The following is a 55,286-nucleotide window of genomic DNA, read 5'->3' as shown; positions in this document are numbered from 1 at the left end:
CTAATGTGTTCACGGGGCCCGCGTAGCGGTCGGACACATAGCCCCACAACAGGCGGCCGGCAACCCCCGCGGTTTGCGATACCGCGAGCAGCGCCCCTGCGGTGATCAGGCTCATGTGCATGTCTTCATGCAGAAAGGTGACCATATAGGTGGTCAGCGACAGCTGCGAAATCGAAAAGAGAAAAGATACCCCTGCCAACACCGTCAGGCTGCGCTGACCGAACACGAGCCGCAACGGCCCCGCCAGGCCATTGCCGAACGAGAGACGGTGGGATGTGTCACGATCGGCATCCAGTGGCTTGCAGAGCGGCTGGATGCCGGCGGCGCACAGCAAACTGCCTGCGGCGACGATCAGAAAGGCCGCTTGCCAGCCCAGTGAATCAGACAGCCCGGGCACGATAATGCCGGCCAGCACGCCACCCAGGGGAACGCCAGTCTGCTTGATGGAGAACACGAAGGACATGCGATGCGCCGGGGTGCTGCGGACCAGCAAATGCGAACTGGCTGGCGTGATGGGACCATAACCCAGCCCCACCAGCAGGGCGCCCAGCCCCGTGGTGACCGGCGATGCCACGGCGCAGAGCGCTATGCCGGCGGCGCACAGCACCAGGCCGGCCTGGCTTGCCCGGATGGCGCCAAAGCGTCTGACGGCGCCGCCCGCGATCAAGCTGGACGTCATGGCGGCCAGGTAGGCCAGGGCGATGTAAAGCCCCACGTAGGCAGGCGAGATGCCCAAGGTTCTGGCGACGGCGGGGGCCACCACTGGCAGGGTGAGCAGACACATCGCGGCCAGCGACTGCACGGTAAGCGTGGCGATCAGTACGGCGAGGGAGGAGGGATAGCGTGCCATCAATGCGCAAATCTTTTTATTTGGACGAACGGCGTCACACAAAGCCCGCCGCAGGTCGCTGTCATGATCGCGCCGGCACGATGCCGGCGCGGGTATTCTTCGCTTATCATAATCCCCATGGGGCTGGCAGGTTGCCCGGCCACCAGCTATTCGCCACAACGCGGCAAAGGATTTGAGAGTGTTGACAGCTGAACAGCGCGAACAGCAGCGCGCAATCATGACTGAACTTGGCGTCGATCCGCAGTTCGATGTCCACCGTGAAATCACCCGTCGGGTGGATTTCCTTGCGGATTATCTTGTAAAAACCGGCACGCGGGCTTTGGTGCTGGGTATCAGCGGCGGCGTGGATTCCCTGGCTGGCGGTTGCCTGGCGCAGCGCGCAGTCGAGAAAGTACGCGCTGGGGGCGGCGATGCGGTGTTTGTCGCCATGCGTCTTCCTTACGGAAAGCAACACGACGAGCATGATGCGCAGGCCGCCTTGAAAATCATTCAGGCCGACAGGCTGGTGTCAGTCAACATCAAGCCTGCCAGCGACGCCATGCTGGATGCGTTGTTGGCGGGTCAGGTCGCTTTCCGCGATGCGGCCCAGCAAGACTTTCTGCTGGGCAATATCAAGGCGCGTCAACGCATGATTGCACAATATGCTGTTGCCGGAGCCCATGGCGGCCTGGTAGTCGGTACCGATCACGCCGCCGAAGCCCTGATGGGGTTTTTTACCAAGTTCGGCGATGGCGCGGCCGACATTACCCCGCTTGCGGGCCTGAATAAGCGGCGAGTCCGGGCGCTGGCAAAAGCCATGGGGGCAAGCGATGCGGCTGCCATGAAAATCCCCACCGCCGACCTTGAATCACTCGCGCCGCTCAAGCCAGACGAAGACGCCTTTGGCGTGTCTTATGAGCTGATTGACGATTTTCTCGAAGGCAAGGAGGTTCCCGCCGAGACTTTCGACCTTATTCTTCGCATTTATCGTCAGAGTGCTCACAAACGGTCATTACCGGTCGTGCCATGGTCGTAGGCGAAATTACCAGAAATTAGAAGCTAATTACCAATTAATGGGAGGTTTTGCCCGACAAAGGCTGGGGCCCGGCAGCGATGGGGGGCCAAAATTTACACTTTTGTGGCTATTGCGCCACCTTTGAAGACAAATACCGTTCAGATACATGCTTGATGACGGTTTGATGAAATTCTTGCGTTAACATCAAAAAAATAAAAAAAATTTCGCAAAGTATCATCTTGTAGCGGGGGGAGCTCTCTGTCTTCTTGGAGGAATTCTGGCGAACGCCTGAAATTCAGCAGTCATGAATAGCACCGCAAAATTGTCCAATTCTGTTGATGTCCTGTTGGGGCCGGGAGCCGACCGGGATTTTGCCCCACTGGCCTCTGCAAAAATTCGCCGCAAGGTGCATTTTGCGCATTTCATTTACACAGTCCGCACGGGGTTCCAGCAAAAGGTTGCCATGCCGCTGGAGCGTGCGCTGCTGCGCCAGTGGATGCGGCAGGGCGTGGGCGCGCGGCGCATCGAGGCGTTGGGCCTGCCTCGTCTTGCGGTCGAGGAATTTCTGGGCGCTGATGCGCTGACCTTGCGCTTGAATCCGCGCGAACTGATCCGCATCACCGCTTATGATCATCGCCGGATCGAGAAAAGCCCGACTTCGACAGTGTTTGTTTGGGATGGGAACTGGGATCGCCGTCGTGGCGATTTGCGCATCGGCACACGCTATCGCTTCATCAGCGAAATCGACCAGCATCGCGATCAGCTGGAGAATACCGAACGCTATCAGACGTTACTGGCTGAACTGAACAGCGGCAAGCCGTTTGCCTCCCATAACGAAGGGATTCTGCTGGATACACCCGAGCGCATCCGCCGATACCTGCAGATTTACGTGAATTTTCTGGACAATATGGCCGAGAATGGCTTTGACGAAAGCCGGCCCAAAGACGAGCTGGGCGTTGCCATTACGCGCGATGGGCACATACTCAAGATCAACAAAGGCCTGCATCGGTTGGCCATGGCTCAGCGCCTGGGCCTGTCGTCGGTTCCTGTGCGGGTGCGTGCCATACACCGGGAATGGTGGCAGGCCGTGACCTGTGGCACGACGGGTGCCGAGGCATTGGCGCGCGTGCGAGACGCGCTGCCTGCCTGTACGCCCGAAAAATATGCCGGCCCGCTGGATCCCGAGCCTTCCGGCGACCATCTGCCCGACGATTTCTGGCCTGCGCCGTATGGCAGGCATGCGACGCTGGGCCAATCCTGAACGGCGCGATAGCATGCCGCCCGCTACCGGGGGCGAACGGTAGTCTTGTGTCCGGATCAGCGATCAGATCGTCCCGATAGCTGAAACACGACGGTATCGAGCGCACTCAGGCCGCGTTCCCTGAACTTGGGTTCCTTGGCCAAGATATCGCGCCTGTCCAGCGTGCTTACCTGTGTGTGATGGGCATACAGGGCCTGCACCTCTGCTTCTTCTACCGAGAATGGGGGGCCATCCATTTGGCGCTGATCGTAAACCAGCGTGAGCAGCAGGCCCCGATAGTTGTCGGCCAATTGGCCATACACATGCTCGACATAGCGTTTTCGCATGTCGGCGGGTAGCGCAACCAGGGCCGCGCGATCGTAGGCGCCCGAGCAGGATGACAGGATGTCGGCGCCCAGCTCGAAAATATCGCCGCAAATGATCTCGATCTTGCCGGCGGTGTAGTGCGTGCCCAGCGCGGATTCCGTGATAACGGGTGTGAGTGCATTCTCCTGGAAAAAGCGCTCGATCGCCAGCGAGGAAAGCTCGACCCCCAACACCCGATGCCCCTGTTCCGCCAGCCAGACCATGTCCAGGGTTTTGCCGCAAAGCGGCACCAGCACTTTGCTGTCAACCGGCAGGTTCAGGCCTGGCCAGTATTTCTGAAGCAGTGGCGTGACACGCTCCATGTGAAAATTTGTGCGCCCTTGGCGCCAGCGCTCAAGCCAGAAATCGGCGTCCATGAATTCTTGTCCTGTGTGGTAACTGATGAATGTTTAATGCTGGCGTGGCGCGGCAGGCGCCGAGTGCGCCGGCATGCAGGCCGGCGCACTCAAGCGGTACCCAGCCCGAAGAACTGCTGTGCGTTGCCAGCGCAAATGCGTTGTTTCTGAGTGTCGTCGAGCCAGTCGTTCTCCATGACCAATTTGCCAATGGATTGTTCGCCCAGCGGGAAGGGGTAATCCGAGCCCAGCATGACGTGATCCGCGCCCATGACCTCGACCAGCAGCCGCAATGCACCCGCATCGAAGACCGCGCTGTCCGTATAGAAACGGTTGGTGTAGCTGGAAGGTGGATGGGGGCAGTCCTGCCGGACAATGTCGCGGCATTGCCAGGCATTGTCCACTCTGCCCAGCAAAAAGGCGAAGCTGCCGCCGCCGTGGGCAAAACAGAGTTTCAGCGATTCAGGTATGCGTTCGAACGCGCCGGACAGAATCAGCGACAGAATACCCAGTTGAGTTTCGGCGGGCATGGCGACCAGCCACGGCAGCATCCACTTTTTCATGCGGCCATCGGTCATCATGTCCCAGGGATGGGCAAGAATGGGAATGTCGTTGTTGGCGCAGTGGATCAAAAAAGCGACCAGATGCTCGTCGTCCATGTCGCGCGGGCCCAGATGGTTGCCAATCTGTACGCCAACGTGGCCAGCTGCCCGCGCGCGCGACGCTTCCGCGCAGGCAAGGTCCAGGTTCTGCAATGGTACTTGGGCCAGGGCTTTCAATCGCTTTGTGTCTGCAGCACAGTGTTCCAGCGCCAGGTCGTTCATGCGGGCGGCCCATTCGGCGGCTTTGTCGCCCGGAAATTCATAGCCGAACATAATGGGCGTGGCAGAAATGATCTGGATATCCAGGCCATGCCTGTCCATTTCCTCCAGCCGGAGCGCCGGATCCCACAGCGCCCGGTAGACGGGCCGAAACGGCTGGCTTCCTTTCATGATTTGGCCGGTTTCGCCGCTGGCATCGATGGCCAGCCAGGGGGCTTGGTCACGATCAAGCCGGGCCGCTTCCTGCTGCGCGATGGGCGGCAGAAAATGAGCGTGCATGTCTATCTTCATTGCTTAACCTTGTTTCCCTGGATGCAGCTTGCCGCAACCGGGGCAGCGCCGTGTTTCTTCAGAAGCATAAAAGGCATTGAACAGCACCGGCAAATCCTTGACGATGCTTTGCAGCTGCGTTTCGACGCGGTGTACGAGGCTGCCACAGCCGCCTTCGCCCTCGCAATACCATTCAAAGCCGTCAACAACGCCCGCGGGGCGTTGCCGCTCGATAACCAGGCATACGCTGCCGGCTTCCGGGCGCTGCGGCGAGTGGCGCACGTGCGGGGGCAACAGAAAGATGTCGCCTTCTCTGAGATCGACGCGCTCGCGCTTGCCCTCAATCCAAAGGTGCAGGTAGGCGTTGCCGCGCATCTGGTAGAAAAATTCTTCGTAGGGATCGTCGTGATAGTCGGTGCGGTGGTTGGGACCGCCGACCACTGTGACGATAAAGTCGCTGTCTTGCCAGACCTGCTGGTTGCCGACGGGCGGCTTGAGCAGATGGGCATGTTCGTCTATCCATTGCTGGAAATTGAAAGGGCGGCCGTAACTAAGCATGGCGGCTATCCTGTTGGCTGCGGGGCAGCCAGGCGACAGCCTTGATCTCAATCAGCAGGTGCGGATGAGGCAACTGGTGCACCGCGACAGTCGTACGCGTCGGGCCGTCAGTCGAGAAGAACTCGCCATACACTTCGTTATAGCCGCCGAAATCGTTCATGTTCACCAGAAAGGCGGATATTTCCACAAGGTGCTCAAGTCCGGCCCCTTCGCTGGCCAGAATATCCCGGATATTCTCAATGACTGCGCGCGTCTGCTCGCGGATGTCCAGCGCTGTCGTGCCCAGGTGGTCGGCCGTGGCGCCTGCGATGGTGTTGTCAGTGCGACGCGCGCTGGTGCCCGACACGAACAGGAAGTCACCGGCGCGCTTTATGTGGGGGAAGGCACCGCGAGGCGTGGCCTTGCCGCGCACAATACCTTGCGAAACGTTGTTGCTCATTATGCTGATCCTTTTGAATGACGGACTGCTACAAGACTTAGATGCGAACGCAGACCGTGCTCAGTTCCGAATAGAAATCCAGTGAATAGCGGCCGCCCTCGCGCCCTATGCCCGACAGGCCACTGCCGCCAAAAGGCGTGCGCAGATCGCGCGTGAACCAGGTGTTGACCCAGACAATGCCGGTATTCAGGCTTGCGGCAACGCGGTGCGCCCGGGACAGATGGGTAGACCAGATACATGCGGCCAGTCCATAAGGACTGTCGTTCATGCGCGCGATCACTTCTTGCTCTGTGTCGAAGGGCGACACATGGCATACCGGGCCGAAGATCTCTTCGCGGACACAGCGCGCCGTGTCGGGCAGGCCGGCCAGAATGGTGGGCTGCACATAGGCGCCCCTATCCCGCTCATCGCCAAAGTCCGGGACGCCACCGCCACTGATGAAGGTGGCGCCTTCATCCCGAGCCAGTTCATAGTAGGACAACACCTTGTCGCGGTGCTCGTGCGAGATCAGCGGCCCCATGTCGACGTCTGGATCCTTGGGGTATCCCAGCACCAGCTTGTCGCAACGGCGCTGAAGCTCTGCCACAAAACGGGCGTACAAAGGTCTTTCGATATAGACGCGCTCGGAACAAAGGCAAACCTGTCCGGCGTTGGTGAAGCTGGATTGCATCACCCCTGCAACGGCGGCGTCGAAGTCGGCGTCGGCAAACACGACCGCTGCATTCTTGCCGCCCAACTCAAACGAGACGTCCTTGACGCCTTCTGCCGCGGCTTTCATGATGGTCGTGCCGGTGCGGGATTCGCCGGTGAAGGTGATTGCGTCGATGTCCGGATGCGTGGTCAGGAACTCGCCTGCCGCAGCCGGGCCATGGCCGTGAACCAGGTTGAAAACGCCATGCGGTACACCAGCCTTTTGCATGACTTCGGCGAGCAGCGTGGCCGAAGACGGTGTTTCTTCAGATGGTTTGGCGACCACGCAATTGCCCATGGCCAGCGCCGGCGCCACTTTCCAGGTGAGCAGCAGCAGCGGCAGGTTCCAGGGCGAGATCACGGCCACTGTGCCAAGTGGCTTGCGGTTCACATAGTTGATGACCCGTCCGCCATCGGCAGCGGTACTGTCGTACATCTCGCTTGAAGCCGTGGCAATCAGGTTGGCGAAGCTGCGAAAATTGGCAATTCCGCGTGGCACGTCCAGGGTGCGTGCCTGTTGGACAGGCCGTCCAGTGTCCAGCACTTCCGCGGCCACAAAGTCTTCAAACCGCTGCTCGATACCGTCGGCGATGCGATGCAGCAATGCGGCACGCTCGGCGGTGGACAAGCTCCCCCAGGGGCCGCGTTGTGCGGCGCGCGCAGCCTGAACCGCACGGTCTACCAGTGCCGCATCCGCTTCGCAGACCTGGCCGGCTATTTCACCATTGACGGGGTTGATATTGGAAAAGCGCTGTTTTGTCGTGATCCACTGGCCGTCGACAAAACAGCGCAGCAGTGACTTCTTTACCATGTTGTCTCCACCCGAGTGACATGTGTGCTGTTTATTCTAGTTTAATCCGTGCATGGCACAGCGGGCCGCCGCAAGATCCCAGGCGGCGCAGCCGACGGACTTGAACACAAGGGGGGTCGTGCTGTCTATGGTTTGATCCAGGGCTTGCGCCAGCGATGTGACGGTGGCCCAGTCTGTACCCGCCTGCAGATAGTCGCCTGCCTCGTGCCGCCCGCCCGCCAGGTCGTCGATAAAGAGGCGGCTGCCTTCCAGAGTGAGTGGGCTGATTTCGGCCAGGTCGGGCCTATAAGCGCCCACGCCGATAATCAAGCGGTCTGTGCGGGCGGGCAGCGCATAGACCGGCGTGGCGCTCGTGGTCACCGTGATGACGACGTCGGCGTCGTCGGGAACGGTGTCGGCGCCCTGCAAGTCAATGTCCAGCGCGCGATGCGACACCGAAAAGGCCCTGGCCTTTTCCGGCTGGCTGCCGATGGCCACCACGCGAATGCCTGGATAAAGGGCCGCAAGTGCCTGAACATGGCCATCGGCCTGCGTCCCCGTGCCGATCACCGCCACGCAGCGAGGGGTGCCGGGCTTGAGCGTGCGCAGCCCCAGCATCGATATGGCAGCCGTACGACGCGCCGTAACCGTGGGTCCATGCAGGGCAATGCGCTCAAGGCCGGTGTCGCCGTCATAGACCGTGACCACACCATTGATGGTGGGCAGATTGCGTTCGCGATTGGCAGGGACGACATTGACGAGTTTGTGCACGCCGATATCGGCGGCCGTGGCAGGCATGGACAGCATGACACCGCCGTGCGGGTAGGCGACCACTTGCCGTTCTGGCGCGGCAATGCGACCCGCCGCATAGTCGCGGGCTGCTGTCGCCAATTCATCAATCAAGCGGCGAAAATCCAGCAGTTCTGCGGTCTGCTCGGCGTCGTAAGCCGTGATGGCGGGTGTTGTCATGCTCTCCTCCCACTGCGCTGGTCGCGCAGCAAATCATGTGATGGCAGACATTGTTTTGCCCGCCTGGTTGTCCAAGAGACGTGCCTTCGGGGTGTAATCAGTGGTCGGTGTTACCCTCGGCAGGTTTCTGCTCATGCCCGTCGAGCCTGGTGCTGACCCATAAAACCTGGGCGTCTTCCGCCCCTCGGTTGACGACGCGATGGCGCATGCGGCTGTCTATGTAGAAACAGTCGCCCGCGTGCAATATCTCGGGCTGGTAATACTCTGTATGCAGTTCGATGGCGCCGCTCAGCACGTACACGAACTCCTCGCCGTCATGATGGCTCCAGCCTTCGCTGTCTTCCAGTTGGTGCGTCTTGATCCTTGTATGAAAAGGCATCATGCGCTTGTGCGACAGCTGGGAACAGAGCAGTTGATGATGATACAGCGGTGTTTCATGGATTTCGCCATGCCCCTTGCGTTCTATGCTGCGACGTCCCGCGCCCATATGCGCCTGAGCAGGCGCAAACAGCTCTGCGATGTCCACGCCCAGGCCATGCGCCAGTTTGAGCAGCACATCGTAGGTGGGCGACATCAGGCCGTTTTCGATCTTTGACAGGGTGGACGTTGCCACGCCGCTCGCCTTGCCCGTCTGGCCCTGTGTCCAGCCGCGTTGCAGACGCAATGTCTTGAGGCGTTCAGCCAGTGCGGATTCGCTTTGCTGCACGGCAGTTTCGTTCACGATAGGATTCCGTAAAAAAAAGAAAGTTTAGCCTGATGCGGTATTTCCATCCTGGAAGTCCACGGGCGTGTCAGTGGCGGCGGCGCGCTTCTCGTGGTTGCCTGGGCCGAGCAGCCCGTGGCGGCGTCAAACAACATTTTTCTCGATAATCGGATCATGTTCGAGGATACGGCGCCATCCCAGGCGGTTCAGGTCCAGTGTCCGGTAACCGCCATACACGATCAACTCCGATAGCGCGCGGCCCACCGCAGGGGATTGCTGCATGCCGTGGCCGCTGAAACCGTTGGCGAAGTACATGTTGTCCAGGTCCGGATGCAGGCCAAGGATGACGTTCTGATCCATCGTATTCATGTCGTAGTGCCCAGCCCAGCTGCGCCCGCAGCGCAGCGCTTCGAAGGCGGGAACGCGCTCGGCCAACAGCGGCCAGAGCAGGTCCTCGAACAGCGTGTATTGCACATCAAAGTCATCGCATTCAGGATCGTCGTCTGACGAAGGCGAGATTCCGGTGATGAAACCCTGACCTTCAGGGCGAAAGTAAGCGCCGCTGGGGTCGATCACCATGGGACAGGAGGGCAGGGCCGTTGGACACTGCACATAAAAGACACTGCGTTTGCGTGATTGCACGGGCAGGCTGATTCCCGCCAGGCCAGCCAGGGCGGCAGCGCCGGTACCGGCAGCGTTGATCATGGCGCCGCATTCCATCACCCTGCCGTCATCAAGGATGACTGCGTTGATGCGGCGTCCGTTGCGTTGCACATCAACGACCTTGCCTGACAGATACTTGGCGCCTTGCGCAATGGCCTTGCGGCGCAGCCCTTGCATCATGCCGTAGGCATCCAGCCAACCCTCGCCGGACAGGCCCAGCGAGCCCGCGGCGATATCCCGGGTATTCAACCATGGAAAACGGCTGCTCAAGGCTTGGGGCGATAGCAATGCTATGTCCGCGCCCAGGCGAATCTGGATCGCATGGTTCTCGCGCAATACGTCCAGCCCAGCTGTTGTCGCCAGGAAGAGGTAACCGCCTTCATGAAATGCGGGATCGGGGTGTTGGCCGTCGACTTCCAGGGTTTCACCAAAACTGCGCAGGAACTGTGTGCCGAACATCGACATCTGGATATTTTCGGGCGTGGAGAACTGGTGGCGGATGGACGCCGCCGACAGGGCCGTGGCACAGTGCTGGTAGCTGGGGTCTTGTTCTATCACCGCCAGGCTTCCTGTGAAATCAGGATTGGCTGTGAGAAAGTAAGCAGCGGCGCTGCCGATGGCGGCGCCTCCGGTTATGACGACATCGTAACGATCCTGCGGCATTGCCTGGGCTCCCTTTGGGTCCTTCTGCAAAGTGTTTCTGTAATGGCTGCCTGAGCAGGCGGTGCGCATTCTGATTGCGGTTTTCTTTGCGGTTTTGTGTGTCCAGCCTATTGTGTCGAGAAAATTTTCTTATTTCTCTTAGTATTTTCCCTTGGGCAAAAATATTTCCGATCGGAAAATTGATGTGATATCCTGCTGCAAGAATGTTGCGACCACTTTGAACCCTCAGAGGAAAAGCCATGAATACCAATGATTTGCTGACAACACTCGGGTTGAATCCTGAATTGCTGAGCGGGGGTGATCTGCCTGTTCATTCGCCGATCGATGGCGCGCTGGTCGCCAGTCTTCATCAGCACACGCCCGACCAGGCCAGGGCTATGATTGGTAGCGCCCATGAGGCATTCCTGGCATGGCGCAACGTGCCTGCTCCTCGTCGGGGCGAACTGGTCCGCTTGCTGGGGGAAGAGCTGCGCGAGCACAAGCAGGCCTTGGGCCGTCTGGTGTCGGTCGAGGCGGGCAAAATCACCGCTGAAGGCGAGGGCGAAGTCCAGGAGATGATCGATATCTGCGATTTTGCCGTGGGCTTGTCGCGGCAGCTGTACGGTTTGACCATTGCCTCTGAGCGCCCAGGGCATCGCATGATGGAGACCTGGCACCCGCTGGGGGTGGTTGGGGTGATTTCCGCGTTCAATTTCCCTGTGGCAGTCTGGTCCTGGAATGCGGCGCTGGCATTGGTATGCGGGGATTCCGTGGTCTGGAAGCCGTCCGAGAAAACACCGCTGACGGCGCTGGCGTGTCAGGCCTTGTTCGAGCGTGCGCTCGCACGGTTTGGTGATGCGCCGGACGGGCTGTTGCACGTGCTGATTGGCGGCCGGGACACTGGCGAGGCCTTGGTAAATGATGAGCGTGTAGCACTTGTGTCGGCAACGGGGTCGACAAGGATGGGGCGTGAGGTGGGTCCGCGCGTGGCGCAGCGTTTTGGCCGCTGCCTGCTGGAGTTGGGCGGCAACAATGCCATCATCGTGGCGCCCTCGGCAGACCTGGATATGGCTGCGCGGGGCATTCTGTTTGGTGCGGTGGGCACTGCGGGACAGCGTTGCACGAGCACGCGCCGCATTATTGTTCATCGCAGCGTGGCCGAGGCTTTGCTTGATAAGCTGAGGCAGGCCTATGCGAGCGCGCGGGTTGGCAATCCGCTGGATGCGGGAACGCTTGTGGGGCCGCTGGTCGATCGCGCTGCCTATGATGCGATGCAATCAGCGTTGGCGCAGGCCAGGGCGCAGGGTGGCACGGTAACCGGCGGCGAAAGGCAATTGGCCGAGCAGTACCCGGATGCGTGGTATGTGTCGCCAGCGCTGGTCGAGATGCCTGCGCAGACCGAGATTGTGTGTCATGAGACGTTTGCTCCAATTCTTTATGTAATGCGCTACGAGGATTTCGATGAGGCGCTGCGTATGCAGAACGCGGTGCCGCAGGGGTTGTCGTCTGCGATTTTCACGACGGATCTGCGTGAGGCGGAGCGTTTTACGTCGGCAGCGGGTTCGGACTGCGGGATTGCCAATGTAAACATTGGCACGTCGGGTGCGGAGATTGGTGGCGCGTTTGGCGGCGAGAAGGAAACAGGGGGCGGGCGCGAGTCAGGGTCGGATTCCTGGAAGGCGTATATGCGGCGGGCGACGAATACGATCAATTATTCTCGCGAACTGCCGTTGGCGCAGGGGATCAAGTTTGGGGACGATTGATTTCGGCATGCGTTGAGTGGGCGCTGAGGGTTCCATCTCGTGGTTTTGACGGTCGGCCCGTCGCTCACTGGCCGTTGGACACAAGCTGAGTCGGTTCGGCCCCCTTGCGCTGAACACCGCATTGGCTTGCTTGTTCGGGGCTTTCGACCCTCTCTTCGTGTGGTTCGCCTGTTCAGGTGTGGCTTGGGTTTTTTTGACGGTCGGCCCGTCTCTTGCCCGCCTTCCGGCACAACTTCGCCGGTTCGGCGCCCACGCGCCGAACACCGCATCGGCTCGCTCGTCCGGGCCCTTCGGCCCTCCCTTCGCCTGCGCCTCGCTCGGCTCAGATCGTGCCTGCAGGCGGGCAAGAGACGGGCCGACCTGCACTGAGTTGTTTTGCGCCGCCGCTGGGTCGGTCAGGGTGCTTGGCCTTTTTGCGTGGTGGCCTGTTAATGCCAAAGAGCTCTTGCGCTTGTGATCATGGGCCCCCCTATCAGGGCCCATGATCACGTCGGAGCCGTGGCTGGTGAGAGGCTTGTGTATTCCCTGCAAGCGGTGCCGGGGACGTGAACTTACACTCTTTGTGCCTATGCCTATGCCTATGCCTATGCCTATGCCTATGCCTATGCCTATGCCTATGCCTATGCCTATGCCTATGCCTGTGGCTAGTGTCTTCCTTGTTGATGGCGATTGGTACCACTTGCGCGCATGCTTTGTCGGCGTCTCGTGTCACTGAAGCGCCAGATGATAAGTATCGAGCGTATCAGCAATCGTCGACGGGAAAGCTCCCTCCCAGCAGCGCGGTCCTTTCTCTGCGTTGCACCTTTTCTCTGCCCTCTGCTTTGCCCCCTTTCGCAAACCACTGCCCCGACGTGCGTGCCGGCCCTGATAGGGGGGCCGGCACGCACAAGCGCAAGAGCTCTTTGGCACAGACAATCCATCGCGCAAAAAGGCCAAGCACCCTGACCGTGCCAGCGACGTGACACATCAATTCAATGCAGGTCGGACAGTCCCTTGCCCGCCTGCAGGCACGATCTGAGCCGAGCAAGGCGTAAGCGAAGGGAGGGCCGAAGGGCCCGGACGAGCAAGCCGATGCGGTGTTCGGCGCAGGGGCGCCGAACCGGCGAAGTTGTGCCGGAAGGCGGGCAAGGAACGGGCCGACCGTCAAAAGAACCCAAGCCACACGTGAACAAAGCGAACCCAGACGAAGAGAACGCCCCACGAATAAGCCGTTGCAGTGCTCGACGCGTGGGCGCCGTCAAAAAACCGACCCAACTATAATCCCTGCGCCCAAGAAAAAGGGCCTGGAAAACCCAGACCCCTTACCGATCAACAAGCCAGAAGGCCAACTACTCCACTGCCTTCACCATCTCCTCGATCACCTTCTTGGCATCCCCAAACACCATCATCGTCTTATCCATATAGAACAGCTCATTATCCAGGCCCGCATACCCCGCGGCCATCGAGCGCTTGTTCACGATCACAGTACGTGCCTTATAGGCTTCCAGAATAGGCATCCCCGCAATCGGCGAACTTGGGTCATTTTTCGCTGCCGGATTCACCACATCATTAGCGCCCAGCACCAGCACCACATCCGTTTGCGAAAACTCGCTATTGATGTCGTCCATCTCGAACACCTGATCGTACGGCACCTCCGCCTCCGCCAACAGCACATTCATGTGCCCAGGCATCCGGCCCGCCACAGGGTGAATCGCATACTTCACCGTCACCCCATTCTCGGTAAGCTTCTCCGCAAGCTCCTTCAGGGCGTGCTGCGCACGCGCCACCGCCAACCCATAGCCAGGCACAATCGTGACCGACTCCGCATTGCTCATCAGGAATGCCGCATCGTCCGGGCTGCCCGACTTCACATTGCGCTGCCCCTGATCCGTGCCGCTCGCCGCTGCGCCCGGCTCTGCACCGAATCCACCCAGAATCACGTTGAAGAAAGACCGGTTCATGGCCTTGCACATGATGTAGGACAGAATCGCGCCCGAAGAGCCCACCAGCGAACCGGCGATGATCAACATCGGATTGTTCAGCGAAAAACCGATACCCGCCGCCGCCCAGCCCGAATAGCTGTTGAGCATGGACACCACCACCGGCATGTCGGCCCCGCCAATTGGGATGATAATGAGCACACCCAGCACGAAAGCCAGAATGGTCATGATGATGAAAGGCAGCCAGGCCTGGGTTGCCATGAACCAGAGGCCGCAGCCCAGCATGGCCAGCGCCAGCGCCAAATTGACCATATGCTGGCCAGAGAACACCACCGGTGCGCCCTGGAACAGGCGGAACTTATACTTGCCCGACAGCTTGCCGAAAGCGATCACCGAGCCCGAGAAGGTAATGGCGCCCACAAAGGTGCCGATGAACAGCTCGAAACGGTTGCCAGTCGGGATAGGAGCGCCTGCCTGGGCAATGCCAAACGCATGGGGCTCGGCGACGATGGCCACGGCAATGGCAACGGCGGCCAAACCAATCATGCTGTGCATGAAGGCAACCAGTTCCGGCATCTTGGTCATTTCGACGCGCTTGGCCATGATGGTGCCGACAGAGCCGCCAATGAGCAGGCCCAGCACCACGCGTCCGAGGCCGATGCCGGCTGTGCCTTCAGTGGCCAGACCGACGATCAGCACACCCGTCGTCACTACCGCGATGGCCATGCCTATCATGCCGAAGGTATTGCCTCGGCGCGATGTCGTTGGGTGCGACAGACCCTTGAGCGCCTGAATGAAGCATATCGAGGCGATCAGATAGAACAGCGTTACAACGTTAGCCGAGATCATGCCTTGCCTCCACTCTTCTTCTCTTTCTTCTTGAACATTTCAAGCATGCGTCGCGTGACGAGAAACCCGCCAAAGACATTGACGGCTGCCAGCGCGACAGCAAATATGCCCATGCTGTGGGCAAGGCCGCCTTCAGTCAGCGCGGCGGCCAGCATGGCGCCCACGATTACGATCGCCGAGATGGCATTGGTGACAGCCATGAGTGGTGTGTGCAGCGCAGGCGTGACATTCCATACAACATGAAAGCCGACATACACCGCCAGTACAAAAATGATCAGGTTGATCAGGGTTGGGCTGATTGCTTCCATTAATTGCTCCTCAAGACATTGCCGTCCCGGCAGACCAGGCATGCTGCGACGATTTCATCGTCGGTGTTGATGTGCGGCTGGCCTTCGGCGTTGACGATGAGTTTCATGAAATCGAGCACGTTGCGCGCATACAGCGCCGACGCGTCATGGGCGACCAGCGCGGGCAGGTTGCTGAGCCCGATGATGGCCACGCCATGTTTCTCGACAACCTGGTCTTTTTCGGACAAGGGGCAATTGCCGCCGCGCTCAACCGCCAGATCGACGATGACTGAGCCTGGCTTCATGCCTTGCACGGTTTCCGCGCTGATCAGTTCGGGCGCGGGGCGCCCTGGTATCAGTGCGGTACTGATGACGATATCGGCCTGTTTGCAGCGCTCTGCGACCAACGCAGACTGGCGCGCCATCCACGCCGCAGGCATGGGCCGCGCATAGCCGCCCACGCCTTCGGCAATTTCGCGTTCCTCGTCTGTTTCGTACGGAACATCGATGAATTTTGCGCCCAATGATTCGATCTGTTCTTTTGCCGCGGGGCGAACATCCGAAGCTTCGACCACAGCACCCAGGCGCTTGGCCGTGGCGATGGCCTGCAGCCCCGCCACGCCGGCACCCAGCACCACCACCCGCGCCGCCTTGAGCGTTCCGGCGGCCGTCATCATCATCGGGAACAGGCGGCCATATTGATTGGCGGCCAGCATGACGGCTTTATAGCCGGCGAGATTAGCCTGCGAGGACAGTACGTCCATGCTCTGTGCACGTGTAATACGTGGCGCGGCCTCAAGCGAAAAAGCAGTGAGGCCTGCTGTGGCCATGGCGCTCAAACCTTCGGCATTGAAGGGGTCGAGCATGCCGATCAGCAGCGTGCCGGCTTTCATCTGGGCGCGCTCAGTGTCGTCAGGAGCACGTACCTTGAGCACCAGCTCGGCACCGAGTGCCTGCGCCTGGTCGCCAAGTGTCGCGCCGGCGCTTTCATAGGCGTCGTCGGGAAAGTGCGCCGTTGTGCCGGCACCACGTTCCACCACGACAGCGTGGCCGGCGCTCGCATATTTTTTGACGGTTTCTGGCGTTGCGGCAACGCGGGTTTCCCCCGGCAGCCGCTCACGCGGGATTCCAATTTGCATGATGAGATTCTCTCCGCCTCGTAGTTAAGATTTCATTTTGGTAAACACTATACAGGATGTCCTGACGGTAATTTGCATTCACGAGGACCATAACTGAGTAGACTATTGCTACTAAGGATAGCCACTACAGGAGAATAAAATGAGCCTACTCAATTCAATCGCTTCCGCCGTTGGGGGGCAGGGTGGTGGGCAAGCGGCGCTATTGCCCGCACTCATAGAGCAGATCAAGAACTATCCCGGGGGATTGGCAGGGCTGATTGAGCGCTTTCAGCAAGGCGGGCTCGGCGAAGTCGTGTCGTCCTGGGTAAGCGCCGGACCGAATCAGCCGGTGTCCGGTGATCAGTTGCATGCGGTGCTGGGCGATGGCATGGTCAGTGAGCTGTCGCAACAAAGCGGGCTTGAAAAAGGGTCCGTGCTTGAGCACCTTGCCACCCTTCTGCCCTCATTGGTCGATCAGGCTACGCCTGATGGTCAGGCCAGTGCGGATACCGATGTAAGCAGCAACCTTTTGGGTTCGCTTTCCGGGTTATTGGGCAGGCTCTGATCCGCCGCCGCAATACGCCGCGTCTCGCCCTTCGCACTGACCGAACAGCGGCCGCTTGCACCCGTCTTTTGATCAGACTGGCGCAAGCCGTGCCCGCCAACAAGCCGTGACATTCAGTCAGCGAGCGCTATGTCAGCCCTTGCTGGCGGCAAGCGCCTGTTCCAGATCCGCAAGGATATCGTCGATGTGTTCCAGGCCGATGGACAGGCGGATCATGTCTTCACCCACGCCCGCCGCTGCAAGTTCTTCCGGATTCAACTGGCGATGAGTCGTCGAGGCCGGATGGCAGGCCAGTGATTTGGCATCGCCAATGTTGACCAGCCTAAGGATAAGCTGCAGCGCATCGATGAATCGCGCCCCCGCCTCGCTGCCGCCCTTGATGCCAAATGACAGAATGCTGGCAGGCTTGCCGCCGTAATACTGCTTGGCCAGCGCGTGTTCGGGATGGTCTTCGAGCCCGGCATATTGCACCCAGGACACCTGGTCGTGCGCTTTCAGGTACTGCGCGACGCGCAAAGCATTGCTGGTGTGGCGCTCCATGCGCAGCGGCAGGGTTTCGATGCCTTGCAGGATCAGGAAGGCGTTGAAAGGCGACAGGGCAGCGCCAGTATTGCGAAGCGGCACGACGCGGCAGCGGCCAATATAGGCAGCGGGCCCAAAAGCCTCGGTGTACACCACGCCGTGGTAAGAGGGGTCTGGCTCGTTCAGCATCGGAAAGCGTTCTTTGTGCTCAGCCCATGGAAACTTGCCGGAATCGACCACCGCGCCCGCGATCGTTGTACCGTGTCCGCCCATATACTTTGTAAGCGCATGCACAATGATGTCTGCGCCATGTTCGAATGGCCTGCACAGCGCCGGCGAGGCCACGGTATTGTCCACGATCAGCGGCACCCCATGCCGGTGGGCGGCATCGGCAATGGCCTGGATGTCCACAATATTGCCGGCCGGATTGCCGATGGACTCGCAGAACACCGCCTTGGTGTTTTCGTCGATCAGCGCCTCGATCGCCGCTACATCATTGTGGGGCGCGAACTTAACCGTGATACCCTGACGTGGAAAAGTGTGCGCAAACAGGTTGTACGTGCCGCCATACAGTTTGGCAACAGAGACGATGTTATCGCCTGCCTGGGCAATAGTCTGGATGGCGTACGACACCGCGGCCATGCCGGAAGCCACGGCCAACGCTGCAACCCCGCCTTCCAGGGCGGCGACCCGCTCTTCGAGCACCGCATTGGTCGGATTCATGATCCGGGTATAAATATTGCCGGGCACTTTCAGATCGAACAGGTCGGCGCCGTGCTGAGTACTGTCAAAGGCGTAGGATGTCGTCTGATAGATCGGTACCGCGACAGACTTGGTTGTGGGATCGGGCTGATAGCCGGCGTGAATGGCGAGTGTCTCGAATTTCATGGATTTGTCTTATCGGGAATGTTGAAGAAATAACTTGCATCGTAATGGCCTTGGCATAACTCGGCTAGATGTTTGTTGTCTTTTTATATAGCAAATAGTAATAATAACCTCAGGTTGTGTTCTTTCTGATGCATTTGGAAGTTTCGGATGGTAACGCGGCCTACGTTCAACCTGACGATACCCAGCATCATGGGTTAGCATTCCACCTATTCGCCGTGAACGGCGCAGGGGGGCTCTCCCGTGGTTTTAGAGGCCGATAATGAAAGTTTGGTTCAAGCGGGTACTAATCAGTCTCGTCGTGGTGGCTATTGTCGCATTGGTCGGCATAGCCATATTTTTGTTGACGTTCGATCCGAACGCCTACAAAAGCAAGCTCGAGGAAGTTGTTTACAACAAGTACCAGCGCACACTTTCCATCAAGGGAGACATCGAGCTGTCGCTGTTTCCGCGTATTGGCCTGTCTGTACAAGACGTGTCATTATCCAATCGCAATAGTCCCGACACCTTTGCCTCGATAGACAGTGCCCGGTTCGCGGTTGCGATCTGGCCGCTGCTTTCCAACAGCTTCGTCGTCGACCATGTTGCCGTTTCCGGGTTCAAGGCCTGGGTCAAGCGAGACGAAGAGGGCCAGTTCAATTTCCGCGATCTCATGGGTCGACAGAACGCGGTGTTGGGCATGGCAGGGTCGCTCATGGCTGCACCGGCGTTGCTCGCTGACAGTCTGCCGACGCCCCAGGCCGCGCCCCGCCGTACAGATGCCGGCATGGCGCAAAATAGCCAGATGGACAAAAACCCGGCCGGTATGGCTGCAAGCGAGCGGGCAGCCCGGCCAGCGCCTGCGCGGGATGAGGACGCCGAGTTGGCGAGCGCGGGATCGTCAGGTCATGAGCAGGCATCGCGACTCATGAAACTATCACCGATGTCGGCGGCGATGGCGCAGCAGGCGGTAGAGCGCACCGATTTCCAGATTGATATCGCTGGGCTAGACCTGAAAAACGGCGAGATACATCTCTACGACAGCATCACCGGCGCGGTGGGGCGCATAGAGCAGCTCGAGGTCAATACAGGCCGGGTTACCTTCAATCAGGCTTTCGATATCGCGTTCAAGGGCCATCTGGTGGGGGAGTATCCCAAGGCCGACGCCATGCTCAACGGCCAGGCGCTGATGCTCATCAATCCCAACGAGCATACCTATTCCGCGCAAAAGCTCAATCTCCAGATCAACGGCAAGCTGGGCATGCTGCAGGCCAAGCCCGCTGCGGTGCGCGGCAATCTGGCTTACAACGCTTTTTCGCAACAGGTCAACGTTGCCAACCTGGATGTTCAGGTGCAGGGCGCCATGGAAGGCGCTACGCCCATCGAAAACCTGGAAACCAGCCTCACCGTGCCTCGTCTCAAGATGGATCGCAGCCAGGCCGAGCTGCGGATCGAAAAGCTGGCCTATCGAGCACGCGGGAAACTCCCTGATCAGTCCTTCGATGTGGCCTTCGACGCGCCCAGCCTGTCGATATCGCCCGAGTCCGCCAAGGGCGAGCCCGTGCAGGGCACGGTCAAGCTTGCCAAGCCCGATAGCGTACTGGGTATTTCCATGGCACTGAATGGCCTGGGCGGAAATGCCACCCGCTTGACGCTCAAAGAACTCAAGGTGGAAGCAGGCCTGAAGGAAGGCAATCGGCTGGTGCAACTAAACATGACATCTCCGGCAAATTGGGATGTTTTTCGCGAAATTGGTGGCCTGTCCGCCATGAAGGGGGATATTCGCATCGATGACGCAGCCCTGCCCGGCGGCAATTTCCAGTTTCCCTTCATTGGAAGCCTGCAGGCAGATCTCGTCAAAGACAAGCTGGACAGCGAGATTGATGCTGTGCTCAGCGGAAGCAAGCTCAATTTCCAGCTGAATGCCACACAACTGGCCGATCCCAAGATCAAGTTTGCGTTCAAGGCCGATACGCTGGACTTCAACACGCTGTTTCCGCCCGACACGCCAGCACCGCCAGCACAGACTACGGAGCAGGAAAAAAAGGAAACCGAAGCGGCGAAGCCGGCTCCCAAGCCCGCGGCAAAACAGGCTGCCGCCGTGTCGGAAACCAGCATGCCCAACCTTTCCTTCCTGGCGCAACTCGATCTCGCAGGAAGCTTTGATATCGGCGCGCTCAAAGTGGAGCGGGTCGAGGCCAGTGAGATCACCGCAGCCGTCAGGGCCAAGGACGGCAAGCTGTCGATCAACGACATCAAGGCCAAGCTTTATGACGGCAGTCTGGCGGGCACGTTGTCGGCGGATGCCACCAACGCGCTGGGCGCAAATCTTACGCTCAAGGATGTCAGCGTCGGGCCGCTATTGCGTGACTACGCGCAAGAAGATCGTCTCACGGGCCGGGGCACCATCAAGCTGGCGCTTACCAGCAGCGGCATGACCAACGCTGCTGTCGAAGCCGGCCTGTCCGGCAGGGTGCAGTTGGCATTGCGCGATGGCGCTGTACGGGGTATCGATTTTGCTCAAACGCTGGCCGAGGTCAACGAAGTTGTCCGCAATGTATTCAGTGGCCAGGTTCCGGCTGTCCTGGCTCAGGCCGACATGAGCCGCCAGACCGACTTTTCCTCCATGGACGCCGACATTACCTTTGCTCAGGGGCAGGGCACCCTCAAGAAGCTGGATATCGCGGCACCATTGCTGCGCATTACCCAGGGCACGCCCGCATCGCTGGATTTGGTGAATGATCAGCTGGATCTGCTGGTCAAAGTTCGCGTCGTGGATAGCCGGTCCGGGCAATCGGGCAAAGACCTCTCCGACCTGCGGGGCGCCACGGTGCCCGTCCGTATTTCAGGGCCGTTCAATAAGCCTGGGTACCAGGTTCAGTGGAAAGACATCAATAGCAAGCAGGTCAAGCAGGCGGTGCGCGAAGGGCTCGTTGATCTGCTGTCCAGCCAGGTGGGCAAGAAACCCCAGGACGAAGGGAAAGGCAAGGCCGGCGAAAAGCCGGCCGATCCAGTCAAAAGCATAGGCGATGCACTCAAAGGGCTTTTAGGACAATGACACAATCGATTTACTATCCCATCGTGGATTGCGCCGGCCTGTCGGATGCGGTGGCCGCGGAATGCGACAGGCGTTGGCTGGTCGTGGACGACGCCGGTGTGTGGCTTGCGCAGGATCGTTGCGACAGGCTGAGCGAAATTCAGGTTGGCGTGCGATTCGGTTATCTGGTCGTCAAGGCGCCCGGCATGCTGAGACTGGATATTCCGATCGACGTCATCGAGGATGATGACAGCGTGCGCCGCAGCGTGCAGATCAACGCCCAGCAGGCGGACGTAGTCGACGAAGGCGATCTGGCCGCATCGTGGTTCAGCAATTTTCTGGGTCAACCCTGCCGGCTGGTCAAGCTGCATCCTGAAGCGCCAGCGGTCAACTGGCCTTCGCGTCCAGATTCCGATCCAGCAAAGCGCGCTTAATCTGCAGGCTCAGCCGTCAGCCGGTGGTATTTGGCGATGAGCATATCGCCATTCTCGGTGCAGTCCGGGTCGATTTCGATGCATTCGACCGGGCACACCACCTGGCATTGAGGCTCGTCAAAATGGCCCACGCACTCGGTGCAGCGCGAAGGGTCTATTTCGTAGATTTCTGTGCCCATGTAAATGGCAGTATTCGGGCATTGCGGCTCGCAGACATCACAATTGATGCATTCGTCGGTAATGCGCAGCGCCATGGCAGTTGTCCTGGATAAAGCAAACTAAAGAATCGGCATTTTGGGCCGTCATTCAGTAGTGTAAGCCTTTGTGGGCATAAGGGTCGATTAACCCTTATGCTGGCGTCAGCTTCAGGACTTGTCGTCGTTCTGGGCCTGTGCTTCGCGACGCTGTCTTGATTTTTCGTGCAGCCAGCGCTCTACCGATGGGAATACGAACTTGCTGACGTCTCCCCCCAGAATGGCAATTTCTCGCACAATCGTGCCCGAAATGAACTGATATTGGTCGGACGGCGTCATGAACAGCGTTTCGACCTCGGGCAGCAAATGGCGATTCATGCCTGCCATCTGGAACTCGTATTCGAAGTCGGACACCGCCCTGAGACCACGCACGATTACACGGCCATTTTGTTCACGGACGAAATCCTTGAGCAGGCCGGCGAAACTGCTCACCGATACATTGGGATAATGGCTGAGTACTTCCTGTGCGATTTCTACACGCTCTTCTATACTGAAGAAAGGTTTCTTGGCCTGGCTGTGAGCGATGCCCACAACGACGTGATCGAACAGGCCGGCGGCCCTGCGCACCAAGTCTTCATGCCCACGCGTCATGGGATCGAACGTTCCGGGATAGACTGCAGTAATCATGGGAATATGTGTTGAGAAATAGGTTTGTCGCCACGATGGCCGCCCGGTGCACAGAGGATCCGAGTCGGGCTAATTCTAGTTCTAATTACGGATTATTGACTGTTTTTTGCAATGCAGCAAATCGCAGCAAATGGAAATGTACCTGTCCGGCACGTGACTCGCGCAAGGTTTCCCACGTGTCAGGCGGCTCGATGAGGGCTTCGGACTCCACATAAAGCAGCCCATCCGGCTTTAATACGTTCGATAACCGAGGCCACAGCTTGTTCATCCAGCCTTGGCCAAATGGAGGATCCAGCGCCACCAGATCGAACGTCGCGCCGTCCAGGCGATCCAGCACCACCAAGGCATCGCCAGCGTGTATGCGCACTTGCTGCGCGCCCAGTTTGGTGCGCAAGGCGCGCAGCGCTGACACGGCCGCAGGGTGGGTTTCCGCCATTTGCACATGGGCAACCCCACGCGAAGCCGCTTCGAATCCCAGCGCGCCAGAGCCCGCAAACAGATCAAGCACACGTTTGTCGGAGAACTCGCCCGCCCAAAAGTGATTGAGCCAGTTAAAGAGCGTTTCGCGTACGCGGTCAGGTGTAGGGCGCAGGCCGGGTGCGTCGACGACGGGAATCGGTGTTTTGCGATAATCACCGCCTACAATACGGACTACGTGCTTTTTCATGCGCGTTTTGGATGCATCATCAGGAATGGGGTGGGCATGGGCAATTTTGGCGTGTTCGTATTGCTTATTGGGATAGTGTAAAACGTATGTTCAGTTTTTTTAAAAGAAAGAAGCCAGCGTCCGGCGAAAACCGCGATCAGGCCTCTATACCTGCGGAGCAGGACAATACCGCAGATGCGCTGCCTGCGGGGGTAGACACCGCCCCCGAGGATCCCTCCGCCGCGCCTGTCGCCTCCGAAGCCCCAGCCGTCGATGAGCGCCCGCCGGTGCCGGATACGGCCAGTGCGCCAGATGCGCCCAGTGCGCCGGCTATGCCCAGCACGCCCAGCACGCCAAGTACGCCAAGTACGCCAAGTACGCCAGCTACGCCCCTTGCATCGGATGAGGCAGTGGATGAGCCAGCGGATCAGGATGCGGCGTTTGCTCGCCCTGATCAGCCGTCCCAGACTGAACCCTTACCGATAGCCCCCGAGCTGTCCCACCAACCTTCCCAGGTTGAACCCCCCGCCGAACCGTCCGCCTCTGTGTCCGATCAGGCGGCCGAGCCCGAGCCGCCTGTGGCCGCACCGATTGCCAAATCCTCTTGGCTGGCGCGGTTGAAAAAGGGGCTCTCACGCACTGGCCAGAGCATCGGTGGACTGTTTGTCGGCGTCAAGGTCGATGAAAATCTCTTTGAGGAGCTCGAAACTGCGCTGATCATGGCGGATGCCGGCATTGAGGCCACCGACAAGCTCTTGACCGCGCTGCGGGCACGCGTCAAGAAGGATCGAATCGAAGATGCCGCAGCGGTCAAGACGGCGCTGCGGGATATCCTTGCCGATCACCTTGCTCCGCTGGAAAAACCGTTTCCCTTGGGTCGTGTGGCGCCTTTGGTCGTCATGATCGCGGGCGTGAACGGCGCAGGGAAAACCACGTCCATTGGCAAGCTGGCCAACCATTTCCAGGCGCAAAATGCGCGTGTGCTGCTGGCGGCGGGCGATACTTTCCGCGCCGCGGCGCGCGAGCAACTGATGGAGTGGGGTGCCCGCAACAATGTCACGGTCATTGCCCAAGAAGGGGGCGACCCGGCTGCGGTGGCCTTTGATGCCGTCAACGCCGGCCGCGCGCGCGAAGTCGATGTCGTGATGGTGGATACGGCGGGCAGGCTGCCGACCCAATTGCATCTCATGGAGGAACTCAAGAAAATCAAGCGCGTCATTGCTAAAGCCGATGGCGACGCGCCCCACGAGATATTGTTGGTTGTAGACGGCAACACAGGCCAGAACGCCATTTCTCAGATACGCGCCTTTGATGCCGCCATCACGCTGACCGGGCTCGTTGTCACCAAGCTGGATGGCACTGCCAAGGGGGGCACGCTGGCCGCCGTCGCGGCTGGCAGCCAGGGTGTGCGGCCAATACCCGTGTACTGGATAGGCGTGGGCGAAGGGCTGAACGATTTGCAGCCGTTTGTTGCCCGTGAGTTCGCTTCGGCGCTGCTGGGCGAATAAGGCGCGACGTTACCGGGCCAGGAGGGTGGGCCAGAGGGTCAGCGCCGGCAGGCCTCCTCCAGGCGGTCAAGATCTCCCTGTATCTGCCGCTGAAGCTGATCCTGCATGGCCCTGAGCCAGCCCAGGGCAAAAAGCGCCGCTGGCTCAGTGCGGGACAGCGGCGCGTAATAATGCCAGGCGTTGTACATATCGTTCAGATCGCCCATGGCGTGCTGAAGGGGCGTGAGCAGGGCGCGAATATCGGCCAGCCTGTTCTGGGGAAGGACCGATGCCGAGAACTCCAGGCTGTAGCGCAACCGTTTCAGTTTCTTGCGCAGATCATGCTGTGCTGATTCGGGGCGCTGACTGAAATCCCTACCTTCGCGGCACAGCTGCCTAAGCCATTTCTGCAGCCGCTTCTCGAGCCGCGCGCCTAGGGCGCGTGCGTGCGCAGGCTCGGGCGCCGCTTCGCCCTGCAGGGCAGGCGCGGTCCAATGCGCCCCCACAGCCATTGCGTCGGCCTGGGCCTGATCCGCGCAGGTGACGAGATGCTCAAGCAGGCACAGCAGGTACAGCTGAAAAGGCGCGCTGGCGGCCAGTGCCCGCGGATCGTAGTCGCTGGGGCTGGCAAGCTCGCGGGAGGCAGGCGCTAGCAGCGGTGGCATGCCTGCCTTGGCCAGGCGGGGGGCAATATCAAAGCGCAGCACATCGTTGTCGCTGACACTGCCCAGCAGCGCGAAGTAGCGACGCAACTGGTCGTCGGACAGGGGAATGCTGACCCATTTGCCAAAAAAACGCCAGCACGTGCGCAGGCGTCGCATGCCAACGCGCAACTGGTGTACGTACCGTCCCAGCAGAGCTTGGCTCGCCCCCGGATTGTCGACGCCGGCCAGCAAGGTGGCATTGCGAATGACGTGGTTGACACAGTCGGCCAGGCAAGCCTGGTATGCCTGTAGCGTTGTCATGTCCTGCGACAGCGAGGTGGCCTTGGCGCGTTGGGGCCTGAGCAGGCCGCGCGTGTAGGGGTCGATGCGCAGGCCGTTGCCTGGCATCGCATGTTTGTAATCATGCTGAGCGCTTCTCAGGGCGGCCCGGGAATTATTGCCGTCTGCGTTGGTCATGTGCTGGGCCAGGAGATCGCCACGCTCGGCCTTGCTGCGCAGGTCAAGAACCAGGTCATGGTCCTGCATCCACTGCCGCCCTGTCTGGAACAGCGCAGCGACGTTGCCCGACAGCAACTCGAACTCCAGCTCGCAAATGTCGAGGATGAGGTCGCCCGCCCGGATAACACCGCGATCATACGCGAGCTCCAGCGTGCCAGGGTGGGGATGGCCTGGCGCCTTGTCGATGACCTTCAGGCGCAGTACGTCGGTTTCATAGCGCAGACACAGCGTTTGCGACAGTTCCGCCAGCACCGCGCCGAGGGCGGTATCCTGATAAACGGACAGATCTAGCTCAGGTCCGGGGCGTGGGTGATTCAGTTCTATTCGGGATAGCTCGTCCGGGCCAGGGGCTTTGGCGGTCTGCACCCATTGCTCCCCTTCCTGTCTGAGTCTCAAGGCGATGCCCGCGCGGGCCAGTTCGCGGTCGGCGGTATCGAAATAGCGGGCCCGCAACTGTTGCTCCTGCGCGCCCAGTGTACGCAGTCGCTCCTCGATTTGCGTGCGTGCCGAAGCAGGCACATGGAGCTTGAGTTCACGTTCAAGCACAGCATCATCCTTCTGTGTTGCCAATGTGCCGGCCACGGTGCCCTGGCCGGCGTCAATATGCTGTGTTAAAGCAGCGTTTTGCGTGCTCGCGTGATCAATACCTCGGCGATGATGACGATGGCAAAAATCAGCACAAGAATCAACGCTACCTTGTCCCACTGGAATAAATCCATGGCGCTGTTCAGCGCCATGCCAATGCCGCCCGCGCCGACCAGACCCAGCACGGCGGATTCTCGCACATTGATATCCCAGCGCAATAACACGATAGACCAGAACGCGGGCCTGATTTGCGGCCAATAGCCATAGCCGATGATGGATCCCGTACGCGCGCCCGTCGCTGTCAGCGCCTCGATGGGGCCCGGCTGAGCATCCTCGATGGCCTCGCCCAGCAGCTTGCCGATGAAGCCTATGGATCTGAACGCGATGGCAATGGTGCCGGCCAGCGGCCCGGGGCCGAAGATTGCGATGAACAGCAGGGCCCAGACCAGCGAGTTAATGGAGCGGCTGGAGACCAGAATCAGGCGGGCCAGAAAATTGATGAAGCGATTGGGCGTCAGATTGTTTGCCGCCGCCAGCCCCACGGGAACCGCCATGATGACTGCCAGGATGGTGCCCAGCGTAGCCATGTGCAGGGTTTCGATCAGCGCCTTGTGTATCTCGCCCTGGAAGCTGGCCCAGTCCACCGGCCACATCCGGTTCAAGAGGTCGGCCATCTGCGTGGGTGCGTCGTACAGGAACTCGGGGATGACATCGATGGTTCGGATGGACTGCACAATGGCCATCACGAACAGCAAGTACAGTACGAACCGCAAGAGGCGCTGGCCTGGCGTGAAGCGTATCCAGGTGTCAGGAATGGCCTTGTTCATGCATCCTCTCCCACTGGCCGTTTGTCCTGCGTCTCGAGCCGCGGCGCCACTGCGCCGCTGCGCCTGGCGCCGTGCAGCAGATCGCCAAGCGAAAGATTGTCGAGCAGGATGGCGCGCACCGCGCGCGCCAGTACTTCGCCGAGCATGATGATGAGGATAATCGTGCCCAGTATCGTGCAGACGAAGTCGTAATCAAATCGCTGAAAGGCCGAGAACAGCGTGCCGCCGATACCGCCCGCGCCCACAATCCCCACCATGGTGGAGTTGCGCAGATTGGAGTCCAGTTGATAAGTGGCGAATCCGACAAAACGGGCAAAAACCTGTGGCAGCACCGCAAACAGGATGACATTGGCGAACGATGCACCGCTGGCGCGCACGGCCTCGACCTGTTTGAGGGAAATTTCCTCAATGGCCTCGGTAAACAGCTTGCCGATGAATCCAATGGACGCGACGCTGAGCGCCAGCACGCCCGCCAGCGCGCCAAAGCCGACGGCCTTGACGAAAATAATCGCAACAATAACAGGATGCAGCGATCGGCAAAGCGACACAATGGCCCGCGCCGGCCAGGTCGCCCACACAGGCATCAGATTGCGTGCGCCCAGCAGGCTGATGGGCAGCGACAGCAATATGCCCAGCGTTGAAGCGAGAACGGCTATTTCCAGGCTTTCTGCAATACCTTTCCACAGCACATCCATGCGCTCGAAGCTCGGTGGAAACATGCGCGCCAGAAAGCGCGCGCCATGCCCCATGCCGGCGGCAAAGCGGTCCCACGAAAATCCGAGCTGCGTCGAGGCAAAGATTGCATAGGCGATCACGAGAATCAGGCCCAGCTTGGCCTTATTCGACAGTGCAAACGGCTTGATGCTGTCAGCAGCGGCGCCGTCACCCGCTATTCCAGCCATGACTCGCCCCCGTAGATCTGCTTGAGCACATCCGAGGCCAGGCCCCGAGGGTCGCCGTCGTAGACGATATGGCCGCCGGACATGCCCACGATACGTGTGGCATAGCGCCGGGCCAGCTCCACGTCATGGATATTGACGATGACGGGAATCCCATTGGCCTGCCCTTGTTCCGTCAGCAATTCCATGATCTCGACCGAAGTCTTGGGATCCAGCGACGACGTTGGCTCATCGGCCAGCAGCAATTGCGGCCGTTGCATGAGTGCCCGTGCAATCCCGACCCGCTGGCGCTGGCCGCCAGACAGTGCATCGGCACGCTGGTTGGCGAAGCCGCCCAGCCCCACCGTATCAAGCAGGCTGAAGGCATACTGGATATCTTGGGGCTCGAAATGGCGGCGCCAGGCATTGAAGAACGCGGTGTAGCCCAGCCGCCCGGTCAGCAGGTTTTCCATGACAGTCAGCCGTTCGACCAGGTTGTACTCCTGGAAGACCATGCCTATGCGGCGACGGGCCTGGCGCAGGGCCGAGCCCCGTACACGCGCCAGGTCGATACGGGAACTGTCATCGACCAGCAGTATGCTGCCTTGGGTCGGCTCTATCAGGCGATTGATACAGCGCAACAAGGTGCTTTTGCCGGTGCCTGACGGGCCAATGATGGCCGTCAGCCCCTCGCCGCTGAATGTCAGGTTAATGTCCCGCAGCACGGGCACATTGGCTTTGTATTCTTTGACCAGCCCTTTGATTTCCAACGATGCCATAAACCTTACTTACCCTTGTTGGCTTTGTCGTAGGCCGATTTCGTAAAGCTTTCGCCGCCTGCCTTGGCCACGTCGCGCACGATTTTCCAGTCTTTTTCGTACGTAACCGGGTAGAAGCGATCGGCGCCATCAAAGGCTTCTTTCATTTCGTCCGGAAACCGGAAGTCATAGAAACACTTGAGCATCTTGTCGCGGAAAGCTGGTTCCAGGTCGTACGCATAGGCAAAGGACGACGTCGGGAATTTTTCGCTGGTGTAGATAATACGGAAATCATCTTCCTTGACCTGGCCGCGCTCGGCCATGCGATGGAACACGTCCGACGCCACTGCTGCGGCATCATAGTCGCCGGAATTTACGCCCATGACCGACTGATCATGCTTGCCGGAATAAAGGAAGTCATAGTCTTTGCCTGGCACCAGTCCTTCAGCAGGGAACAGTGCGATGGGCGCCATGTTGCCCGAGTTGGACGAGGGAGAGGTATGCGCCACCTTCTTGCCCTTGAGATCTTTCAGCGTCTTGAAAGGGCTGTCTTTCTTGACGATGACGATCAGGTTGTAGCCCTGGAAGCCGTCGGCATTGCCTTTGACGGCAAAGGGCACGGCGCCGGCCAGATTGACGGCGAAGTTGGTGGGGCCCGTCGAAAAGCCGCCCACATGCAGGCGGTTCGAGCGCATGGCCTCGATTTCCGCGGCATTGCTTTGTACCTGATAGAACACAACCTTGCGGTCTACGCACTGCGACAGATACTTGGTAAAGGGCGAGAAAATCTCGGCATAGACAGCGGGATCCTCAACCGGCGTGTAGGTGAACACGATGGTAGACGGAGTTTTGAGCTTGTCGGGATCAGTGGGCGTATCCGCGACCAGGTCATTGTTGGCGTCGCAATACATCGTATCGAGATCGCCGCGGTTGGGGCAGTCATCCGCCCTGGCGGCCTGGCTCAGGCCAAATACGGCGGCAAAAGCGCCCAAAAGCAGTATGGAACGTAGCGTCATGGTTGTCTCCCTTGTATCGTCCACTTGTTTTAAGCATTAATGATATAGGAATGCAACGGGAAAATAACGAAGGGTTATTCCGGAGCCAGCGCCGCCGGCTGCTCTTTTGCGCGATAGCCCAGTTGAGTGCCAATGCTGGCGGCGCAGCTCAGCAACGCCCGGGCGATGGGGCCCTGCGGGCTGGCGTCAAAAAGCGAGCTGGGGCCCAGGCTGGTAAGCGCCAGGGCGATATTGCCGGAGTGATCAAAAACGGGAACTGACAGCGCATCGATCCCCGGCAGAGGGTTGCCCAGCGCGCGGGCCAGGCCGGCCGCCCTGATGTCGGCAACCAGGGCGCGCCAGGCATCGTGGTCCGGCAGATCCGGGCTTACGCTGGTTACCACCGCCGTGTCGCCGATCTCGCGGTCTATATAGTGTTGCGCCACGCGCGGCGGCAGCCAGGTCGCAAAAACATGCCCCGTGGCGGTATGCCGCATGGACATGACGGTGCCCTTGCGCATGTTGACATGCACAGGATAGCTGGCTTCCGAAATGTGTATCATTGTCGGGCCATGGGAACCCAGCACCGCGATCGCCAGGGTGTGGCCAATGTGGTCCGCAAGCCTGGCCACATGGGGCAATGCAATGCGCACGGGATCCAGGCGCTGCAGGCTGACCAGGCCCATTTGCAGGGCGAAGGGGCCGAGTTCGTACTGGCCTGTCGCGGGATCCTGCTGTACGACACCCACGCGGATAAAGCTCACCAGATAAGGGTGGGCGCGGGAAGATGTCATGCCGGCGCGTGCGGCCAGATCACGCAGATTGAGCGGAATCGCGGCGTCGACCAGGGCCTGAAGCAGGCGAAAACCGGATTCCACCGACTGTATGCTGCGTCGCCCGTCGGAGGTAGAGTCTGTGTTTACTGTCATGGTTGTTTGCAATGGTTTCTGCTTCTTGTCCGCAATCAGGGATTATCCTGCCCGGCAAGGTTAAAATGAGCCAACATTCATCGGGCCCGGAACATGAGCAACGCTACAACTATACACACAGACACGACCCAGTCCTGCGATATTTCTCCCGTCACCGAAATTGTGGCGGAGCTGCGCGCCGGCAGGCTGGTCATCCTGGTCGACGAAGAAGACCGCGAGAACGAGGGTGATCTCGTCATGGCGGCCGAGTTCGTCACGCCTGAAGCCATCAACTTCATGGTCACGCACGCGCGCGGCTTGGTCTGCCTCACCCTTACCGAAGATCGCTGCCGCCAGCTCGACCTGCCGCTGATGGCCAGCCGCAACGGCACGCGCTTTGGCACCAACTTCACCATGTCCATCGAGGCGGCCCAGGGCGTCGAAACAGGGATCTCGGCCGCAGACCGGGCGCGCACCATTCAGGTGGCCGTCGCCCGCGACGCCAAGCCTTCAGACGTCGTTCAGCCCGGCCATATCTTTCCGGTGCAGGCGGTGCGCGGCGGCGTGCTGGTGCGGGCCGGCCACACCGAAGCCGGCTGCGATCTCACCGCCCTGGCTGGCCTGACGCCTGCCGCAGTGATCTGTGAAATCCTCAAGCCCGATGGCACCATGGCGCGCCTGCCGGATCTCAAGGTATTTGCGCGTGAGCATGGCCTCAAGATCGGTACCATTGCTGACCTCATCCAGTACCGCAGCGAACACGAGTCCATGGTAGAACGGCTGGTCTGTCGCGAAGTCACAACGCCCTGGGGCGGATTCCAGGCCGTGGCCTACCGCGATCTTGCTTCAGGCGCCTTGCACCTGGCGCTTGCCCATGGCAACATCCAGCCGGATACTGAAACACTGGTCCGTGTGCACGAGCCCACCAGCCTGCTGGATGTCCTGTTCGAAGGCGCCACCACGCACAGCTGGAGCATTGCCAGCGCCTTGCGCGCCATTGCCGCGGCACCGTCTGGGGTACTCATCATGCTCAACTGTCAAGGCTCGCCCGAGCTTGTCTTTGACCAGTTCGAAGCCTGGAAGCAAGTCCAGGCACCGGAAGCGCCCTTGTCGGATCGTGAAAGCCGCTACGGCCTGCGTACATACGGTATTGGCGCGCAGATTATGCGTGACCTCAATATCGGCAAGGCCAGATTGCTCGCCCGTCCCCGAAAAATGCCCAGTATGGCCGGCTTTTCCCTGACCATAACGGGTTACGATAGTGAACCTCCCCATTCCTGAACCCACACATTGATAGGACACCGACTATGAATCCCTACACCATGGCTCCCGATCTCAACGGGGAAGGCCTGCACATCGGTATCGTGCGGGCTCGTTTCAACGAAGAAATCGGCGTGGCCGAACTCGACGCATGTCTGGCCGAGCTTGCCGAGCTTGGCGTAGACGAACGCGATGTCATGGTTGTTTCCGTACCAGGCGCGCTTGAGCTGGGTGTATCGCTGGCGCAAATGGCCGAAACGTTCGAGTTCGATGCCCTGATCGCGTTAGGCGCTGTGATTCGCGGCGAAACCTACCATTTCGAGATTGTCAGCAACGAAAGCGCGGCAGCGATCAGCCGCGTGGCGCTCGAAACCGGCATTCCGGTCGCGAACGGCGTGCTCACAACCGATACCGACGAACAGGCTGAAGCGCGTGCCGCCGACAAAGGACGCGATTGCGCCCGTACCGCGGTCGAAATGGCCAATCTGGTGGCTGCCCTGGAGCCTGAGTCCGAGGACGATGACTACGAAGAAGACGAAGACGACGACGATGATGACGACGACTTCGATGAAGACGAGGACGAAAATCTTGACAACAGGTAAACCGCAGTCCGCGTCGGCAGGCTCGGCACGGGTCAACGCCCGCAGTGCGCGCCGCCGCGCGCGCGAGTTCGCGCTGCAGGGCATTTATGCCTGGCTGCTGCGCGGCGACGACAGCCTCCAGGATGCAGGCGAAATCGATGCCCATATCCGCGATGACACCGAATTTTCCGAGGCTGATGCATCTTGGTATAAAACGCTGTTGCACGGCGTGCTGCGCGAAGCACCAGCATTGCGCGAACGCTTTCTTCCCTATGTCGACAGGCCGCTGGACGAGCTCTCGCCGGTAGAACATGCCATTTTGCTGATCGGCAGCTTCGAGCTGATCAACCATATCGAAGTACCGTACAAAGTCGCCATTAACGAGGCCGTTGAGCTGGCCAAGTCGTTTGGCGGCACCGATGGTTTCAAGTTCGTCAATGGCGTACTCGACAAAATGGCGGCCGACGTGCGTCCGGCCGAAGTTGCCGCAGCGGCGGCGCGTCGCCAGGGGCCGGGCGCTCGTTGAACAGCGAATTTGATCTCATCGGTCGCTACTTTTCCCGTCCGGCGCCGGACGGGATGCTGGGCGTCGGCGACGACTGCGCGCTCTTTCCCGTGGCGCCCGGCCATCAACTCGCCACCAGCATCGATCTGCTCATAGAAGGCCGGCATTTTTTTCCGGATGCCGATCCTTCGGGGCTCGGGCACAAGGCATTGGCCGTCAATGTGTCGGACCTCGCCGCCATGGGCGCGCAGCCTCTGGGGTGTCTGCTCGGCCTGTCGTTGCCTGCGGTCGATCATGACTGGCTGGCGGCCTTTGCTCAAGGCTTTCATGATTTTGCGGCGCAGGCAGGCTGCCCGTTGATCGGCGGCGATACTACACGCAGCCCATCCGGTATTGTGATCAGCGTGACGGCTTTCGGTCAGGTGCGTCCTGAACAAGCCCTGCGCAGGGCCGCGGCCCGCGCTGGTGACGATATCTGGATTACGGGCACACTGGGCGCGCCGGATATCGCCTTGCGGCTGTTGCAGGGCGAATTGCCGATGGACGCGGGCCTATTGGCTGCGACGCGCAATGCCCTGGAGCGGCCCATGCCGCCTTGGGCCTTTGCGGCCAACCTCGCTGGCATTGCCCATGCTGCGCTCGATATCTCGGATGGCCTGCTGCAGGATCTGGGCCATATTCTCCGGGCGAGCGGCTGCGCTGCCGAACTGTCCTATGACAGCTTGCCTGTGGATTCCGCCCTGCAGGGTGTTGCCCCGGATGTACGCCAGTCGGCGGTGCTTGCTGGGGGCGATGTCTATCAATTATGCTTTACCGCACCGCCTGGCCAGCGCGACGCAATCGGCGCACTGGCCGGCAAGATGTCTGTACGTGTCACGCGAGTAGGCCATATCAAGCCGGGGCAGGGCGTTCGGGTAGTCGATGCCAGCGGTGCTGCCGTGCATTTGGCTGTGGGTGGTTTCGACCATTTTTCCTGATCCATTCTTCTACGCAGGCGTTTAGCGCGTTTATGCAGTCCAACGACCATTCTTCGTCCCGGCCCGGCTCTGTCCCTGAGCCCAGCGCCGCCTGGGTTTTTCGTTCATTTCCGCGCATCGTTGCCTTTGGGCTGGGCAGCGGCCTGCTGCGCCCAGCACCAGGCACCTGGGGCACATTGTGTGGGTGGCTGTTGTGGGTAGCGCTCGTATCCCGGCTGCCCGATGCGGGCATAGGCGTTGTGCTGCTGCTGGCTTTCGCGCTGGGCTGCTGGGCCTGCCATCGCACAGGACGGGAAATGGGCATGCCGGATCATGGTGGGATGGTGTGGGACGAAATCGTGGCCTTCTGGTTGGTGCTCTGGCTGACCCCCGCCGCGTTTCTGCCTCAGCTCGTCGCCTTCATCGTGTTCCGCTTGTTTGATATTTTCAAGCCGCCGCCAGTGCGCTTCTGTGATCGACGGTTCAAGAGCGGTTTTGGCGTCATGTTGGACGACATCCTGGCGGCAGCCTATAGTTTGCTGGTCATTGCCCTGCTGGTACGGTTCGGGCTGATGGCTTGAGGCCAGCTAGGCCTTTGCTGGCCTGATCTGATCGTTTTCCGGCTGCCATGCCGAACCTTATACGGAGCCACTGATGAGTACGAGCAAGGAATTGGCGCTGGCCCCCGAGCTGGGGCGTCTGCTGGTCGAAAAGGGCTGGATGTTCGCCTGCGCGGAATCGTGCACCGGCGGGCTGCTTGCTGCCGCCATGACCCACACCGCAGGATCAAGCCAGTGGTTCGATCGAGGCTTCGTGACATACAGCAACGAGGCGAAAACCGAGCAGCTACGTGTCAACGAAGACACACTCGAGCGATTTGGTGCTGTCAGCGAAGAAACTGCCATGGAAATGGCTGCAGGCGTGCTGGCGACGGCGCCGTACGCCAATCTGGCGGTGTCCACGACCGGTATAGCCGGCCCGGGGGGCGGCACACAAGGCAAGCCTGTCGGCATGGTGTGTTTCGGATTTGCGCAACGCGCCTCAGCGGGTGTGGCCACGCGCGCCATGACCCGAATATTCGAGGGCGACCGTGCGGCCATCCGTCAGGCGGCGGTGGCCTTTGCACTGGAGACGGCCATTTCGCTTATTGCGCCGGCCACGTAAACCGCGGGGGCAAGCCTGCCCCGACCTTCCGCGCTTGTGATTATCGCGCCGCGTTGATGGCGTCGCGCGTCGCGCGCGCCGCATGCGCGGCTGCCTCGCGCCAATCGTCGCCGCCACTCGCGTACAGAATGGCGCGCGAAGAGTTGATCATCATCCCTGTGCCCTTGCTGTCCTTACCCGCGTTCACCGTGGCTGGAATATCGCCCCCCTGCGCGCCTATGCCAGGCACCAGCAATGGCATATCGCCCACCCGGGCCCTGACCTTGGTAATTTCTTCGGGGAATGTGGCCCCCACCACAAGCGCGCACTGCTGGCCGGTGTTCCAGCGTTCGGATACCATTTCGGCGACCTTCAGATACAGCGGCGTGCCATCGGCGCTCTCCAGAAACTGCAGGTCCGAGCCGCCCTTGTTGGAGGTGCGGCACAATACGATCACCCCTTTGCTTTTCCATGAGAGGTAAGGCTCGACACTGTCATAGCCCATATAGGGATTCACTGTGACGGCATCCGCCTCGTAGCGTTCAAACGCTTCGCGCGCATACTGCTCGGCGGTGGAGCCAATGTCGCCCCGCTTGGCATCCAGGATAATGGGCAAGTGAGGATGTGTGTCATGGATGTAGGCGCACAGAGCCTCAAGCTGGTCTTCAGCCCGGGCAGACGAAAAATAGGCAATCTGCGGCTTGATGGCGCAGGCATACTGTGCAGTGACATCCACGATCGCCCGGCAGAATTCGTAGATTGCATCGGGCCTGCCTGAGAGTTCGGCCGGAAAACGCTGGGGGTCCGGGTCCAGTCCTACCGTCAGCATAGAGTTGGTAGAGGACCAGGCGCGTTCGAGTTTCTGTATAAAAGTCATGGCAGGCATCGTGGTTGGTTTGCGGATTATAGGCTGCCTGAGATATGGGTTCCGATCACACCCAGCCAGATCAGTGCGGCAAGACCCAAGGCCAGTAACACCGCAGCACTGCCCAGGTCTTTGGCCCTGCCTACCATTGGGTGGTGTTCGGTGGTGATAGTATCGGCGAGCGCCTCCAGCGCAGAGTTCAGCAGTTCGACAATCAGCACGAGCACTAGCGCGCCTATCATCAATACTGCTTCGAGCAGCGTGCGGCTGATCCAGAGCGCAACCGGCAGGAGTACGACCGTCAGCAGCAACTCCTGGCGGAATGCCGCTTCGTGCCGGAACGCGGCCGCCAGGCCCTGAATCGAATAGCGCAGGGCATGAATAAGACGCGCAGGGCCGCCTTTGCTTTTGTAGGAGGAATGCATAAGGTCTTTTTCCTGTATGTGCAATCACATATCGGGTGGTTGGCCTTGCATTATAGAGAGCCTACCGCAATGGGCAGCAAAATGCCTCCGGCGAACCGGAGGCATTGGGCACAGCTGTGTAATCGTAGCCGCCGGGGCTTGCGCCCCGGCGCGATGACTGACGGTTTAGAAACCGCCCATGCCACCCATACCGCCCATGCCACCCATGTCGGGCATGGCAGGAGCAGGCTTGTCTTCCACGATTTCGGCCACAGCGGCTTCGGTCGTGAGCAACAGGCTGGCAATCGACGCAGCGTTTTGCAGCGCAGTGCGCGTTACCTTGGTGGGATCCAGAACGCCTTGCTCGACCAGATCGCCGTACTCGCCGGTTGCGGCGTTGTAACCGTAGTTACCCTTGCCTTGCTCAACCTGGTTGACGACGACGCTGGGCTCGTCGCCAGCGTTGGCCACGATGGTGCGCAGCGGTGCTTCGATCGCACGCAGAATCAGCTTGATGCCGGCGTCTTGGTCAACGTTGTCACCCTTGAGGGCGGCAATGGCAGCCTTGGCGCGGATCAGTGCAACGCCACCGCCGGGCACAATACCTTCTTCCACCGCAGCGCGGGTAGCGTGCAGGGCGTCTTCGACACGTGCCTTCTTTTCCTTCATTTCGACTTCGGTGGCAGCGCCAACGCGAATGACGGCAACACCGCCAGCCAGCTTGGCAACACGCTCTTGCAGTTTTTCGCGGTCGTAATCGGACGTGGCTTCGTCGATCTGAACACGAATCTGCTTGACGCGGGCTTCAATGGACTTGCTGTCGCCAGCGCCATCGATAATGATGGTGTTTTCCTTGCCCACTTCAATGCGCTTGGCTTGGCCGAGGTCTTCCAGCGCTGCTTTTTCAAGCGACATGCCGGTTTCTTCGGAGATGACCACGCCGCCGGTAAGGATGGCGATGTCTTCGAGCATGGCCTTGCGGCGATCGCCAAAGCCAGGAGCCTTGACGGCGGTTGTTTTCAGGATGCCGCGGATGTTGTTGACGACCAGGGTAGCCAGGGCTTCGCCTTCGACGTCTTCAGCCACGATGAGCAGAGGACGGCTGGACTTGGCAACCTGTTCCAGGATGGGCAGCAGATCGCGGATGTTGCTGATCTTCTTGTCGAAAATCAGGATGTACGGATCGTCCAGTACCGATACTTGCTTGTCGGGATTGTTGATGAAGTAGGGCGACAGATAGCCGCGGTCGAATTGCATGCCTTCGACGACATCCAGTTCGTTGTCCAGCGACTTGCCGTCTTCAACGGTGATGACGCCTTCCTTACCAACCTTGTCCATGGCGTTGGCGATGATTTCGCCGATGGAGGCATCGCTATTGGCCGAGATGGAGCCAACCTGGGCGATTTCTTTGCTGGTGGTGCAAGGACGGGACAGCTTCTTGAGCTCTTCGACGGCAACGGCGACAGCCTTGTCGATGCCGCGCTTGAGGTCCATGGGGTTGATGCCGGCAGCCACATACTTGAGGCCTTCTTCGACGACCGATTGGGCCAGCACGGTAGCGGTGGTGGTACCATCACCAGCGGCGTCCGAGGTCTTGGAAGCGACTTCCTTGACCAGTTGGGCACCGATGTTTTCAAATTTTTCTTTCAGTTCGATTTCTTTGGCAACCGACACACCATCCTTGGTGACGGTGGGGGAGCCGAAAGAGCGGTCGAGCACGACATTGCGGCCCTTGGGACCCAGTGTCGTCTTGACGGCGTTGGCCAGAATGTTGACGCCACGAACGATGCGAACCCGTGCATCGTCGCCAAAAAGTACTTGCTTAGCAGCCATTGTGAAATTCCTTGAGTGATTCGTGTCGGGATTACTGGATCACGGCGAGGATTTCTTCCTCGCGGATGACGAGCAGTTCTTCGCCATCGACCTTGACTGATTGACCGGCATACTTGCCGAACAGGACTTTATCGCCGACTTTCAGGTCAACCGGCAGCACTTTGCCATCTTCGGTTTTTTTGCCGGGGCCAACAGCCACGACTTCGCCCTGATCGGGCTTTTCAGCGGCGCTTTCAGGGATGACGATACCCGAGGCGGTAGTGCGCTCGTTGTCCAGACGCTTGACGATCACGCGATCGTGCAAAGGACGCAGTGCCATGGAGGAACTCCTGTTCAATAAATAGTTGATTGACATAGCTGAGGGGTCGGTATGTGCTGTTAGCACTCGACCCCCTCGAGTGCTAATTATAAGGACGAAGTGAGTTTCTTCAAGGGGGTGGACCTGCTTTGTTACATATTGGTGTGGATTTTCTGTCGGTTGCCAGTGAGTTTGCAAAGTATGTCACTCAGCGCTGAACTCGATCTCCGAGCAATTTGGCGACCCGCGCTGCCTGGGCGTCCTGGTCGGACTTCAATAGACACCGCCGCCATGCAAAGGCACAAGCAAATTATTGTGCCTTGTGCCGCTACGCAGTACAATGGGCTATGATTAAGCGATTCCGCCACAAAGGGCTTGAGCGATTCTTCAGGACTTCCTCAGTGCAAGGGATTCAACCGAATCATGCAAAAAAGCTCGGGCAAATTCTGCGCGCTTTGGATGTGGCGTCAGAGCCTGGTGAGTTAAATCTTCCGGGCTTCGGATTGCACCCATTACACGGCAATCTCAGAGGATATTGGTCAATCGTGGTCAATGGCAATTGGCGTGTTACGTTTGTTTTTGACGGCAATGATGTAGATATCGTCGATTACCAGGACTATCACTGAACGAGAAACACATGAACACTTTGAGCCATCCCCATCCCGGAAGCACAATACGAGATCAAGTCATTGAGCCTTTGCGCTTGACAGTAAGCGAAGCAGCACAAAAGCTAGGCATGTCTAGGACGGCACTTTCTCGCGTCATCAATGGCAGGGCTGGCATAAGCCCGGATCTGGCTATTCGTCTGGAAATGGCAGGGATTAGCACTGCCCGGTTTTGGACTGCGCTTCAAACTGAATACGACCTTGCACAAGCCCGCCAGCGTAAGCAGCCGCACGTAGATCGATTGATGCCCAATGTGACTTTTGCCTCTTGAGTCGTTTGACGTCCTCGCCCTGGTAATCCCTCCGTTAAATCGCAGTGATCGAAGGTAGAATTTCCAAACCAGGAAATTCGCAATGAAGCAACCCCGATTCACAGACAGCCAGATCATGGCGATCCTCAAGCAAGCCGAAGCAGGAGCGCCCGTGCCAGAGCTATTCCGCGAACACGGCATGAGCAGCGCCTCGCTCTACAAGTGGCGGGCCAAGTACGACGGCATGGATGCCTGCATGATGACGCGCGGTGTCGTTGTGCAGTTCAAAGTCAGCATCCGCTTGGCATGCGAAGCGTTCAGCATCAATGAGAGCGGCTACCACTATCCGGCAAAACATGCGGCATGATCTGAGATAAAGCCTCTGAACCATAACTGTGCGGGATGAGCGTCGCTGCGTCGATGCCAGATAAGATCGAATACGACCTCGGGCAATGCGACGGGAGGCGGAAAGAGCGCTAGTCGGTGCCCCGCCGGCGAGGTGAGCGCGACCTGCTTCATGATCGTGGCGGTCATGCTGGTTCGGGCCACAATGCCTGGTACGGCGAACATCTGCGGCAGCGTCAGTGCGAGTTTGCGCTTTTTGCCCTGCTGAGCAAGCGCCTGATCCACCAGACCATATCGTTCGCTTTCGGGAGACACGAGCACATGGTGCAGATCCAGATAGGTCTTCATGCTCATCCCGCGTCGGGCGGCGGGATGGTCTTTGGCAATGATCGTAACGAACCGGTCTTGAAGCACGGGGCGCGTCAGTATTCGGCCATCAGCGTGTGTAGGCGGCATGCCGATGGCCGCATCGATCACGCCGGCATCCAGCAGGTCTACCGCGTCATCCCGGTCGTTAAATGCATGCACGTTCAATGACACGCCCGGGGCCGTCGTTTCGAGCGCCTGCAGCAGTGAAGGCAGGAGCACGAAAGCGGGGTAGTCCGACAGCCCCAATGTGAACGTCAGTGTTGCCTTTTCTGGCACAAACTCGGGCTTTTTCACAAGCGTGAATTCGATTTGCCGCAAGGCTTGCGCAATGGGTTCAGCCAAGTCTCTCGCGCGTGGCGTAGGCAGCAGGCCCTCCGCGCTGCGCAAGAACAGTGGATCGCTGAAGCATTTTCGCAGCCTCGATAGCGCCGCGCTCATGGCGGGTTGACTCACACCGACCTGGGTGGCGGCGCGGGTTACGTTCCGCTCGTTCATCAAAGCGTCGAACGCCACGAGCAGGTTCAGGTCTATGCCATGAAAATTCATAGAACGAATAATTAGATATATCAGTTATTTGTTAGACAAATTTTACTGCCGCCGACAGAATCCTGCCATCACCCATAACCTCACGATGAGCAGCGGCTTATGAATATATCCAGCATCAATGGCATCGATCGCCTTCGCACGGAGCGTTTGGCGGTGGAAACGTTCTATCGGGCATTCAGTGACAGGAACCCCAATCTGATAGACGGAGTTCTGGCGCCGACTTGGGATGACATTCCACTGGCGCCCGGGCAGCGGCCCGGGCCCGAAGGCATCAAGCCCATCATCCGCAGCGTCATCCAGGCGTTCCCCGACCTTCAGATTATCGTTCATGACATGGTCCAAGAGCCTGGCAAGATAGGCGTTCGCGCCGAGATCAGCGGCACCCATCAAGGCGAATTCTTCGGCGTCCCCCCAACCGGCAAGAAGGTGAGCTTTCGCCTTCACGAGTTTCACACGCTCGACGGCAAGCGTCTGACCGCGACCTGGCACATGGAAGATTGGTTTGGCCTGTTCCTGCAGCTAGGCCAGTTCCCACCGCAGGCCGGATCCAACTTAGCCATGACCAAGGAGGTTGATGTATGAACACGGCTTTTATCGAAGCATTCGGGGGGCCCGATCTCGTCGCGATAGGTGAATCGCGCCTCAGAGATCTGCAGCCGGATGAAACCGCCATTCGCGTCGAGGCCGCCGGCATCAATCCGCTGGATCTGAAGATTGCTGCCGGACACATGCAGCAGGTTTTCCCTGTTCAGTTCCCCTATACACTGGGCACGGATTTCAGCGGCGTGGTAAAGGCGGTCGGCACGCAGGTAACGACTGTGAAGCCGGGTGATCGCGTGGTCGGGCGTACTGCGCCCAGTTCGGGCGGGGCGTTTGGCAGATATCTGGTGATTGCTGCCGCCGATCTATGCGGCATCCCGGCGGAGATGAGCTTCGAGCAGGCGGCAGCCCTGCCGACCGCTTTCGGAACAGCCCGACAGGGCCTGTTCGATGTTGGCCATCTCCAACGCGGGCAGCGGGTGCTGATTCACGCAGCGGCCGGTGGCGTCGGTAGCATGGCTGTTCAGCAGGCCCATCACGCGGGCGCCCATGTGGTCGCCACGGCGTCGGCCCGGAATGCAGCGCTGGTGAAGAGCCTGGGTGCGGACGAAGTCATCGACTACCGTACTGAGGACTTTACCGAAGTCAACGACATTGATCTGGTGCTCGATACCCTCGGTGGCGAAACGCTGGAAGGATCATGGTCGGTGCTTCGCGCCAATGGGCGCATTGCGAGCCTTGTGGAATTCGGCATCCAATCCAGAGGCACGCAGGCAGGCGAGTTCGTGTTTTTCGCAAGCGCGACGCCCTTCTTGCCACAAGCGATACGTCTGTTTCAGTCCGGGCAGCTGCAGATCATCACCGACTCAATCTTCCCGTTGGACGAGGCGCGTTCGGCATTGGAGAAGCTGGCTACCGGACACGCGCGCGGTAAAGTCCTGATCCGCTTGAGCCATTGATTCCCGGAGCCAGGCATCTGAAAATTCCTGACACGTTTTTGCTCGTTCGTGCGTCTAACCGTTAAAGCCGGCGGGAAAGCCGGTAGCGATGGCGTTGCGCCATGGCTGCCTCGCTTCACGCTGAAATCCTCCATCCGGGCGGTCATAGGCCGGATTCTTTATCAGGAGCCGTATGAACGCGCCCGAAAAACTCATGCTTTTGCCCGATATACAGTCTCAGGCCGATCCACGCGGCGTAGCCCTGGACGCCGTTGGTGTCAAAGGTGTCCGTCATCCCGTTACGATTAAAACGCGGGCGGGACAGTTGTCGACGATTGCGGACCTGTCCATGACGGTGGCCTTGGATGCCGAGGTCAAGGGCACACATATGTCCCGTTTTATTGAGCTGCTTGAGTCGCAGTCGGGCGTGCTGGACCAGAACGGGTTTGAGCATCTGTTGCGGGATATGCTGTGCCGCCTGAAGGCCAGTGCGGGGAGTCTGGAAATGTCCTTTCCCTATTTTGTACGCAAGACGGCCCCGGTGTCCGGCGTGGCCAGCCATCTGGATTATGACGTTTCTTGGCGCGGCACCCTGTCCCAGGACCAGCAGTACAGTTTCTGGATGCGCGTTGTGGTGCCGGTGACCAGCCTTTGTCCCTGTTCCAAGGAAATCTCTGCCTATGGAGCGCACAACCAGCGCTCACTGATCAGTATCGAGGTTGACCTCAAAGCGCCACTGGATGTAGAGGCGCTGATCGCTGCGGCCGAGCGCAGCGCGTCCTGCGAAGTCTATGGTCTGCTCAAGCGGCCCGACGAAAAATACGTTACCGAGCAGGCTTATGACAATCCCAAGTTCGTTGAAGACCTGGTGCGTGATGTGGCACTGGCGCTGGACGATCTGCCAGGCATCAAGGCCTGCCGTATTGACGCCGAAAACTTTGAGTCTATTCACAATCATTCTGCCTATGCACGCATTGTGCGCAATGGGCAGCCCTTGTCATCGCTTCGTTGAAACGGAGCGAGACCCAGACACAATAGGCAAACTGCCATCGCAGTTCCAGTCGCGGAGTCATCATGGATAGCTGCACTGTAAAGTTGTTGAAGAAAGAAGAAGTCGCTGAACGGACCATGGCTTTTCATTTTGAAAAGCCAGCCGGCTTCAGCTTTAAGCCTGGCCAGACCATAGACGTCGTGTTGCCTGGCGCGGGGCAGGGTAATGCCGATGACATGCGACATACCTTTTCGATTGTGAGCGCACCGTATGAAGCAGACTTGACGATCGCCACCCGTATGCGCGACAGCGCGTTCAAGCAGGTGCTGCGTGCGATGTCGGTGGGTGAGGACGCGGCGCTTGAGGGGCCATTCGGATCGTTGACGCTCCATAATAAGCGCGCCCGCCCGGCGATCTTGCTTGCGGGCGGTATCGGTATTACGCCATTTGTCAGCATGCTCAGGCAGGCTATGCATGATGCGTTGCCGCAGCAACTGATTCTGCTTTATTCCAATCGGCGCCCGGAAGATGCGGCCTTTCTGCCAGAGTTGCAGCAGCTTGCGCAGCAGAACGGACAATTCCGGCTGGTCGCGACAATGACACAAATGGATGCCTCCGCCCAGCCCTGGGATGGGGAGACGGGAGTCATCGATGAAAGCCTGATCAGAAAAGTCTGTGTCGATCTCGCTGAACCCGTCTACTATCTGGCGGGGCCCCCGGGACTGGTCCAGGCAGTGCGCCAGGTATTGAATCGTGCTGATGTTGATGACGACGATATCCGCAGCGAAGACTTCTTTGGGTATTGAGATCGTGCACGACAGCCCCCGCCTAGAGGGCATTCGGCTGTCAGATCACGGTTGAATTAAAACCGTTCTATTTGCAACATCTTGTCTCCGTTCCGTTCGGCCCTGTGTTTTCTGAATAGAATGGTTCAATGACTTGTTCAAAAGAAAGCCTGCGGCTGCAATACCAGCAGATACGTGCGCACAGCTTGAGCCTGGCGTCCGGGCTCACTGCGGAGGACCAGTGCATACAGTCTATGCCCGATGCCAGTCCGACAAAGTGGCATCTTGCGCATACCACCTGGTTTTTTGAGGCGATGTTGTTGCGGCCTTATGCAGCGCAATACCGGGTCTTTGATGCGAGTTTTCACTATCTATTCAACTCTTACTACGAGGCCCTCGGGCCTCGCCAGCCGAGGCCGCAGCGCGGCATGCTCAGCCGCCCGGGACTGGATGCCGTGCATGCCTATCGCCAACACGTGGACGCCGCCATGGAGGCATGGCTGGAAGACTTGGACGATACGCAGTGGCAAGCGCTGCAACCGATTATTGTCCTGGGCCTGCAGCATGAGCAGCAGCATCAGGAATTGATCGTCACAGACATTCTGCATGCGCTGTCATGCAATCCGTTGTTGCCAGCTTATCGGCACAATGACGCTCAGCCCTCGGCGGTTTCGGTGGCGACCGGCCCGGTTCGCTGGCTGGCGCATGACGGCGCCATGGTGGACATAGGCCACGACGGGCAGGGGTTTGCCTTCGATAACGAAACACCACGCCACCCGGTATGGCTGCAACCCTATGCCATCGCGGACAGGTTGGTGACTTGCGGAGAATATCTCGCATTCATGGACGACGGCGGTTATTCGCGGCCTGAGTTCTGGTTGTCGGAGGGATGGGCTACCGTTCAATCGCAGGCCTGGAGCGCGCCCCAGTATTGGTTGCAAGGCGATGATCCGCGCCTGAAAGAACGGGGAGGCGATGCCGGCTGGCAGATCTTTGGGACGCAGGGCGTCCAGCCGCTGGATCCCCATCAGCCCGTCTCCCATCTCAGTTTCTACGAAGCCTGTGCTTATGCGGAGTGGGCGGGGGCAAGGCTTCCCACAGAGTTCGAGTGGGAAGCCTCCTGCAGCGCCTCGGAACTGGCGCAGGCATTTGACTTTGTCTGGCAATGGACGCGTTCTGCCTACGCGCCCTATCCCGGATTCAGGCCCATACCAGGACCGGCCGCTGAATATAACGGCAAATTCATGGTGGGTCAGCAGGTGCTGCGCGGCAGCAGCGCGGCCACGCCGGCTTCGCACGGCCGCTTGACCTACCGCAATTTCTTTCCCCCCGCAGCGCGCTGGCAATTCACCGGCTTGCGCCTCGCGCGCGATCTGTAAGCGACCTTGCCATGGACTCTCTTGCCATTCCTACGGAACACTGCGCAGATGCAGACGCATTTCTTGCTGACATGAAGGCGGGCTTGCTGGCGCGACCGCGTCACGTTTCGCCCAAGTATTTCTACGACGCGGCAGGTTCGGAACTGTTTGACCGAATATGTGCACTGCCGGAGTACTACCCCATGCGCACAGAGCTCGGTATTCTGAAACAGCATGCGGTCGAGATGGCCGACATGATGGGGAGCGATATTGATCTCGTCGAATTCGGGGCGGGGTCGATGCTCAAGGTGCGCTTATTGCTGGACGCCTTTCCCCGGCAAGCGTGCTCCTGCCGATATGTGCCGATTGATATCTCAGGCGACCATCTGCATGCCGCGGCAGAACAGTTGACGGCCGACTTTCCCTCTTTGCCGGTGTATCCGGTGGTGGCGGACTACACCGCGCTGACGACGCTGCCGGGATTGGGTTCGGCCATGCGGCGTCGGGCGGGCTTTTTCCCAGGCTCGACCATAGGCAATATGAGCCCCGTTGAAGCCCTGGGCTTTCTGACCCAAGCAGCCGGCCTGCTCAATGGCGGCGGACTGCTGATTGGCGTGGACCTGGTCAAGGATCCTACTCTATTGCATGCGGCGTACAACGACGCACAAGGCGTGACGGCTGCGTTCAATCTGAACCTGCTCAAGCGCGCCAATCAGGAGCTGGGCGCAGACTTTGATCTGGATGGATTTGCACATCATGCGCTTTACCATCCGACCTATCACCGTGTTGAAATGCATCTGGTCAGCAAGCAAAAGCAATGCGTGACGCTGGCGGGCATACGCCACACCTTCGATGAAGGCGAGTCTATCCATACAGAAAATTCACACAAGTATACGGTTGACGGCTTCCGCGAACTGGCCGCGCGCGCGGGCTTTTCTCCCGAGGCCGTGTGGGTGGACGACGACCATATGTTCAGTGTGCACTGGCTGTCGGCGCATTGATCGGTGGTGTTGTCAGCGTTGGCTGACGCCCAGCAGATGCTCCATTTTGTGAACAAGATCAAGCAGCCTTGGCCCCAAGTCTGTCATCAATTGCTGCCTGTCCACTGCGTAACGGGGTAGGGTGAGGTTGAAAGCCAGGCGCATCCCGTTGATGCTGGCCTTCATGGGTACGGCGACCGCAGCCAGTGTGGGTCGCCAGTCTCCTTCCACGAGACAAAACCCATGCTCGTCGATCTCCGCGAACGATCCTTCCAGCCTGCTGTGGTAAGTGTCCCATTCGTCGGTATGAGTGGCCTGTAGCCGCTCCAGCACCAAGGCGCGTTCCTGAGCGTCCAGGGCATACAGGAGTGCCCGACCAATTGCCGTACGCAAAAAGGGGCGTCTTGAGCCGATTCCGGGCAGCGTTTCATTGGACTCGCTTGCATGCGTCGTTTCTACATAGACTACCTGAAGTCTATCTCTGACTCCTACTGAGACTGGCCCATGGGCATAGCTGGCCAGCTGCATCATGGCGGTGGAGCCGACCTGGCGAATCATTAGTCGCGATAGCAATGGGTAACCCAACGACAGCACGGCGGGGCCGAGTCCGTATTTTCCCGTAGGGGTATCGCGCCGCAGATATCCGAGCCCCACCAGCGTGAATGTCAGCCTGGAAACCGTGGGACGCGTCATTCCCAGCAGTTCGGAGAGTTCTTTATTACCCAAGAGGGGCGGGCCGTCTGCAAAGCAACCCAATACAGCAAGGCCATTGGCCAGGGTAGCCGTAAATTGCGGATGTGCTTGCAGCTCGACGTTATCCAGCGCTTCGGGCTTGTCCTTGTTGCGTTCCACCACAACTGCTCCTTGAAAATCATCCGTTGACATCTTAACTGCTTGCAAAGATAATTTAATTCCAATCAATAAACGCCGATTCCAATTAATGGAATTATGTAGGAGGTACGTGATAATGTCACGCACGCAGTCCGGTGAACAGCCTCTGTTCACATTCGTGGTTGTCGCGGACACCCACATTAATGAGGGAGAAAACGCCTCTAGCTCTCCCTTCCAGACCAATGCCTTGGCCAACGCCAGAGCTCGTCATGTGTTTCTCGATATCGCCGCCATGGATCCGGCGCCGAAGTTCGTGATCCACCTTGGGGATATCGTTCATCCGGTGCCATCGCTGCCTACCTTTACGCAGGCCGTTGCACATTTCAAAGCGATCGCCAGTGCTGTTTCGGTTCCGGTTTACGTCGTGCCCGGCAATCACGATGTCGGCGACAAACGCGTGGACTGGATGCCTGCCGATCAGGTCTGCGATGCCTACCTTGATACTTATCGCAAAGCATTTGGCCCTGACTACTTCTCTTTTGATGAGGGCCGGATACGGTTTGTCCTGATTAATTCGCTGCTGATCAATTCAGGCCTGGCAGAGGAAGAGCGCCAGAAACAATGGCTTGAATCTCAGTTCGAAACAGCAGGCGAGCGGCAGATATTTCTCTTCATGCACTATCCGCCTTACATCTTCAAGCCAGACGAACGCGGTAACTACGACAACCTCGATGAGCCGGGCCGCAGCTGGCTACTGGGGCTCATGCGCAAACCGAATGTAGAAGCCACCTTTGCGGGTCATGTGCACAATTTCTGGTACGACAGAGTGGGGGCGGGCGAGTTTTACATGCTGCCGTCCACGGCCTTCTTGCGGCACGACTTCACAGAGTTCTACCGTACAGCACCCGACGTTGAGTTCGGGCGCGGTGATGCCGAAAAATTTGGCTACTTCGTTGTGGATGTGTATGCCCGCGGTCATGTTGCGCACTCAGTTCGCACAATGGGCGCGCAGGCTACTGAAGGAGCGACCAAAGCGTCTGGTGCCGCGCATCAATTGATTCACCCCAAAACCTCTACGCTTGATAACGTCGGAGTCGAACTGCGCCATCCGTGGGCGGAAAGCATGCAGATCACCGCCACGGGCGGTGTGCAGGAGTTCGGACGCAAGTGGGCTCGCAATGACTATCCGCTGCTGGGGTTGTGGGAAATGGGGGCGCGCCTATCGAAGGTGCCTGCACTCGATCTGGACGAGGAAGAGTCTCGCGCCAGAATGCGCCTCATGGCGCAGATGGGGCATCGCTACATCGTTACAACGCTAGGCGTACCTTCGGCAAAACTGTTGGACAGAGGACTTGCCGATTGTGGTGTTGCCGCGTTCGAAGTCAATCTTATTGCGGATCAGTTTGAGCAGCATCGCAGCGCCCTGAAGCGTGTGCGCAAATCCGGCAATACGCGAATCTATTACGCCAAAATACACACAAACGACCCGTCGCATTACGACGGCAAACACTTCAATCACTTCGTCAAAGCCGGATTCACGCTGGCGGATCTGGAAACCGATAAACTCATCATCACCGGCGCATTGCAGGCCGGTGAGATTGACGGCATCACAGTCCGGGTTACGCCAGATGAATATTTGCCTGACGTAGCGAACAGATTAAGGGCCTTCTCGGAGGCCACCGGTTGCAAGGTTCTGGTTTCCCTGAAACTGAGCGGTTCGAGCTTGGCAGCGTCACGGACGGCCGATGATGAAAATGTAGCCAGCGTTGCACAAGTGATCGTGCTGTCGCGGCTGTCGGAGGACATTTCCTATGTCTATGACACATTCATGGATGTGGATCGTGGCTATTTCCCTCGAAATGCATTTATAGACAGGCACTTCAACCCTCGTCCCATGGCCAAGGCCTACGCTTGTCTGAACGCCTTGCTGTCGCCTGCGAAGCGTATCGAACTTATCGATACGGAAGATGGCAGCAAGGGAATCATCAAGTTTCGTACAGAGAAAAACACATATTTGTTGGTCTGCGCGCAGACCGATCGGATGATTGCGTTTCTGAGCAGTTGCCCAATCAGTTGTGTCGTACATAACCTGGGTACCGGTATACGACAGACGGTACAACAACTTTTAGCAGAGTTCCACGCCCACCCGGGCGACTACGTGTTGCAGACCGTTTTAATCACACTCGAATAGTCAGACTACAACCAACCGAGGAGACATAACAATGAGCATCAAAAAAAAGCTGATGACGTTGGCACTCGCCGCTATGCTTGTCGCACCGGCCACGCAGGCCGCTTATCCCGAAAGGCCCGTCACATTGGTCGTCGCCTACGCACCTGGAGGTTCGACCGATATCGTTGCTCGCTTGTTGGCCGAGGCGCTAAGCAATAAATGGAATCAGACCGTTGTCGTGGAGAACAAGACGGGTGCGAGTGGCATGATCGGTGCGGAGCAGGTTGTCCGCGCCAAGCCCGATGGCTATACGCTACTTTTGGGCTACACGCCCGAGGTGTCGATCAATAAGCTGGTATTCAAGGACATGCGCTACGATCCGATCACGGATTTTACCGCGCTTGCACTTGTCGCCTCGGCGCCGTTGGTGCTCGCCGCTGGCCCCAAGCTTCCTGCGAAAAACCTGGAAGCATTGCGAGCGCTGGGGGGAAAGCAACAGCAGATTGCCTATGGCTCCCCCGGCGTGGGAGGGCAACAGCATATGGCGGGTGAATTGCTTAAAAGCCTGACGGGTTTGCCATTGGCCCATATTCCGTATCGTGGCACGTCTCTGGCGGTGCAGGATCTTGTCGGTGGCCAAATAGATCTGTTCTTCGCAACCACGCCGCCGTTACTTGGGAATATTCGGGCTGGCAAACTTACCCCGATTCTGGTGGCCGGAGATAAGCGTGAAAAGCTGTTGCCCGATGTTCCTACTTCGGTAGAGCTTGGCATGCCGGCGTTGCAGCTCACAAACTGGTTTGGCGTATTCGGCCCTGCGCAGCTTCCTGCTCCCATTATCGAACAAGTCAGTCATGACGTGATGGATATCCTGGCACAGCCTTCGTTTGTCGAGTCGCTGGAGGCCAAGGGTTTGACGGCGACACCGCTGAAGGGCGATGCGTTCAAGGCGTTCTTGGAGAACGAGATGGAAAAGTACAGCAAGATTGTTCAAGAAACCGGAATAGGACAACAGTAGCGGTGCTTTGCATCCATTACCGCTAGATTACCTTTTTGCAATCTGATATCGGCAAGCTGGCGGCACGACTCCAAGGCAAAGTGCCCAGGATGCCCATGTTTGTATGGTTTGGGGTGAATTGCTGCGATACTCAGGCTATGCGCTGCCTGTAGTAGATCATTACCCTCATCAAGCATGACATTGAAGCGCCTCAGCGGCGATGATATGGTGCCTGGCAATGGGGCACGCAAAGCCCCGCTCGCCACACGGTGTGATGTGTTCTGTGGCACTTGGCATGGATGAGCAAGATGGTAATGAATGGTATGTGGCGTTGCCTCGTCATAGAAGACGACCGCGAGAACGCACGCTATGTCGCCAGCGGTCTGAGCGAGCTGGGCCATGTGGCGGTTGTCTGCCACGAGGGTGTCGAGGCGCTGGACCGCGCCATCAAGTCATCCTGGGATGTCATTATTCTGGATCGCATGTTGCCCCATGGCGTTGATGGCTTGTCCATTCTCGCGACGTTGCGCTCGCTGGGCAAGAAGACGCCCGTACTGGTGTTGAGCGCATTGACGGCCCTGGATGACAGGATAAGTGGCCTGGACGCGGGGGGCGACGATTACCTGGTCAAGCCGTTTGCATTTTCGGAGTTGCTGGCCCGCCTCAAGGCGCTGGTGCGGCGATCGCGCGCAGAAGGCGAGCGTCGCACATTACAGGTAGCGGATCTGAATGTGGACCTTTCCGCGAGCAAGGTGGAGCGGGCAGGCCGGGCGATCGTGCTGCAGCCGCGCGAGTTTCGCCTCCTGGCCTACCTCATGCTCAATGCGCACAATGTCGTCACCCGCACCATGCTGCTCGAAGAGGTGTGGGATTACCGTTTTGATCCTCAATCCAATGTGATCGATGTGCAGGTGAGTCGGCTGCGCCGCAAGGTTGACAGCGAATTCTCGACCGCGCTGATTCATACGGTCAGGGGGGCAGGCTACATGCTGTCTGACCGGTGCGATAGCGTCACGGCGTCGCGGCTTCCGTGATCGCTGTAGTCCGGCAGAGTTTTGCGCGTCTTTGGCATTCGGTCTCCTTTCGCCTCACGCTGAATTACGGGTTGCTGGCTATCCTGACCACGCTGATTCTGCTGTTGTTCATCTACTTTCAGATGATGGGCGCCTTGCGCACCCAGCAATATCAGCAGATCAACAGCGCGACCCAGCGGCTGACGCTGATGTTCGAGCAGGATGGCCGCAAAGGATTGGTGGAGGCCATCAATCTGACGCTGTCCGACCTCGTCGATTCCGACCGCGAAGCGTATCTCTTGCTTGATGAAACGGGGCGCAAGCTGGCCGGCAATCTGGATGCGTCGTTTTCCCCGTCAAACGATATGGGCATCTTCGAGGCCAATATGATGTTGGCGGGAAAGCCCGAACAGGGTTATTTCAGAGCCTTGCTGTTGCCCGACGGCTCAACGCTCGTGGTGGGACAGGACACCAGTGAGATCGAAGGCGTTTCCAGCCTCATCGTCCAAGGCATACTTACCGCCATTGTGTTGGCTTTGCTGTTGGTCTTGCTTGGCACCTATATTTTCAGGCGTGAACTCGAGTATCGAGTCAGCAGGATACGTGGCACTGCGCTCAAAATCAGCGCGGGCCAATTGTCGCACCGCATCCCGCCATCTGAAGCAGAGGATGAGTTCACACATCTGAGCCGGGACATCAATGCAATGCTGGATCAGATTGAGCTCTTGATGAAAGGCGTCCGACATGTCTCGGACACGATCGCTCATAATCTTCGTACTCCGCTCACGCGTATTGTCGGACGGCTGCGTATGGCGCAGCATCCCGATGCTCAGCGTCGGGAAGTGCTGGAGGCAAACCGTTACGCTATTGAAGAAATCGACAGGCTGAACACCCTTTTCGGCAAGCTTTTGCAAATCGCCGAAATGGAGGCAGGCGTGCGGCGGCGCGCGTTCCGCGTTTGCAGACTGGATGTGATCGTCGCCGATGTGGTGGATATGTACGGTGCGCTGGCGGAGGATGCGCATGTTGAGTTGATACTTCATGACTGCGGCCCGGTCAGCGTCTATGGCGATGCGGATCTGCTCGCCAGCGCGTGTGCGAATCTGCTTGACAATGCAATCAAATACGCCAGGACGTCAGTGGTGATTGAGGTTGTGGCGCGCTCTGGCGGCCATGCGTGCGTCGTGCTGAAAGATGATGGCGCAGGAATTGCGCCCCACGAGCGCGAACGCCTGGGGGAATATTTTTATCGTCTGAGTTCCGAGAAAGAAGGGCACGGTCTGGGGCTGACCAGTGTCCGGGCCATTGTTGCCTTGCATGATGGCCGTCTGGCGCTGTCTGACGCCTATCCGCTTCGCGAAGCGCGAGGGCTCAGCGCCTGCCTGTGCCTGCCGTCTGCACCCGTGCAAGCGCCCCACGATACATGAACAGATCGTAATCTGATTGTCACCCCGAACGTTATTGCGCTTGCCTACACTTTGCCTTTTCGGCGCTGGGCAGACGACGTCTTGCACCCAGTTGTGCCGGGATAAAAATGATAATCAGAGGGTGGGCATGAGAGAGGACAAAAAGCGCGAGTGGTATGCCGCGTTACTGATGATACTGATAGGCATAGGCACGGCCTGGGGCAGCCTGGACTACAACGTGGGGACGTTGGGTCGCATGGGGCCAGGGTACTTTCCCATGCTGCTGGGCATAGTGCTGACCTTTGTTGGTGTATTGATTCTGGTCACGCCAGCCTATCCCGAAGAGCAGGCAGAGAGCGACAGCCATGGCTCAACGTCGGAAGCGCGTTATCTTAGGCATGTGCGGCCTGTTCTTGCGACGGTGATTGGCATGCTCGCCTTTATCGTCTTCGGCAAGTATGGCGGCTTGGTGCCCGCGACGTTCATTCTGATTTTTATATCCGCGCTGGGAGATCGCACCACAACACTCAAAGCAACGCTATTGCTGGCGGCAGGCGTCACCGCCGCCGCAGTTGGCATTTTCCACTACGGCATGCAAATGCAGTTTCCCTTGTTCAATTGGGGTTGAGATATGTTGGACAATCTGATTCTGGGCTTTGAGACCGCATTCTCACTGCATAATCTGTTCTATTCATTGGTCGGGGTATTTTTTGGAAACCTGATCGGTGTCCTGCCTGGCATCGGGGCGCTGGCTGCGATTTCCATGCTGCTGCCCATCACCTATGGGCTGGATCCAACCGGTGCGCTCATGATGCTTGCGGGCCTGTATTACGGCACCAGCTTCGGTGGCGCAACCACGTCCATACTGTTGAACTTGCCAGGCACCGCCTCGCATGCGGTGGTCTGTGTCGACGGCAATCCCATGGCCAAGCAGGGGCGTGGCGGGTCGGCAATTTTTATTGCCATGTTCGCATCCTTTCTTGGCGTGTGCGCCGGTATTGTGTTGATGATGTTGTTCAGTCCCATGCTTACCGACGTGGCCTTTTTGTTCGGGCCTGCGGAGTACTTCTCGCTCATGCTGATGGGTTTGCTGGCGGCTTCCGCATTGACCAGTGGCTCGCCGCTCAAGGGTATCGCTTCTGTGTTGCTGGGGCTGATCTTTGGTGTGATAGGCACCGATGTGAACAGCGGGGTGGCGCGTTTCGACTTTGGCATTCCCGAACTCCAGGACGGGCTGTCGCTGGTGGCGCTGGCCATGGGTCTGTTTGGCGTGGCGGATGTCCTGGCCAATGCCGGACGCCTGGGCAAGGGAACCATCATTACCAACTCCAAGGTGCGGGGCGGCTCGATCCGCCCAGCCAAAGGAGAGGTGAGGCAGTCCATGCCTGCGATTGGGCGCGGTGCCGGGCTCGGGTCTTTCTTTGGCATCCTGCCTGGCGCTGGCGGCACCATTGCTTCTTTCATGAGCTACGCGATGGAGAAAAAGATATCGAAAACGCCAAAACGTTTTGGTCGTGGCGCGATCGAAGGGGTTGCCGGGCCGGAGGCGGCGAACAGTTCAGCGGCCATCACTGCCTTCATTCCAACGCTGACTTTAGGCATTCCAGGCGATGCAGTCATGGCTTTGATGCTGGGGGCGTTGATGATACACAACATCACCCCCGGCCCGCAGATGATGGTGGAGCACCCTTCGCTGTTCTGGGGGCTGCTGGTCAGTTTCTGGGTGGGTAACCTGTTGCTGCTGTTATTGAACATCCCCTTGATCGGCATGTGGGTCAAGCTGCTGTCCGTGCCCTATCGCTTGATCTATCCAACGGTGCTGTTCCTGATCTGCATAGGCGTGTACAGCTCGAACAATAACCTGTTCGACGTTGGCATGGTGCTGGCAATCGGCGGGTTCGGCTATCTCGCGTCATCGCTGGGATTTCAGCCTGCGCCATTGTTGCTGGGATTTGTGCTTGGCCCTATGGTTGAAGAAAATTTCCGCCGCGCATTATTGCTGTCGCGGGGTGACATGCTGGTATTCTTCAGCCGACCCATCAGCGCCGTCTGCATGGCCATTACGCTGCTCATGCTGGCAGTGATCGCCTACAAGCGCTTGAGAAGCGCGACGCAGGGGCGCAAGGCTGTGGAATCTGAAGCCCTGGCCACGGCGTCACAAGGCGAGGCTTAGCCGCCATGAAGTACCCAGTCAGCCAGAGCGTTGGCTTGCTCATCGCTCTGGACAGACATTCAACCCTTTCGGGTTGCACGCATACATGCCCGCGTTTCATGTATGCGTATGCCGGGAGTCGCTTGAGTTGATTTAACGTCTGGGCAGATAGCTCAGGGCGCTCACCGGTTTGCCATTGTGCCTGAGCTCAAAGTACAGCCCTACCTGTTTGCTCTCTGAATTGCCCATATCGGCAATTCTTTGCCC

Annotated in this window: 56 protein-coding genes and 1 pseudogene (2 of these 57 running past the window's edge); 28 read left to right on the top strand and 29 right to left on the bottom strand. The window is 59.0% G+C overall.

Annotated elements, in window-relative coordinates:
• Positions 1-850: the 5' portion of an MFS transporter gene (locus tag ERE07_RS10610; RefSeq protein WP_130008797.1), read on the bottom strand. The gene continues 353 nt to the left of window position 1, outside the view; the window shows 850 of its 1,203 coding nt (coding positions 1-850); its start codon is at positions 848-850; the stop codon falls past the left edge of the window.
• Positions 851-1,028: 178 nt separating this feature from the next.
• On the opposite strand from ERE07_RS10610, the gene nadE reads away from it, so the two are divergent.
• Positions 1,029-1,865: an ammonia-dependent NAD(+) synthetase gene (gene nadE / locus ERE07_RS10605; protein WP_167670833.1), complete on the top strand. Its 837-nt coding sequence runs from the start codon at positions 1,029-1,031 to the stop codon at positions 1,863-1,865.
• Positions 1,866-2,148: 283 nt separating this feature from the next.
• A complete protein-coding gene (locus tag ERE07_RS10600; RefSeq protein ID WP_130008796.1) occupies positions 2,149-3,105 on the top strand; it encodes a hypothetical protein in 957 nt (318 codons plus the stop codon).
• A gap of 56 nt (positions 3,106-3,161) precedes the next feature.
• Here the strand turns inward: ERE07_RS10600 and ERE07_RS10595 are convergent, their stop codons facing one another.
• The 8 genes from ERE07_RS10595 to ERE07_RS10560 all read right to left on the bottom strand — a co-directional run bounded on the left by ERE07_RS10595 (position 3,162) and on the right by ERE07_RS10560 (position 10,372).
• Entirely contained in the window at positions 3,162-3,827 is a 666-nt protein-coding gene (locus ERE07_RS10595; protein ID WP_130008795.1) for a thiopurine S-methyltransferase, read from the bottom strand.
• An 89-nt stretch (positions 3,828-3,916) separates the two neighbouring features.
• Complete coding sequence (locus tag ERE07_RS10590; protein WP_245153626.1) at positions 3,917-4,918, bottom strand: amidohydrolase family protein; 1,002 nt, start codon at positions 4,916-4,918, stop codon at positions 3,917-3,919.
• Positions 4,919-4,921: 3 nt separating this feature from the next.
• Positions 4,922-5,455, bottom strand: coding sequence for a 3-hydroxyanthranilate 3,4-dioxygenase (locus ERE07_RS10585; RefSeq protein ID WP_130008794.1), 534 nt, complete (start codon positions 5,453-5,455; stop codon positions 4,922-4,924).
• Complete coding sequence (locus ERE07_RS10580; protein ID WP_130008793.1) at positions 5,448-5,894, bottom strand: RidA family protein; 447 nt, start codon at positions 5,892-5,894, stop codon at positions 5,448-5,450. The genes ERE07_RS10585 and ERE07_RS10580 overlap by 8 nt, the downstream gene beginning before the upstream one ends.
• Before the next feature lie 37 nt (positions 5,895-5,931).
• Positions 5,932-7,395, bottom strand: coding sequence for a 2-hydroxymuconic semialdehyde dehydrogenase (locus ERE07_RS10575; RefSeq protein ID WP_130008792.1), 1,464 nt, complete (start codon positions 7,393-7,395; stop codon positions 5,932-5,934).
• A gap of 36 nt (positions 7,396-7,431) precedes the next feature.
• Positions 7,432-8,343, bottom strand: coding sequence for a bifunctional Delta(1)-pyrroline-2-carboxylate/Delta(1)-piperideine-2-carboxylate reductase (gene lhpI, locus ERE07_RS10570; protein WP_130008791.1), 912 nt, complete (start codon positions 8,341-8,343; stop codon positions 7,432-7,434).
• A 97-nt stretch (positions 8,344-8,440) separates the two neighbouring features.
• On the bottom strand, positions 8,441-9,064 hold the full coding sequence (locus tag ERE07_RS10565) for a helix-turn-helix domain-containing protein (RefSeq protein ID WP_245153624.1): 624 nt from the start codon (positions 9,062-9,064) through the stop codon (positions 8,441-8,443).
• A gap of 126 nt (positions 9,065-9,190) precedes the next feature.
• The gene (locus ERE07_RS10560) at positions 9,191-10,372 is read right to left on the bottom strand and encodes an NAD(P)/FAD-dependent oxidoreductase (RefSeq protein WP_130008790.1); all 1,182 of its coding nucleotides are present in this window, start codon (positions 10,370-10,372) and stop codon (positions 9,191-9,193) included.
• A gap of 239 nt (positions 10,373-10,611) precedes the next feature.
• Here ERE07_RS10560 and amaB point away from each other — a divergent pair, with 239 nt between their 5' ends.
• A complete protein-coding gene (gene amaB / locus ERE07_RS10555) occupies positions 10,612-12,114 on the top strand; it encodes an L-piperidine-6-carboxylate dehydrogenase (RefSeq protein WP_130008789.1) in 1,503 nt (500 codons plus the stop codon).
• A 1,328-nt stretch (positions 12,115-13,442) separates the two neighbouring features.
• Here amaB and ERE07_RS10550 read toward each other — a convergent pair.
• The 3 genes from ERE07_RS10550 to ERE07_RS10540 are packed head-to-tail and all read right to left on the bottom strand — an operon-like array spanning position 13,443 to position 16,308.
• Positions 13,443-14,882 carry an NAD(P)(+) transhydrogenase (Re/Si-specific) subunit beta gene (locus tag ERE07_RS10550; RefSeq protein ID WP_130008788.1) on the bottom strand — a complete coding sequence of 480 codons (1,440 nt, stop codon included), beginning with the start codon at positions 14,880-14,882 and terminating at the stop codon, positions 13,443-13,445.
• A complete protein-coding gene (locus ERE07_RS10545) occupies positions 14,879-15,190 on the bottom strand; it encodes an NAD(P) transhydrogenase subunit alpha part 2 (RefSeq protein ID WP_130008787.1) in 312 nt (103 codons plus the stop codon). Before ERE07_RS10545 ends, ERE07_RS10550 begins: the two co-directional genes overlap by 4 nt.
• Positions 15,190-16,308 carry a Re/Si-specific NAD(P)(+) transhydrogenase subunit alpha gene (locus ERE07_RS10540; RefSeq protein WP_130008786.1) on the bottom strand — a complete coding sequence of 373 codons (1,119 nt, stop codon included), beginning with the start codon at positions 16,306-16,308 and terminating at the stop codon, positions 15,190-15,192. Before ERE07_RS10540 ends, ERE07_RS10545 begins: the two co-directional genes overlap by 1 nt.
• Before the next feature lie 139 nt (positions 16,309-16,447).
• Between ERE07_RS10540 and ERE07_RS10535 the strand changes: the two genes are divergently transcribed.
• The gene (locus tag ERE07_RS10535; RefSeq protein ID WP_130008785.1) at positions 16,448-16,852 is read left to right on the top strand and encodes a YidB family protein; all 405 of its coding nucleotides are present in this window, start codon (positions 16,448-16,450) and stop codon (positions 16,850-16,852) included.
• A 132-nt stretch (positions 16,853-16,984) separates the two neighbouring features.
• Here ERE07_RS10535 and ERE07_RS10530 read toward each other — a convergent pair whose 3' ends face one another.
• Positions 16,985-18,262 (bottom strand): bifunctional O-acetylhomoserine aminocarboxypropyltransferase/cysteine synthase, encoded by a 1,278-nt coding sequence (locus ERE07_RS10530; RefSeq protein WP_130008784.1) that lies wholly within the window; start codon positions 18,260-18,262, stop codon positions 16,985-16,987.
• A gap of 259 nt (positions 18,263-18,521) precedes the next feature.
• On the opposite strand from ERE07_RS10530, the gene ERE07_RS10525 reads away from it, so the two are divergent.
• Together ERE07_RS10525 and ERE07_RS10520 are read left to right on the top strand one after the other, a co-directional pair.
• Positions 18,522-21,296, top strand: a complete 2,775-nt coding sequence (locus tag ERE07_RS10525) for an AsmA family protein (protein WP_130008783.1) — start codon at positions 18,522-18,524, stop codon at positions 21,294-21,296.
• Positions 21,293-21,709, top strand: a complete 417-nt coding sequence (locus ERE07_RS10520) for an MOSC N-terminal beta barrel domain-containing protein (protein WP_130008782.1) — start codon at positions 21,293-21,295, stop codon at positions 21,707-21,709. Before ERE07_RS10525 ends, ERE07_RS10520 begins: the two co-directional genes overlap by 4 nt.
• Here the strand turns inward: ERE07_RS10520 and ERE07_RS10515 are convergent.
• The 3 genes from ERE07_RS10515 to rsmD form a co-directional block, all read right to left on the bottom strand.
• On the bottom strand, positions 21,706-21,963 hold the full coding sequence (locus ERE07_RS10515) for a YfhL family 4Fe-4S dicluster ferredoxin (protein ID WP_130008781.1): 258 nt from the start codon (positions 21,961-21,963) through the stop codon (positions 21,706-21,708). The two genes, ERE07_RS10520 and ERE07_RS10515, sit on opposite strands and share 4 nt — an antisense overlap.
• Positions 21,964-22,074: 111 nt before the next feature.
• A complete protein-coding gene (coaD, locus tag ERE07_RS10510; RefSeq protein WP_130008780.1) occupies positions 22,075-22,590 on the bottom strand; it encodes a pantetheine-phosphate adenylyltransferase in 516 nt (171 codons plus the stop codon).
• 85 nt (positions 22,591-22,675) lie between these two features.
• Positions 22,676-23,257 carry a 16S rRNA (guanine(966)-N(2))-methyltransferase RsmD gene (gene rsmD, locus ERE07_RS10505; protein WP_130008779.1) on the bottom strand — a complete coding sequence of 194 codons (582 nt, stop codon included), beginning with the start codon at positions 23,255-23,257 and terminating at the stop codon, positions 22,676-22,678.
• 311 nt (positions 23,258-23,568) lie between these two features.
• Here rsmD and ftsY point away from each other — a divergent pair, with 311 nt between their 5' ends.
• Positions 23,569-24,744 carry a signal recognition particle-docking protein FtsY gene (gene ftsY, locus ERE07_RS10500; protein WP_167670844.1) on the top strand — a complete coding sequence of 392 codons (1,176 nt, stop codon included), beginning with the start codon at positions 23,569-23,571 and terminating at the stop codon, positions 24,742-24,744.
• A 38-nt stretch (positions 24,745-24,782) separates the two neighbouring features.
• Here the strand turns inward: ftsY and ERE07_RS10495 are convergent, their stop codons facing one another.
• The 6 genes from ERE07_RS10495 to ERE07_RS10470 form a co-directional block, all read right to left on the bottom strand.
• Positions 24,783-26,432, bottom strand: coding sequence for a CYTH and CHAD domain-containing protein (locus ERE07_RS10495; protein ID WP_167670831.1), 1,650 nt, complete (start codon positions 26,430-26,432; stop codon positions 24,783-24,785).
• A 65-nt stretch (positions 26,433-26,497) separates the two neighbouring features.
• Entirely contained in the window at positions 26,498-27,298 is an 801-nt protein-coding gene (gene phnE / locus ERE07_RS10490) for a phosphonate ABC transporter, permease protein PhnE (RefSeq protein WP_130008777.1), read from the bottom strand.
• Positions 27,295-28,200, bottom strand: a complete 906-nt coding sequence (phnE, locus tag ERE07_RS10485) for a phosphonate ABC transporter, permease protein PhnE (RefSeq protein WP_130008776.1) — start codon at positions 28,198-28,200, stop codon at positions 27,295-27,297. The genes phnE (ERE07_RS10490) and phnE (ERE07_RS10485) overlap by 4 nt, the downstream gene beginning before the upstream one ends.
• The gene (gene phnC, locus ERE07_RS10480; RefSeq protein ID WP_130008775.1) at positions 28,188-28,955 is read right to left on the bottom strand and encodes a phosphonate ABC transporter ATP-binding protein; all 768 of its coding nucleotides are present in this window, start codon (positions 28,953-28,955) and stop codon (positions 28,188-28,190) included. Before phnC ends, phnE (ERE07_RS10485) begins: the two co-directional genes overlap by 13 nt.
• Before the next feature lie 5 nt (positions 28,956-28,960).
• Positions 28,961-29,950 (bottom strand): phosphate/phosphite/phosphonate ABC transporter substrate-binding protein, encoded by a 990-nt coding sequence (phnD, locus tag ERE07_RS10475; protein ID WP_130008774.1) that lies wholly within the window; start codon positions 29,948-29,950, stop codon positions 28,961-28,963.
• 74 nt (positions 29,951-30,024) lie between these two features.
• Positions 30,025-30,858 carry an IclR family transcriptional regulator gene (locus tag ERE07_RS10470; RefSeq protein ID WP_130008773.1) on the bottom strand — a complete coding sequence of 278 codons (834 nt, stop codon included), beginning with the start codon at positions 30,856-30,858 and terminating at the stop codon, positions 30,025-30,027.
• 93 nt (positions 30,859-30,951) lie between these two features.
• On the opposite strand from ERE07_RS10470, the gene ribBA reads away from it, so the two are divergent.
• The 6 genes from ribBA (at position 30,952) to ERE07_RS10440 (ending at position 35,303) form a co-directional block, all read left to right on the top strand.
• A complete protein-coding gene (ribBA, locus tag ERE07_RS10465; protein WP_130008772.1) occupies positions 30,952-32,118 on the top strand; it encodes a bifunctional 3,4-dihydroxy-2-butanone-4-phosphate synthase/GTP cyclohydrolase II in 1,167 nt (388 codons plus the stop codon).
• Between the two features lie 26 nt (positions 32,119-32,144).
• A complete protein-coding gene (gene ribH / locus ERE07_RS10460; protein ID WP_130008771.1) occupies positions 32,145-32,699 on the top strand; it encodes a 6,7-dimethyl-8-ribityllumazine synthase in 555 nt (184 codons plus the stop codon).
• Complete coding sequence (gene nusB / locus ERE07_RS10455; RefSeq protein ID WP_245153622.1) at positions 32,686-33,204, top strand: transcription antitermination factor NusB; 519 nt, start codon at positions 32,686-32,688, stop codon at positions 33,202-33,204. The genes ribH and nusB overlap by 14 nt, the downstream gene beginning before the upstream one ends.
• Positions 33,201-34,160 carry a thiamine-phosphate kinase gene (gene thiL / locus ERE07_RS10450; RefSeq protein ID WP_130008769.1) on the top strand — a complete coding sequence of 320 codons (960 nt, stop codon included), beginning with the start codon at positions 33,201-33,203 and terminating at the stop codon, positions 34,158-34,160. The genes nusB and thiL overlap by 4 nt, the downstream gene beginning before the upstream one ends.
• Before the next feature lie 32 nt (positions 34,161-34,192).
• Positions 34,193-34,720, top strand: coding sequence for a phosphatidylglycerophosphatase A family protein (locus ERE07_RS10445; RefSeq protein WP_130008768.1), 528 nt, complete (start codon positions 34,193-34,195; stop codon positions 34,718-34,720).
• A 73-nt stretch (positions 34,721-34,793) separates the two neighbouring features.
• A complete protein-coding gene (locus ERE07_RS10440) occupies positions 34,794-35,303 on the top strand; it encodes a CinA family protein (protein ID WP_130008767.1) in 510 nt (169 codons plus the stop codon).
• Between the two features lie 40 nt (positions 35,304-35,343).
• Here the strand turns inward: ERE07_RS10440 and pyrF are convergent, their stop codons facing one another.
• The 4 genes from pyrF to ERE07_RS10420 all read right to left on the bottom strand — a co-directional run bounded on the left by pyrF (position 35,344) and on the right by ERE07_RS10420 (position 38,703).
• A complete protein-coding gene (pyrF, locus tag ERE07_RS10435; protein ID WP_130008766.1) occupies positions 35,344-36,159 on the bottom strand; it encodes an orotidine-5'-phosphate decarboxylase in 816 nt (271 codons plus the stop codon).
• 26 nt (positions 36,160-36,185) lie between these two features.
• Positions 36,186-36,572 (bottom strand): diacylglycerol kinase, encoded by a 387-nt coding sequence (locus tag ERE07_RS10430; RefSeq protein WP_130008765.1) that lies wholly within the window; start codon positions 36,570-36,572, stop codon positions 36,186-36,188.
• A 165-nt stretch (positions 36,573-36,737) separates the two neighbouring features.
• A complete protein-coding gene (gene groL, locus ERE07_RS10425; protein WP_130008764.1) occupies positions 36,738-38,384 on the bottom strand; it encodes a chaperonin GroEL in 1,647 nt (548 codons plus the stop codon).
• Positions 38,385-38,415: 31 nt separating this feature from the next.
• Entirely contained in the window at positions 38,416-38,703 is a 288-nt protein-coding gene (locus tag ERE07_RS10420) for a co-chaperone GroES (protein WP_130008763.1), read from the bottom strand.
• A gap of 326 nt (positions 38,704-39,029) precedes the next feature.
• Between ERE07_RS10420 and ERE07_RS10415 the strand changes: the two genes are divergently transcribed.
• The 3 genes and pseudogenes from ERE07_RS10415 to ERE07_RS10405 form a co-directional block, all read left to right on the top strand.
• Entirely contained in the window at positions 39,030-39,308 is a 279-nt protein-coding gene (locus ERE07_RS10415) for a type II toxin-antitoxin system RelE/ParE family toxin (RefSeq protein ID WP_130008762.1), read from the top strand.
• Between the two features lie 11 nt (positions 39,309-39,319).
• Complete coding sequence (locus ERE07_RS10410) at positions 39,320-39,619, top strand: HigA family addiction module antitoxin (protein ID WP_130008761.1); 300 nt, start codon at positions 39,320-39,322, stop codon at positions 39,617-39,619.
• A gap of 82 nt (positions 39,620-39,701) precedes the next feature.
• Positions 39,702-39,866: pseudogene (locus ERE07_RS10405) on the top strand (transposase); the annotation flags it as partial.
• Between the two features lie 74 nt (positions 39,867-39,940).
• Here ERE07_RS10405 and ERE07_RS10400 read toward each other — a convergent pair.
• The gene (locus ERE07_RS10400) at positions 39,941-40,858 is read right to left on the bottom strand and encodes a LysR family transcriptional regulator (protein WP_130008760.1); all 918 of its coding nucleotides are present in this window, start codon (positions 40,856-40,858) and stop codon (positions 39,941-39,943) included.
• A 99-nt stretch (positions 40,859-40,957) separates the two neighbouring features.
• Here ERE07_RS10400 and ERE07_RS10395 point away from each other — a divergent pair, with 99 nt between their 5' ends.
• From ERE07_RS10395 to egtD, 6 genes are all read left to right on the top strand, one after another.
• Complete coding sequence (locus tag ERE07_RS10395; protein WP_130008759.1) at positions 40,958-41,440, top strand: ester cyclase; 483 nt, start codon at positions 40,958-40,960, stop codon at positions 41,438-41,440.
• Positions 41,437-42,357 (top strand): NADP-dependent oxidoreductase, encoded by a 921-nt coding sequence (locus ERE07_RS10390; RefSeq protein ID WP_130008758.1) that lies wholly within the window; start codon positions 41,437-41,439, stop codon positions 42,355-42,357. The genes ERE07_RS10395 and ERE07_RS10390 overlap by 4 nt, the downstream gene beginning before the upstream one ends.
• A gap of 172 nt (positions 42,358-42,529) precedes the next feature.
• Positions 42,530-43,348, top strand: coding sequence for a GTP cyclohydrolase FolE2 (gene folE2 / locus ERE07_RS10385; RefSeq protein ID WP_130008757.1), 819 nt, complete (start codon positions 42,530-42,532; stop codon positions 43,346-43,348).
• 62 nt (positions 43,349-43,410) lie between these two features.
• Positions 43,411-44,133 carry a ferredoxin--NADP reductase gene (locus tag ERE07_RS10380; protein WP_130008756.1) on the top strand — a complete coding sequence of 241 codons (723 nt, stop codon included), beginning with the start codon at positions 43,411-43,413 and terminating at the stop codon, positions 44,131-44,133.
• Positions 44,134-44,261: 128 nt separating this feature from the next.
• The gene (egtB, locus tag ERE07_RS10375) at positions 44,262-45,491 is read left to right on the top strand and encodes an ergothioneine biosynthesis protein EgtB (protein ID WP_130008755.1); all 1,230 of its coding nucleotides are present in this window, start codon (positions 44,262-44,264) and stop codon (positions 45,489-45,491) included.
• Between the two features lie 11 nt (positions 45,492-45,502).
• On the top strand, positions 45,503-46,471 hold the full coding sequence (gene egtD / locus ERE07_RS10370) for an L-histidine N(alpha)-methyltransferase (protein ID WP_130008754.1): 969 nt from the start codon (positions 45,503-45,505) through the stop codon (positions 46,469-46,471).
• Between the two features lie 12 nt (positions 46,472-46,483).
• Here egtD and ERE07_RS10365 read toward each other — a convergent pair whose 3' ends face one another.
• Positions 46,484-47,335 carry an IclR family transcriptional regulator gene (locus tag ERE07_RS10365; protein ID WP_130008753.1) on the bottom strand — a complete coding sequence of 284 codons (852 nt, stop codon included), beginning with the start codon at positions 47,333-47,335 and terminating at the stop codon, positions 46,484-46,486.
• Between the two features lie 82 nt (positions 47,336-47,417).
• On the opposite strand from ERE07_RS10365, the gene ERE07_RS10360 reads away from it, so the two are divergent.
• From ERE07_RS10360 to ERE07_RS10335, 6 genes are all read left to right on the top strand, one after another.
• On the top strand, positions 47,418-49,472 hold the full coding sequence (locus ERE07_RS10360; protein WP_130008752.1) for a metallophosphoesterase: 2,055 nt from the start codon (positions 47,418-47,420) through the stop codon (positions 49,470-49,472).
• 31 nt (positions 49,473-49,503) lie between these two features.
• Entirely contained in the window at positions 49,504-50,469 is a 966-nt protein-coding gene (locus ERE07_RS10355; RefSeq protein ID WP_130008751.1) for a Bug family tripartite tricarboxylate transporter substrate binding protein, read from the top strand.
• Positions 50,470-50,771: 302 nt separating this feature from the next.
• Positions 50,772-51,482, top strand: a complete 711-nt coding sequence (locus ERE07_RS10350; RefSeq protein ID WP_130008900.1) for a winged helix-turn-helix domain-containing protein — start codon at positions 50,772-50,774, stop codon at positions 51,480-51,482.
• Positions 51,479-52,888: a sensor histidine kinase gene (locus tag ERE07_RS10345; RefSeq protein ID WP_245153620.1), complete on the top strand. Its 1,410-nt coding sequence runs from the start codon at positions 51,479-51,481 to the stop codon at positions 52,886-52,888. Before ERE07_RS10350 ends, ERE07_RS10345 begins: the two co-directional genes overlap by 4 nt.
• 127 nt (positions 52,889-53,015) lie before the next feature.
• Positions 53,016-53,495, top strand: a complete 480-nt coding sequence (locus tag ERE07_RS10340) for a tripartite tricarboxylate transporter TctB family protein (RefSeq protein WP_130008750.1) — start codon at positions 53,016-53,018, stop codon at positions 53,493-53,495.
• Between the two features lie 3 nt (positions 53,496-53,498).
• Positions 53,499-55,040, top strand: coding sequence for a tripartite tricarboxylate transporter permease (locus ERE07_RS10335; protein WP_130008749.1), 1,542 nt, complete (start codon positions 53,499-53,501; stop codon positions 55,038-55,040).
• 132 nt (positions 55,041-55,172) lie between these two features.
• On the opposite strand, the gene ERE07_RS10330 is transcribed toward ERE07_RS10335, so the two are convergent.
• Positions 55,173-55,286 carry the final stretch of a M23 family metallopeptidase gene (locus ERE07_RS10330; RefSeq protein WP_245153618.1) on the bottom strand. Its footprint extends 645 nt past the window's final position, so only the last 114 of its 759 coding nucleotides appear in the window; its start codon lies beyond the right edge, outside the window — the gene reads right to left on this strand; it ends in the stop codon at positions 55,173-55,175.

Source organism: Allopusillimonas ginsengisoli, assembly GCF_004153455.1.
Lineage (GTDB): Bacteria > Pseudomonadota > Gammaproteobacteria > Burkholderiales > Burkholderiaceae_B > Allopusillimonas > Allopusillimonas ginsengisoli.
Note: the sequence above shows the minus strand (reverse complement) of the source record. Positions and strands in the feature narration are given on the sequence as shown.

What these genes read in the sequence shown, in the direction of transcription:
- ERE07_RS10600 (WP_130008796.1), top strand. Translation starts at nt 2,149, where the DNA reads ATGAATAGCACCGCAAAATTGTCCAATTCTGTTGATGTCCTGTTGGGG.
- ERE07_RS10595 (WP_130008795.1), bottom strand. Translation starts at nt 3,827, where the DNA reads ATGGACGCCGATTTCTGGCTTGAGCGCTGGCGCCAAGGGCGCACAAAT.
- ERE07_RS10590 (WP_245153626.1), bottom strand. Translation starts at nt 4,918, where the DNA reads ATGAAGATAGACATGCACGCTCATTTTCTGCCGCCCATCGCGCAGCAG.
- ERE07_RS10585 (WP_130008794.1), bottom strand. Translation starts at nt 5,455, where the DNA reads ATGCTTAGTTACGGCCGCCCTTTCAATTTCCAGCAATGGATAGACGAA.
- ERE07_RS10580 (WP_130008793.1), bottom strand. Translation starts at nt 5,894, where the DNA reads ATGAGCAACAACGTTTCGCAAGGTATTGTGCGCGGCAAGGCCACGCCT.
- ERE07_RS10575 (WP_130008792.1), bottom strand. Translation starts at nt 7,395, where the DNA reads ATGGTAAAGAAGTCACTGCTGCGCTGTTTTGTCGACGGCCAGTGGATC.
- lhpI (WP_130008791.1), bottom strand. Translation starts at nt 8,343, where the DNA reads ATGACAACACCCGCCATCACGGCTTACGACGCCGAGCAGACCGCAGAA.
- ERE07_RS10560 (WP_130008790.1), bottom strand. Translation starts at nt 10,372, where the DNA reads ATGCCGCAGGATCGTTACGATGTCGTCATAACCGGAGGCGCCGCCATC.
- amaB (WP_130008789.1), top strand. Translation starts at nt 10,612, where the DNA reads ATGAATACCAATGATTTGCTGACAACACTCGGGTTGAATCCTGAATTG.
- ERE07_RS10550 (WP_130008788.1), bottom strand. Translation starts at nt 14,882, where the DNA reads ATGATCTCGGCTAACGTTGTAACGCTGTTCTATCTGATCGCCTCGATA.
- ERE07_RS10545 (WP_130008787.1), bottom strand. Translation starts at nt 15,190, where the DNA reads ATGGAAGCAATCAGCCCAACCCTGATCAACCTGATCATTTTTGTACTG.
- ERE07_RS10540 (WP_130008786.1), bottom strand. Translation starts at nt 16,308, where the DNA reads ATGCAAATTGGAATCCCGCGTGAGCGGCTGCCGGGGGAAACCCGCGTT.
- ERE07_RS10535 (WP_130008785.1), top strand. Translation starts at nt 16,448, where the DNA reads ATGAGCCTACTCAATTCAATCGCTTCCGCCGTTGGGGGGCAGGGTGGT.
- ERE07_RS10530 (WP_130008784.1), bottom strand. Translation starts at nt 18,262, where the DNA reads ATGAAATTCGAGACACTCGCCATTCACGCCGGCTATCAGCCCGATCCC.
- ERE07_RS10525 (WP_130008783.1), top strand. Translation starts at nt 18,522, where the DNA reads ATGAAAGTTTGGTTCAAGCGGGTACTAATCAGTCTCGTCGTGGTGGCT.
- ERE07_RS10520 (WP_130008782.1), top strand. Translation starts at nt 21,293, where the DNA reads ATGACACAATCGATTTACTATCCCATCGTGGATTGCGCCGGCCTGTCG.
- ERE07_RS10515 (WP_130008781.1), bottom strand. Translation starts at nt 21,963, where the DNA reads ATGGCGCTGCGCATTACCGACGAATGCATCAATTGTGATGTCTGCGAG.
- coaD (WP_130008780.1), bottom strand. Translation starts at nt 22,590, where the DNA reads ATGATTACTGCAGTCTATCCCGGAACGTTCGATCCCATGACGCGTGGG.
- rsmD (WP_130008779.1), bottom strand. Translation starts at nt 23,257, where the DNA reads ATGAAAAAGCACGTAGTCCGTATTGTAGGCGGTGATTATCGCAAAACA.
- ftsY (WP_167670844.1), top strand. Translation starts at nt 23,569, where the DNA reads ATGCCCAGCACGCCCAGCACGCCAAGTACGCCAAGTACGCCAAGTACG.
- phnE (WP_130008777.1), bottom strand. Translation starts at nt 27,298, where the DNA reads ATGAACAAGGCCATTCCTGACACCTGGATACGCTTCACGCCAGGCCAG.
- phnE (WP_130008776.1), bottom strand. Translation starts at nt 28,200, where the DNA reads ATGGCTGGAATAGCGGGTGACGGCGCCGCTGCTGACAGCATCAAGCCG.
- phnC (WP_130008775.1), bottom strand. Translation starts at nt 28,955, where the DNA reads ATGGCATCGTTGGAAATCAAAGGGCTGGTCAAAGAATACAAAGCCAAT.
- phnD (WP_130008774.1), bottom strand. Translation starts at nt 29,950, where the DNA reads ATGACGCTACGTTCCATACTGCTTTTGGGCGCTTTTGCCGCCGTATTT.
- ERE07_RS10470 (WP_130008773.1), bottom strand. Translation starts at nt 30,858, where the DNA reads ATGACAGTAAACACAGACTCTACCTCCGACGGGCGACGCAGCATACAG.
- ribBA (WP_130008772.1), top strand. Translation starts at nt 30,952, where the DNA reads ATGAGCAACGCTACAACTATACACACAGACACGACCCAGTCCTGCGAT.
- ribH (WP_130008771.1), top strand. Translation starts at nt 32,145, where the DNA reads ATGAATCCCTACACCATGGCTCCCGATCTCAACGGGGAAGGCCTGCAC.
- ERE07_RS10445 (WP_130008768.1), top strand. Translation starts at nt 34,193, where the DNA reads ATGCAGTCCAACGACCATTCTTCGTCCCGGCCCGGCTCTGTCCCTGAG.
- ERE07_RS10440 (WP_130008767.1), top strand. Translation starts at nt 34,794, where the DNA reads ATGAGTACGAGCAAGGAATTGGCGCTGGCCCCCGAGCTGGGGCGTCTG.
- pyrF (WP_130008766.1), bottom strand. Translation starts at nt 36,159, where the DNA reads ATGACTTTTATACAGAAACTCGAACGCGCCTGGTCCTCTACCAACTCT.
- ERE07_RS10430 (WP_130008765.1), bottom strand. Translation starts at nt 36,572, where the DNA reads ATGCATTCCTCCTACAAAAGCAAAGGCGGCCCTGCGCGTCTTATTCAT.
- groL (WP_130008764.1), bottom strand. Translation starts at nt 38,384, where the DNA reads ATGGCTGCTAAGCAAGTACTTTTTGGCGACGATGCACGGGTTCGCATC.
- ERE07_RS10420 (WP_130008763.1), bottom strand. Translation starts at nt 38,703, where the DNA reads ATGGCACTGCGTCCTTTGCACGATCGCGTGATCGTCAAGCGTCTGGAC.
- ERE07_RS10415 (WP_130008762.1), top strand. Translation starts at nt 39,030, where the DNA reads ATGATTAAGCGATTCCGCCACAAAGGGCTTGAGCGATTCTTCAGGACT.
- ERE07_RS10410 (WP_130008761.1), top strand. Translation starts at nt 39,320, where the DNA reads ATGAACACTTTGAGCCATCCCCATCCCGGAAGCACAATACGAGATCAA.
- ERE07_RS10400 (WP_130008760.1), bottom strand. Translation starts at nt 40,858, where the DNA reads ATGAATTTTCATGGCATAGACCTGAACCTGCTCGTGGCGTTCGACGCT.
- ERE07_RS10395 (WP_130008759.1), top strand. Translation starts at nt 40,958, where the DNA reads ATGAATATATCCAGCATCAATGGCATCGATCGCCTTCGCACGGAGCGT.
- ERE07_RS10390 (WP_130008758.1), top strand. Translation starts at nt 41,437, where the DNA reads ATGAACACGGCTTTTATCGAAGCATTCGGGGGGCCCGATCTCGTCGCG.
- folE2 (WP_130008757.1), top strand. Translation starts at nt 42,530, where the DNA reads ATGAACGCGCCCGAAAAACTCATGCTTTTGCCCGATATACAGTCTCAG.
- ERE07_RS10380 (WP_130008756.1), top strand. Translation starts at nt 43,411, where the DNA reads ATGGATAGCTGCACTGTAAAGTTGTTGAAGAAAGAAGAAGTCGCTGAA.
- egtB (WP_130008755.1), top strand. Translation starts at nt 44,262, where the DNA reads ATGACTTGTTCAAAAGAAAGCCTGCGGCTGCAATACCAGCAGATACGT.
- egtD (WP_130008754.1), top strand. Translation starts at nt 45,503, where the DNA reads ATGGACTCTCTTGCCATTCCTACGGAACACTGCGCAGATGCAGACGCA.
- ERE07_RS10365 (WP_130008753.1), bottom strand. Translation starts at nt 47,335, where the DNA reads ATGTCAACGGATGATTTTCAAGGAGCAGTTGTGGTGGAACGCAACAAG.
- ERE07_RS10360 (WP_130008752.1), top strand. Translation starts at nt 47,418, where the DNA reads ATGTCACGCACGCAGTCCGGTGAACAGCCTCTGTTCACATTCGTGGTT.
- ERE07_RS10355 (WP_130008751.1), top strand. Translation starts at nt 49,504, where the DNA reads ATGAGCATCAAAAAAAAGCTGATGACGTTGGCACTCGCCGCTATGCTT.
- ERE07_RS10350 (WP_130008900.1), top strand. Translation starts at nt 50,772, where the DNA reads ATGTGGCGTTGCCTCGTCATAGAAGACGACCGCGAGAACGCACGCTAT.
- ERE07_RS10340 (WP_130008750.1), top strand. Translation starts at nt 53,016, where the DNA reads ATGAGAGAGGACAAAAAGCGCGAGTGGTATGCCGCGTTACTGATGATA.
- ERE07_RS10335 (WP_130008749.1), top strand. Translation starts at nt 53,499, where the DNA reads ATGTTGGACAATCTGATTCTGGGCTTTGAGACCGCATTCTCACTGCAT.